This is a genomic window from uncultured Methanospirillum sp. (genome assembly GCF_963668415.2).
In the GTDB taxonomy this organism is placed as follows: Archaea; Halobacteriota; Methanomicrobia; order Methanomicrobiales; family Methanospirillaceae; genus Methanospirillum.
Window position 1 is genome coordinate 1 of record NZ_CAXXDL010000002.1, and the last position, 42,920, is coordinate 42,920.

The following is a 42,920-nucleotide window of genomic DNA, read 5'->3' on the forward strand; positions in this document are numbered from 1 at the left end:
CCCTTGCCGTTCTTATCGGAATCCCGCTTTATATGAATGCAGTTGGTATGATTCCGATATTACAGGTTCTGACAGAAAAAGGTGTTGCCATGGGTACAGCTCTCGCATTTATGATGGCCGTCATAGGCCTTTCAGTGCCGGAGATGATAATTCTCAGGAAGGTTCTGAAGATTCGGCTGCTTGTGATTTTCGCCCTGATACTCTTTGTTGCGATTACGATAACCGGGATTATTTTCAACATGATATTAGGATAAATATCAGTATGATCACAAATTAGAGAAAAATTAGAACTTTTCACATGAATCAGTCATCCCCATGCAGATAGCTTATCCACCCACACAACCCCGCTCTCCTTTTTTTTACCGGATGAACGACCCCTCATTCAGATAACCTTTAAAACATTATTCAAAATAAATGGAGATTATATGAGGCTGTCCAATGAGAAGATGTAGATTGGACAGATTGTCAATCAAATGATTCGCTTTTTGTCGAACTACCAATTTTTACAATAGAATGAAAGATACACGCACTGCAAAGGATGGGAATCAACATCCAAACTACCCAAAATTACAGTTGAAAGACGAAAAATAACTAAAAACTCGATAGCATTCGCTACTTAATGGGATATCTGTATTTTATTTTTTCAGTAATATTTTGATAGATCCTGACCCTTTCCTTGGTTTTTTACTAAATTTGCAAGTAATACAAACTGATATGAAATGAGATTCAATGTCATGTAAAATTCTTTAGATCTTTTCTGAATCCATTTTACACTGAAATTAAACATTCGTTTCATGTGTGAATGAGTTCTTTCACAATCTGCCCTTGATTTGTATTCAACTCTGAAATTTGGATTAAGTAAGTTCTGATTGCGAAGATACATCCCAACCTGTTTCTCCCTTCCGTTATTCGTGAGAAATAGTAGTTTTTTCTCAATAGAATCTCGAATGTCTCCCCCTTTCTTCCACATTTTATTTACCCAATGATCAATTCTCTCAATTGTCCCCTCTATGTTCAAAATTGCGTTCTTGCTTGGATCGATTAGTGGCTGAATTCTGAAAATTTTCCAGTATCTCGCATAAATCATGAAGGAATCATAGCCACCATCAAGTTGAACTTTGATCATGCTTGGATTCATTGTACCAACAATTTCAGCTAATGGGATTGCATATGGGGAATCATGAGCATTACCTTCAGAAAATATTCCATACAGTGGAAAGTTGTTTAAATGAAATATGTGATATTTGTGCATCCTGCAAGCGTAATGGGGATTATATTCAGCATATTTATCATATCTTGAGGCTTCAATAGGGGTTGAATCAACCATTCCGTGACCATTCTGAATAGATTGACATGCAATGGCTCCGTTTAGGTACATGATCTTCTTAAAGCCGTCTAATCGCAAACGATTGTAAGCAAAATCATGTAAATTACTTGCAGAGGGAATATGATATCTTCCGGGCTCTATTTCAGGAATTCCAAGAGCAATGCAATCTTCAAGTGTTAGTGATTTGATGAATTTTCGATAGGATTGTTTTCGAAAGGAATGGACAATCAAGAGTTTGAATAATAATATTGGTGAATATAACCATTTTCGAGTTTGGCTGTAATTGAGATGGTTGTGCAATTCAATTTCAATCTGGGTAAGATCCATTTTTCCAAGTAATGTACTGATTGAAACACTATTTGTTGGATTTACAGTCCCATGTAATGTCCTTTTTTCGTTTGAGCCAACGAGCATAGAGGCCAGTTTCAATAGTATATAATGTTGCCGAAATCGGTCCCACGGCAATTAACGAAATGAAAAAAGAGTGGAGAGTCGAGAAATTTTATGAACTATTTATATAATAGGACCTTCGTTGGACGGCCTCTATATCAAAGAGAAATTTTTGAAAAACCTGTGCCATAGTTTATTAATAGGAATGCATTTCATATTTAATTGAATTTTTGAAAATACTCATGAATACAAACCCAAGACTACCGGTATGACACATTCATGAAATCAATTGATATACCCGAACGGGTTCAGGGCATTCTGGATTCTGTAATAGGAGTGGATGAACTTTGTGAACGTCTCCCTTCTCTAACTCATATCTCACAGATGAGTAACATCCATCATGCACTGTCAGATCCAATTCGGCTAAAAATCCTTTATCTTCTTGCAATCCAACCGCTCTGTGTCTGTGTCATCAAAGAATGCGTAAAAATCGCAGATTCAAAACTCTCATATCACCTTACCGTGTTGAAAAAAGGGAATCTCATTGAAGGAGATCAACAGGGAACATGGATAATTTATCGGATCACGGATCTCGGAGAGCAAATGCTCACTCCGGAACATGAATAAGGGGTGAAAATGATGAGATTTGGATATGTTCAATCTCCGAAAATCATCCCTATTTACCTGTTCTTTACCAGCGGTCCGATATTATGAATAATATCACTGCTTCCTGAAATCACGACGTCACCGATAAAACGAGTGAGGATTTCTTACAAATCATGTTCATACTTGTTTGATATTTTCAATGAATGTGATGTCATTGTGCTGTTCACTCCGGATGACTCCGGACCTCTTCGACAACTGAACAGGTCGTGCAGACGTTGCATTCAAACTCCAAGGTCGAATAAAGAATCTGATACTTCCTGAGCCGTTCCTTGATCTCCTGTTTCATCTGTTCAATCTGATCCACATCACGAACGCAGGAGTAGACATGGGTATCGAGGACATGGATGTTTGAACAGAGACTCCAGAGGTGGAGATGATGGACATCCTCCACACCGGAAACTGATCTGATCTCTGCAATCACCTCATCGAAACTGACTGATCGGGGAGCGAACTGGAGAAGAATTGCGATCGTCTCTCTGAGTAATCCTACTGCAGTTCCGATGATGATCACTCCGATAATCACTGAGAGGATGGGATCGATGAGCACCTGACCGGTGAAATAAATCCAGACTGCTGCCCCGATGACCGCAACAGATGAGAGCGTATCTCCCAGTACATGAAGAAATGCACTCCGCATATTCAGGTCATGGCTCCCATGGAGCAGATGGATGATTGCAAGGTTTGCAATAAGACCGATGATAGCGACTCCCATCATGATTCCGCCCTGAATGGGAGTCGGGGAGAGAAACCGCTGGTATGCCTCCCAGATAATGATCCCACTGATGACCACCAGGAGAACCGCATTGATAAATCCTGCAAATATCTCTGTCCGGTGCAGTCCGTATGTCTGTTCTTTGGTGGCAATACTCGTTGCAAGGATCATGGCCACGAGTGAGAGGATCAGCGAGAGGAGATCGCTGAGCATATGACCGGCATCGCTCACCAGGGCAAGTGAGCCGGAAAGTAATCCTCCGATGACCTCGACGAGTAAAAAGAGAGCCGTGATCAGAATTGAGAGTTTGAGTCGGTTGATATTTGGCGAATGGGTATGCTCAGTCATAGAATGGTATGAAGACTACAGGACTGGTGAGGTCTACTCCGGTGTTCTTACATCCTCTCTTTTCGTGTTTCTTGTTCCCGTTTCTTCCTGGCAGACTCTTTTATCTTTTCCATCAGGTCGAGAGCCTTCTGCTTCGCCTCACGCTCCTTCTCATCCTTTGGTTCTGCCCAGGGCTGTGTCACTTTCCAGGTGATCTTCCCGTTTAATGGAGGATCAGGATAAGCTCCGGGATCATAAAGCGAGTATGACATAAACTCTGTCGGAGTTTCCTGGTAACAGGACCAGACGGCCTGCCTGATAACCGACTCATTCTGATGCTGGCAATCTACCAGAGTGATCTGATCTCTGAACCGGGCGATCATCTCTTTGGAAATATTATACAGGTTTGCCGTGAGGGCATCGGTCCCGATAATCTTGTTCTTTTCATCGACCCCGTTCTTGATCAGAGCTTTGATGGCATCCCCGGTCCGATGACCTTCGGTTTCAGGTCCTCCGAGAACAAGATACCGGATGTTCGGGTTCGCGACAATGTTGCATACAATCTTCTCAATGCCGATATTTGCCGTCTGCACCGTTCCTGATAATGCTGCACCGGACTCTATCCCGGTCCTGACCAGGCGTTCAAGTTCTGGTGGGATCTTATCTTCATCGGTGGTGAGGATGATCACAACCGCAACCGGGGAGTAATCATTCCCTCGTAGATATCGTCCTTCCTCGGGAGGATAATCAGGATGAGGAGGTTGTTTATATGTCATATTATATGCCTTCAGACATACAGGAATGATTCTCTGACAATTTAATTATTGTTGAAATATTCGAGAGTTCATCCAAAACATCACGGATACTTCTCGCTATCAGTGAGACACCCGGTATCTCACGAGGAGAACTGGCAGACATTTTAGGTATTGCCGGTTCATCAGTAACCAAACAGGTCCAAAAACTTATCACCGAAGGATTTGTGTCTGTTCAAAAGGACAAAAAGTTCACAAGATATTATCTCATGGATATTTCTTCCAAACTCCCACAGAACATCTCACCCCTCAACATGATACCATACCAGATGATCCGGAAGATTACCTCCGACTAAAGAACGGAGCGAATCACCTGGATAGTAATTCCCTTTATGCAATAGGGGTACATAACACAACGAGCACATTTCATACAAAATAGATTATTATGCATAATCCACGAGATCAAATCACCCTTATCCTCATCTGTTTTGCCTGCATCCTCGTCACCGGCTGTATTACAAATACCGGGGATGGTATATCGAAACAGAAACCTGCACCCACTGCCGTTTCCGAAATTGAGTGGATGACGATTCCGATCACCGACGCAGTGACCGGTAAACAGACTTCAATTGCAGAACTTGGATCGCAGGGAAAACCGATCATAGTGCATACCTTCGCAGTATGGTGTCCGGCATGTTCTATGCAGCTTCGTGAAACAAAAAAACTTAGTGAAAATAATCCTGATAAATTCATTATTCTCGGGGTAGATATCGATCCGAGAGAGAACACCGCTCAGGTTAAGAATCATATTGAAAAGAACAAGTTTGCCGGTATTTTTGTGACTGCTCCTAAAGAGTTTACTCAAAGTCTGATTCAGACCGTCGGTACTCAGGTTGTTCAGTCACTTCCCCAGACTATCATCATTTCAAATTCCTCTTCGACATACATCGGAGACGGAGTATTTCCTGAGAAAAAACTGGAGTCAATACTCTCACAACTCCCCTCATGAACAGGTAAAAATGTCCCTATTTTTCCTGAACGATCATTCACACTCGTGCAAATCAGTGAATTAAAGGAAACTTATTATTTCAAGAAAAATAAAATTCAATGAATGTTGAAATAATTGGTCTGATTATTTCTCATCCATGGAGTATACAAATTATGAAAACCTCATCATCTATACGGTGGATCCTGGCATGCCTACTTGTCATCGGATTATATCTCTCAGTGTTCCCGGTTTCGGCGACGATATTTACCAAAGAGGTATCCAATCTCACTGAGCCTGAACTCTATAAATTGACGAATGGTACTGCTCCGACAGAAGCGAAGGAACCGGTTTATTTCCTGTATGATCCTGAATGTGGTTCCTGTGCTCCGGCACATGAATACCTCCAGGCATACCTGGAGCAACACCCGGATGTTAACGTAGAAATGCTGAGCTTATCGGAAGGGACTGAAGGAAAAGACAAGTATGACGAGCTCAAGGCAGCATTCCACCGGGAAAAGGTGTACATACCGGTCATGTACATCGGACCGATAGCCTTGGAAACATCTCATGACATCGAGGCGAATTTTGAAGATGTATACCGGTGGTATACTCAGTAACTCGTTATTTTTCTTACCTGTCCGAATACGTTGCCCTCATGACCAATCCCAATTAATGAGAATCCAAACCTGAATGAGCATGATACGATCACATAATTTTCCTGTAGGAACCCTGATGGCAGTCTTCATCCTTATCGGAATGATTCTGTCAGTCTTCCCTGCCTCTGCAACAATCTTCTTTGAAGACGGTGCAAACCGCACTGTATCAGATGTCTATACCCTAATGAATACCACGAAGCCGGCTGATGATGGCAGGCCGATTGTATTTTTTTATGATCCCGATTGTGGATCCTGCATTCCAGCACACGAGTATCTCACCACGTATATTGCTGATCATCCGGGTACCCCTGTTGAGATGGTAAACCTGTCATACAACCAGGAAGGAGAAGACCGGTTGAATGATCTCTTACACACCTATCACCGTGAATGGATGAACATCCCGGTGATGTTTATCGGCCCGGTGGCACTTGAAGGGACTGATGAGATCATCAACGGATTTGAAGATGTGTATTCATGGTATACCGGACGTACACCAGCTGCGATGAATATTTGGGATTCATTCCTGAAGATGCTTGGATTTGTGTGAATACAATCGAACGATAATCAATTAGGAGGTGAATTTCTCATATAGTCTGGTGAGGGATGTGGTATACATCTCCCGGATGGTCTCTTCATGGGGAACCTGTCAGATCCCATAATAGAACGAAATTTTATTCTTCTCCTAATTATTTATCGGATTGTGCGTAAAATAATACAAGATTATCGCGGCAATTAGATTATTTCAAAAGAGGCAACTCAATGAATAAAACGATGAACACGTTTTTCATAGAAGATTCGTATTATATTCCTTTCGCAGACAAAACGCACATGTCAATTGAGAAAGGCGACGGGGTGTATGTCTGGGATGAAAACTGCAAACAGTATCTGGATTTCACCTCCGGATGGGGGGTTACCTGTATTGGTCATGCCAATCCGATAATCACTGATGCACTCTGCACTCAAAGCAAAAAGATCATACAAAATCCGAATTCAGGAGCAACATATTCACCTGCACGTTCCCGATTGATCCAACTCTTCCATGAGATTCTTCCTGAACATCTTACCCGGATATTCTTTGCCAATAGTGGAGCAGAAGCAAATGATGCAGCAATCAAGATAGCCCGGAAGGTTACGGGAAAGAAAAATATTATATCAACTGAAATGAGTTTTCACGGACGGACAATTAGTACCGTTTCTGCAACCGGACAGGATGTTCACCGGAATAAATTCAATCCGCTTATGCCAGGGTATTTCTTTGTACCGTTTAATGATATTGCTGCGGTTAAGGAGATCATCGACCAGGATGTGGCTGCGGTCATCGTGGAGCCTATCCAGGGTGAAGGTGGCGTAAATATTCCTTCAGAATCATACCTTCTGGAATTATCGGAAGTATGCCGGAAACATGGCGTTCTTTTTATCGCTGATGAGATACAGACCGGGTTTTTCCGGACAGGTCCGCTTTTTTATTCCACTAGCAAGGGAGCTAAACCTGATATAATCACGATGGCAAAAGGAATCGCTGGAGGATTTCCCTTTTCTGCATTTGCGGTCACCGATGAAGTTGTAAAAGGTATCCAGAAAGGGGATCATGGAGGAACATATAACGGAAACCCTCTTGGCTGTGCAGTTTCTGAAGCAGTTATTCGTTATTTGATTGATTCGGATATCCAATCGCATGTCAGTAATCTGGGTATTGAAACCATCAAGCGTTTGAATGAGTGGAAAGAGAAGTACCCAAAGGCGATTACTGAAGTGAGAGGTCAGGGTCTGTTGATTGCTCTTGAACTGACCGACGACTCAAAATCTGCGGAAATCGTAAAACGATGCCAGGATAATGGTTTAATCTTAAATCTGAAACATGGTCATATTATCAGGATTTTTCCTGCTCTCACGATTACCAGATCGGAGATGCAATCAGGGCTTGATATTCTTGAAAAAGAAATTGTTACCTGTTACTCCTAACACCCTTTTTTCTATACTTCGAATGGTTCCCGCAGCCTCACCTGATATCTGTTTAAAGCGACTTTAAAATCAGGACGTAAGAGTTTGCATACATCCAGGTGAGGGATGCAAAGCACATCCGCTTACCGATCTCCTCAACGAATTATAATCTGGGACTAGTGTCTCTGGCCACTTAATAAATAAATGCTTTTCCGAGGATTCTACCAATTTACGATGACGGAGAGGACTATCGTGGTTATGAAAACATGCCGAAATTTCCTAATGAGAGGATTATTATTTGTTTTTGCATACAACCACTATAGAACATGGATCCCCTCATCGCATTCGTCATTACTCTTGCACTTATCACTATCGTCAGTATATGGTACCGGATCTCTCCGTTCTTCACCCTGATCGGTGGAGCGGTCTTATTCGGTCTACTGGCAGGAATGTCGCCTGATGCGACCATGCAGGGGATCATTGCCGGAATCGGGAAGGTATTTTCAGCATTTGGAATCATCATCCTCTGTGGGGCAGTCATTGCTAAACTTTTGCAGGAACAACATCATATCGAGGAGATCGTTGCAGATATTCGCAGATATGTAAAGAATCCACCAGTGATAGCAGGCTTGTCCGGATATCTCTTATTGGTCCCGATCACCTGTTGCATCACCGCATATATCATGTTGAATCCAATCCTTGACCAGCTTGAAAAAGACACCCGGAGGCGAAACGTCCTCTTGTATCTCGCTGCAATCGGGGGAATCATCTCCTATGCCCTCGTGTACCCGACTCCGGTTGTCATTCCGCTATACGCCGCGTTCTCCGGAGGAATAAGTCCGATCCTCTTTGATGCTGTCTCCATTCCACTCTCACTTCTTATCTTGGCAGGAATCTTTCTGTATTTCAGGTTTGCATATCCGGATCTTATCCTTCAATCAGGAACCGGGTCTCTTCCAGATATCTCCCATTCTGATCACTCTGATGTGAAGAATGGGTTCCACTGGAGAGCCTGGGCACCGTTCATTGCGATCCTTGTTTCCATTCCTATTGCCCCTCCTGCTCCTGAATCTCTCTCAGGGGAGTATGATCAACTTTATCATGCTGGTCGGGGCTGTTACCGCCATCGGTCTCGCTCCTACATCGGTTCGTGCCCATGGATTATCACAGGGAGCAAAGCATGCCGGTCTCATTATATTCGATATCTGTGGTGCTGGAGCCCTCGGTTTTGTAATCGTAAAAAGCGGGTTTGCACATGTTGCACTGCAACAACTGACCCATCTGATTCCGATCATTTTTGTCCCATTTGTTCTTGCCGCATTGATCGAGACCGCTCAGGGATCACGGGTCGTTACAGCCGTCATTACTGCCGAGGTTCTGGCTGGTTCTGAAGTCATCACCTCGATCCATCCGATTCCTCTTATCCTTCTGATAAGTGCAGGGTCATGTATTGTTTCTTATGTAACAGATCCGTTCTTCTGGCTTGTTCAGCGGACGACCGGGGATGACATCAAAACCGTGGTTAAAGAATACACTCTTCCGATAGCATTCGCGGGAATCGGAATATTCATTGTTGCTGTTATGATGGAATATCTGTTCTTTGGTACCATATCAGCGTCGTAATAATAGAGGGGAGATTATGATGTGTAATTGCAACTACCTCGAGATAGAGGTATTGAATAGACACAACCTCACTGGGAGGAGACGAATTCTCCTCCTCCATGTACAGAGTACCGATCACTTCGCTGGCAAAGATAAGTGATTCATGTGCCAGTTCTTTGTACTTCATCCAAGTGAACAGGAGACCGATACCGTTCAGAACGGCTGCTCCGGTTGAGACCAAGGCCAGGATGAGACTACCATCCAGCATATTCACCTCCTCCCAGAGCAACCTCTTCAGAGACTTGAATCGGACCGGCGGCATAAGTCGGCTGTTTTAGAGGTGTAATTATTCCGGGTTTCGGTTGAGAGAGACACCTGGTCGGTTCCGTTGATCAATGTTCTGGACCGGGTTCCTTCCTCTCCGACCTGTTTGACCGAGATGATCAGTCCGTTCTGCATCAACCCGAATGTAACTAGTTCTTCGGATCTCCTCTCCTCATTCTTCACTCCCATGAAGGAGCAGAGGAACGAGGAGACATCTGGTATCCGGCTGTTTTCAGCATACTCATCATACCCAATGGATCCCGAACTGTTCACCATGAGGGATGATTTGACCGGTCCAGTGAACGTGAGATCCCGGGAGAGGACAGCCCGGTCATCAGTGAAGAGGTGCTGACTGTACGATTGGTTCAGCCCTATGAATGATCCGGACAGCAAAGCTGCTCCATCACAACTGATGGAGGTTGAGATCATATCTGCCAGAGCGAACTGCAGTCCGATGAGGATGCAGATGGTCCCGGCTCCAATGTAATACCAATTCATTCCCATAGCCTCGGAAAGGGGAAAAAAGGGGGTATTGAAAGATGTTTACGCGAGCAATGCAACGGTGTCGGCCCAGGCTTCAATTCCGGTCCTGATGGCATCAGCCTCATAGGACGAGAGGGTGACTGAATCACGGGAAAACCTGACCGTGAACAGTTCGCCATTTGAGTAATGGGCCTTGATGGTGCAGCTGATGATGCCCTGCGGGCGGTCATGGGATGGAGTTCCACCCATGGCGGTGTTCAGGGCGGTGGTTGCAACGATCGTACTGACATCAGTGATAGGCTGTAGGCGTCGGAGCCTTGACACTGATGTAACCGACGGTCTTTGCCTCGGTGTTTTCGTAGATGACCCGGCCGGAGTAGGACTCAGAAGATTTTGAGACCGCAGGGAGGGTTACTCCGGCTTTTTCATAGGACGTACAGCCCCATGGGTTGTTATCCAGGATATCCTGGACAAGTGCAGAGAAGGCGGTGAGACTGCCGATGGGAGCTGCAAGTTTCCGGACAGCTGTCTTCACTGTCGCAGTTGGTGTGAAATCTGCCATGTTCGATAGACCCCTGCCGTGATTGCATGTGGCTGAGTAGAGAATTAGATGGGTGTATATATATGGTTGAACAGGGATCTAAAACGGGAGGAGGAGAGAAGAGGGATAGGGAAACGCAGCGACAGAAGCAACAATGAGAAAGATATTTTATTAATTGTGAAATAATTAAAAAATATTCAGTGGTATTATTAGCTTCATTTATGTTGAGTATAGCAATTATCTACCAATTTTGATAACGAGTGTATAAATATTATAATTATTAGATCTCATTTAAGAATTATTTAAAATCCTCTAAATAATATAAATAAGAACAATTTTAATGTCAGTTTTTTAGATTATATGAAATTTTTTCTTTTTATTAAGTCAATAAAAGAAATAATGGTAAAAGAAAATTCTCTTTTAAAATCAGAAATTTTTTATTGGATTATTTCGTTGTTAATTTTTCCTGTTTCATTAGGGATACTTCTAGGATGTTTCGGAAGCCTATATTCTGGGAGCTTGTTTTTCCTTTCCTTAATATACTCAGTTTTATTTTTAACATTAACTCCATTTATTTATTGGAACTATAATGTTTTGGAAGATAGGTCTCACAAAAAACAGATTAATGTGCCGTTAAAACCATTAGACAACATCATAAATCGAAATGAAATAACTGAATCGGATAAATTTGTTATTCAACATCTTTTTGACCGACATAACAATCAATTAAGTTTTGTCGATGCTTTGGATACAAAATATTCTCAAATAATTGCCATTAATGTTGTTATTTTAAGTTTTATTTTTGATAAAATGAAAGATGCTCATCTGCAAGGTTTGTTTGTAATGGGGATTTTTATTATCTTTTCATCAATTCTTATTGGAATTCTAGGGTATGCTTGCCGAGATTTGTATGTGGGTGCCTCAAAACTTTTTTTCATGAATTATTCAACAATCTCTCCAAAAAAAGGTCTTAATGAATTATTAGAACAGTTAATTAGAGATATCGATCGAAATAAGAAGATTCAGAACATCAGGGCAAACATTTTCAATATCACATTAATTATAAATATTATTGGATTACTGATTGTTATATTAGGATACTATGTCACCTGATGAATCTAATGGGAAATATGATGATAAAGTTAAGAAGGCTGATTCCGGATATCGTGAATTAAATGAGAGCAGAAATCAAGCAATAATAAATAAGGATAAAAAGACTGAGGATAAGTAATATTATTTATATTCGAATATTATTTTTTTCTAAAAAAAAGTTTATAAGTTCTGATATTTCTTTTGCTTTGATATAATATCCTAAATGTATTAATAATTGATTTTCTCCACTAGTTGTACTCTGATCATTTTCCAACTCTCTTATGTTTCCATCGTTATCAATTACTGGTCCACTGAATAAAATACCTAATAATATTAGTCGATCACCAATAACAAGGGTTCCTTTTTTTAAATTATGGGAGCCTTCGTTTACAACAAGAATCGGAGAACCTGAGGATCCTGGAAAACAAGCCATATCTACCATCCCTAAACTTTTTCCATTATGATCAATTGCAGGATGGGTTGCGGTAATCCCTTTTCTAATTAGAGGTAAGTTGTTTTGTTTATCCCATAAACCTCTGGGATAACCAATCATCAAAACATTTTCAACAGCAGATAATTCTTCTAGTTTTTCATCTGAATATATACAATTCATTTCTAAAGGTATGTAGAAGATATCCTTTCCTTGTTCTTTCATCCCCTTTATTAATGAGGCAATGGGCATCACACATAAATCTATAGTAGAATCTGGATGATTAGTCCAATTTTTATTACAATCAAAAATTGAGAATTCAAATGATTCCTTTAATGGAGTTGCAATATCTCCTTCTTTTACAGATGTATGTAGTAAGATATTCATTTGGACTCCATTTCTAACAACATGTTTATTTGTAAAAATTAGGGGTATGGTCCCATTTTTGGTATTTATATTAAAAAAGAAAGCAGTTCCTATAGAGATTGTATCGGTTTTATTTACTTCAATTCTTACTGTAGAAAATAGAAGTTTTTCACTTAATGAAATCGGTTTTATCATATTATTTAGTTATTGTATATCTATAGCATCTTTGTGATAACCAATTAATTTTACCAAGTTCAATTTGAAAATAAATCATTAAAAACTAATGACTTAATCTCAATTTTTAAAATTACCATTAAATGTCAGTTCACAATGTTATTCATATCAAATTGGGAAAGTTTAAATCTTGTTAAGCAAACGTTGAGTGTTTTTCAATTGTTTTTTAGATCAAGCTAGTGCCTCTCGTTATTTTAATTTCAATATCATTTTCGAGGGAGAATTATCCTCAAATTTAAGTGGCGTTAGTTACTGTTTACTAATATAAATATTATATTATGTTTACATATTTTGATCATAATTTTTAATTACCTCAACACCGCCCCCTTCCCTTCTTTTCCCTCAGAACTCTCTTCACCCGCTGCACTGGAGCCACAAACTGCTCACCCAATATCCCCATTCTCAATCCTCGTCCACTCTCAGACAGACTCATCACTCCGGCTTCTCCTCCTGTTCTATCCCAAATGACCTCATCACTGAGCCCAAGAACTACCGTAACTACCTGGGCCTTCCCAACAACAAACGATCCACTCCCATCCAGGAAGATCACAACAAACTCACCTTCAATCCTGAATCTTCCAACCTTCTCCAATAGACGAGACGACCGTTCACTGGTCACAACAAATCCGGGCATCAGATCACTCCTGCTATCTTCGGTTCCACATCACTGAAATCAGACTCTTCATAAAACGGCAAAGATGTTTATTGCCTTGCAAGTAAGATACTACAAAATAAATCATAATCATCCTGACAACTATGAAACTAACAATCCTCTGTGAAAAAGATGAAGAAGGGCATTTCGTCATGGAATGCCCTGAACTTCCAGGCTGCCTTTCTGAAGGTGATACCCTCGAAGAAGCTCTTGAGTCGATCAACGAGGCTATTGCCGGATGTATCACCAGTCGCATAAAGATCGCCACATGCACCCTCCTGAATAATACTCCAGATAACTTCTCATTCTCACTTGAGATCCCTGAAACCTCTCATGCCTAAATTACCCCGGGCATCAGGAGATCTCCACGTAGCTGCATTCAAACGGGCTGGATGGATGGTAAACCATATCGAAGGTAGCCATTACATCCTGATCAAAGAAGGCAGTCCTGTTCATCTTTCGATACCCGTTCACTCAGGCAAAGAACTCGGACCTGGATTACTTCGTAAGTTAATCCGGACAGCCGGATTAACCCCTGAAGAATACCTTGAGTTCTTTACCCGTTGATCCCTCCTCTCTCTCCTCTTCTGCAATATCCTGGCCCGGTTCCTCCGATAATACGCCCTGAAATTCTTCCGATGCTGGGAGATCTGGTGTTCTTTCCGAATCAACCGGAGAGCATCAATAAGGTGCATGCTCCTCCTCGAGCGGACATACCCGGAGATACCCGATCCCTTTCCCGGATAATTCACAGATCCGATTCCTCTGGACTGAACACTTCACGAACTTGAGATATGGGCACCGTTTCGTGAAACAGGTTTCAATAGTCGGCCTCCGGGACAGTCTCATGTTGACCCTCCGTATGCCAGCCGCTGTACCTGGGAATACCGGCCACAAGCCAGACAGTTCTTCTGCTATCGGTACAGTGGCAATGGCCGAGAGTGTGAGGGCAGAAGTTACTCCGGAAAACCGGAGAACGGTCCACGGCCAGTTGGATGATCATATCGTCACCCCGGATGACACGCAAAGATGCGAGTAGCAGGTCTCACACATTCCACTGTGATCACCCGGAACCTGCCAGCGATCGCATCACTATTCAGAACAAGAAATAGAGATATATTTGATAATATAATCAACTCCAGGAAGACCAAAATTCAAGCGTTTTAAGTGAAAATACCGGGAATATCTAAATATCTCCTAAAAATAACGACAAATCGCGGATTTCAACCTCTCATCATATCCTGTCGCTATTCCTGTTTTTCCATGTGAGACATATTGCCGGTCATGTTACCTTACCTTGAAAATAGCGGCCTGATATAAATCGATAATTTTTTAGAATATTCAAAAATGAGAGCCTTTATGGTGCTATTTTTGAACCGGTTTATTTATCAAAATCAGGCTGATCAATTTACCCGTTAAACCCGAAAATAAGCGCACTGCACTGAGTTTAAATGTGAGAATAGTATCAAAGGAGAATAAGCGAATGGTTGGTAAAATAATATGCTGATATGGGGATTTGAACCCCAGTCGATGGAGTGAGAGTCCAACATGATTGACCGAACTACACTATATCAGCAGACGCTTTAGTACATCTGCATCTTGTCCTCATGAATTTATCGTCACGATCTCTCTACTTTACACCACAAGTATATGAGGAGATTCTTCATAATTAATAAGGATATATGGCAGGAATTGAGGATCAAATAAAAGAAATAGAGGACGAGATCCAGAAAACTGTCTATAATAAAGCTACTTCCAAGCACATCGGGCGCCTGAAAGCAAAGCTTGCTAAGATGAAAGAGGACGCCGTAAACCGGGCTATGAAAGCCGGTGGCGGTGGCGAGGGGTATGCTGTCAAGAAATCAGGAGACGCTACTGTTGTCCTCGTTGGGTTCCCATCTACCGGTAAATCTACATTACTGAATAAACTGACCGGTACAGAGAGTGAGACCGCCGCATACGCATTCACCACCCTGACCGTTGTACCAGGAGCCCTTGAGCACAAGGGCGCAAAGATTCAGCTTCTTGATATCCCCGGACTCATTGCTGGTGCAGCGATGGGGAAAGGACGTGGGAAAGAGGTTATTGCCGTCGTCAGAACGGCGGACATGATCGTAATACTCGTGGATGTCTTCAACGAAAAGCACGTTGATGTTCTGCTTCGTGAACTCTACGACGCCGGTATCAGGATTAATGTGCCAGAGCCTGATATCACCATCAAGAAGACCTCGCGCGGAGGAGTTCGGCTCAATGCTGTCGGTGCTCTCGACCTTGACATCGAAGAGGTCCGGTCTATCCTGACAGAAAACCGGATAGCAAGCGCTGATATTCTTATCCGTGGTAATGCAACCCAGGATGACCTTATTGATGCTCTGATGGGCAGCAGAGTATATGTGCCTGCCATCGTGGTGGTCAACAAGATCGATCTCATCGATGAAGCAGAACGTACACAGATCGAGGCTGACCTCGCGGAACGGTTCGATATGGAGCCGGTGATGATATCAGCAGCTGCCGGGTATCACATGGAAGAACTCAAGGATGCCATCTATGACAGCCTTGGATTCATGCGACTCTACCTGAAACCGGTAGCGGGACCCGCAGACTTAGATGAACCCCTGATCATGCGACTCGGTGCAAAAGTAGAGGATGTCTGTAGAAAACTGCACCGGGATTTTTATGATAAGTTCAGATATGCAAGAATCTGGGGAGATTCAGTCAAACATGAGGCACAACGTGTCGGCCTTACCCATACCCTTGCAGATGAGGACATTCTGCAGATCGTTATTGAGCGGTAAGACGTTCACGAAGTATCTCAAGCGGGGCATCAGTTTTGATGCAGTATCCAGAATAATGTACCCGCGAAGCAGAATATCCCTCTTTTTGGAGTGACTCAAGCACTAAGGCTATCGGACCGGGCGAGACCCGGTATGCCTTGGCAAGTTTGTGATAATCGTATGAGTATGAGATTGCCGGCTCGTTTCTGCAACAGGTCAGGATCTTTTCAAGTTCATCAGGCTCTGCAAGACCGCTGGCAGGTAGCCGTTCTGTGAGAGTTGACAGGAAGTCTGTGTCCTGAATTGCTCCGGTCCAGAGCGGGCCGATCGGACTGAGTGGTTTACCACAGTGTGGGCATTCCTGCTGTTCAGGAAAAAGTCCGGTCCCCTCGGTCCGGTACAGACATGACGGGCACTGGTAGATGTACCCAAGCCTTGCCACGGTCTGATCTGCTGCCTGGGTCCCTCGTGCCAGCCTGAGATGCAGCCTGACAAAGTGTTCGTGGGCAAAACAGAACTGGGGGAGTATCCCCCTGTCGTATCGTGCAGTCATCCGGGCTGCATACCCGAGCAGGATCCGAAGCCCGACTTCTGCATGGTAGTCGGTGTTCATTGGCCTGGCCATGTACCTCCTGATCCCTGCCTTGAGATGAGCACCGCAGAGGGGCGCCGTATCGGTAGCTGTGATCCCGATCATCCTGATCGAACTCCTGATCCCTGCATCGATGAATGGTGCGGGTGTTCCGAACGGGTCGAGATCGACAAAGTCGAACGGTTCTTCTGACATCAGAGCATTGGCATCACGACAGGTGACGGTGGCATCAAGACCGAGATGATCAGCATTTTTTCTGATAAGTGAGGTCGCGTCGGGATCGCGGTCATTAATTGTAACATGGGTCCCGGTCTCGTGCCCTACGCGGCATCCCCTGATCCCACTTGCACCCATCGCATCAAGGTAGGTCCTGGGCTCTGTGCAGGCAGCAACAAGCACTGTTGCATCACGATTCAGAGCCATTCGTGGATTGTAGAAGATTGGGGCACTGCCTGGAGGAAAAACTGCGGTACTGTCATGCCTGGGAACCCACAGTGAGGTACTCCCTTCTTCTATCAATTCCAGTTCCATTCTTTCAGAAAATGGCCGTTCGATAGACTTATACCTTCCCGTATGCCACGTAATAAGGCAGGACGTGTGGCCTAGTCAGGATATGGCGTCAGCCTCCTAAGCTGAATGTCGGGGGTTCAAATCCCTCCACGTCCGTATCTTTTTTGTGATAGTATGAAACCTGCTGCTTTCTTCAGGATTATTCGGCCTCTCAATGCGGTTATGGCCGGATTTGCCGGAGTTCTGGCATTTGTCATCGCTACCGGCACGCTGATACCACCGGTTCTGATCATCTTCTTCATGGTTTTCCTGATCACCGCTGCCGGGAACGTGATCAACGACTATCACGATGCGGAGATCGATGCGATCAACAGGCCGGATCGTCCGATTCCTGCCGGAGAGATCAGCAGGAGAACAGCATTTGTATATGCAGTGCTGCTCTTTCTTGCAGCAAATATCATCGGGTTTTGCTTTGCCCCTCTACCACTCGTCATCATTGCAGTTGTAAACTCAGTACTGCTCTGGGGATATGCATCTCATCTGAAAGTGATGCCTCTGCTTGGAAACCTCGCAGTCTCGTACCTCTCTGCAAGTATCTTCCTCTTTGGCGGTGCCCTCCTGGGGTGGGAGGGTGTGATAGCAAATCTTCCGGTAGCAGGTGCATCATTCGGTGTTATCCTGGCACGGGAGTTGATCAAGGATGCAGAAGATATGCCTGGTGACCAGGAACAGGGAGCACGCACCCTGCCGATCCTCTATGGGCTCCGCATTACAGTCCTGGTTGCATCAGCAGCAGCAGTGATCGGGGTTATCATATCTCTCCTGCTCTACTTCAGATGGGGAAATTTCTATCTTACCGGAATAGTTCCTGTCGATCTGGTCATCCTCTTCGGTGCATTTCGCGCATTACGATGCAACACTCCCGATGAGATAAAAAAGTCCAAAAGTTCCCTTCTCATTAAGGTCGGGATGTTTGCATCGCTTCTGATATTCCTGGTATCTGCAGTGCTTTTTAGGTGAGAAAAAACCCCAATGGTACCCATTGGGGACCCCAGGGAAGATCGCTCTAATGTTTTTCACACAAAAAGATTACGTGGTATATTGCTGGAGTTCTGTTGGGATGTTCTTCGGGTCAATTCCGAGCAGGGCTACCTGGTATACCTCATCCCAGTTAACAGCGGTCTCAACACACCCGTCGCGGCTGGTAACAATTCCCATGGAGATGAGATTGAGTTGTCCTGCCATCTCTGTGCCCTCCTTGATCTCAATCAGGCATCCGATTCCGATGATGCCTTTAGGTCTGTACCGTTTCACCATCCTTTTGATGAATGAAGAGCCAGGCACGATGAAGAAATTGTATCCCATCTGCTCAAGCAGTGGTCTGGCTACTCCTATCTGGCACAACCCGCAGGAGCGACACTTGAGTCCTTCCTCATGCAGATGGGCAGGGCAGGCTCCCGAACGAAGACACTGGGGAACAAAGATAGCCCGCTGTGAAACAGGGATGTCAGTGAATGCCTTTCGATTCAGGGTGTTCTGCAGCGTGACCATGATGCGCAGGAACTCCTGATCCTCAACTCCGAAGAGTTTGAAGAGACCACGCATCATCCCCTCCAGAAATATGAGGCCTGCACGCATGAACTTCGGGAAGAGCAGGTTTCCTGAACGGATTGCGTGTATCGTCAGGAAGAGCAAAATGAATCCGCAGATCAGGCACCCGAGTACAAAGAGGACGGTAAGTTCTCCGATGATGGTGATAAAATGGGGATATAGCTCAAATACAGAGGTCATAATCCTATAGTCAGCTCCTCTGTCTGATAGCCCTGATATCAGAAAGATCTTCAGGCAGCCTGAATATTCCGTGTTCTGTGATGATCCCGGTTACCAGTGAGACAGGTGTTGCATCAAACGCCGGATTGTATACTTTCACTCCATCTGGTATCGTTTTTCTTCCTCCAAAGCATGCGATCTCATCACGGCTTCGTTCTTCAACGATGATATCTGCTTCGGCAGACTCCTCGTCAAAAGTTGAGAACGGGGCTGCCACATAGAACGGGATATGATGGGCATCCGCACAAACGGCGTGCATGTATGTTCCGATCTTGTTGAAGACAGCATCTTTTGTGATCCGGTCAGCCCCGACGATCACAACGTCAATCATCCCTTTCCTCATGAGCGATGCAGCCATTGAGTCGGTGATAACAGTGACATCAATACCGTCCTGTGCCAGCTCCCATGATGTAAGCCTTGCACCCTGCAGAAGCGGGCGGGTCTCGCAGGCATAGACCTGAACTTTTACTCCTGCCTGAACACCGGATCTGATCACCCCGAGTGCTGTTCCCCACTCCCTGCAGGCAAGTGCTCCTGCATTACAATGGGTGAGAATCCTGCACGAAGGTGGAAGAATGTTCCGGCCATGTTCTCCGATGGCATGACAGGTTCTGCTGTCATCATCTGCAACCTCTTCTGCCTCACTGACCGCCCGTTCACGGGCCGACGATACTGTCTGCTCTGCCAGCACAGCGGTGAGAACGCGATCAATCCCATAAAAGAGGTTGACTGCCGTGGGACGTGTTGACCTGAGCAGGTCTGCTGCATTTGACACCTCCTCTCTGAACTTCTCTGGTTCTGATGCGGTAGCGGTCAGGGCTGCGAGAGCAATACCATATGCACCGGCAACACCAAGTGCCGGAGCTCCCCTGATGTCCAGACATCGTATCGCTTCAGCCAGCCTTTTGATGTCATGTGCGGTCTCTTCATGATATTCTTCGGGGAGCCGTGTCTGTGCAATGAACTTTATTGCAGGAATATCCGGGTAAAAAATTACTGGTCTGAGTGGGGTATCAGAGGGTTGCATGCTCCCCCTTCATACTGGTGATGACTGCCCGCATTGCTGCAGCCCCGCCCTCTGCGACCGTGTCAGGAATATCCATCGGTTCCCGACAGGTGCCTGCGAGGAATATGCCGGGTCTGATCGATGTGATATGTTCTGACTTCTGATCGAGACCGGCAAAGAATCCGGTCTCGTCAAGGGTGATTCCGTACCGTTCAGCAATTGCTGCTGCATCGTTTTGTGGCCGTATGCCGACCGAGAGTACAACCAGGTCAGCATCGATCTTTACCAGTTCCCGGTTTTCTGTATTCTCCACATGCACCCTTACATGAGCATTATTCTGGTAAAGATCTCCTGGGAGTCCCCTGACAAATCTGACCCCTGCATTCTTTGCCCGCTCATAAAACTCCTCATATCCCTTCCCATATGCCCTGATGTCCATGTACAGGATTGTCACCTCGGTCTCCGGTGACTTCTCTCTGATGAGGAGTGCATTTTTTACAGCATACATGCAGCAGACTGCAGAGCAGGATGGGGATCCTGCTGTACAGTCACGCGAGCCCACACACTGGACAAAGACGATCTTCTTCGGCTTTGCACCGTCAGAAAGTCTCTTCAGGGCTCCCTGGGTTGGCCCGCTGGCATTGATCATCCGTTCGAACTCGATACTGCTGATTACATCAGGGATCTGGCGATAGCGGTACGAAGGTTTCTTTGTGGCATCAAACACCTCGTATCCTGTCGCAATAACCACTGCAGCAGCCTTAATGTATGCCTGCTCCTCTCCATCCTCATTATCCCTGAGGATAGCCCTCTTCCCACAGATACTATAGCAGAGGCCACAGTTGATACAGTGTTCTGTGTCACGGATCACGATATTGGGGACTACCTGCGGATGTGCCTTGTAGATCGCCTTGCGAACGCCAAGACCAGCATCGAACCGGTTGTACACCTCAACCGGACATATCGCAACGCAGTCATCACACCCGGTACATTCAGACTCTTTGACGTATCTGGGGTGTCTGGTAACATGTACCGTAAAGTCACCGGATTCTCCCTCAATGCTGGTGACCTCTGTGCAGGTGTGAAGTGATATCTTTGGATGCCGTGCAGCGTCAACCATCTTCGGGCTGAGAATACACATCGAACAGTCGTTGGTCGGGAAGGTCTTGTCCAGCATTGCCATATGTCCGCCGATGGTCGGCTCCCGCTCGATCAGATGGACGTGAATCCCATGATTTGCCAGATCGAGAGCAGCCGTGATCCCGGCAATACCGCCGCCAATGACAACAACTTCACTCAATAGCATGCTCCCGTGCGAGCTGTACGTATGATGAGGCGTTCTTGAGAGTAGCGGCAACCTCCTCGTCAGTCACCTGCCTGACCACCTTTCCGGGCACGCCGAGTACCAGTGAACGGGCTGGAATCTCCTTGCCTTCTGAGACCAGGGCCCCTGCCCCGATGATACTCTCCTCTCCGACAACCGCACCGTTCAGCACGATTGCCCCCATGCCGACAAGTACCCGGTCCCTGATCGTACATCCATGCAGAATTGCCCCGTGTCCTACCGAGACATCATCACCTACGATAACCGGATGACCTGCTGATGTGTGTACAACACAATTATCCTGAATATTTGAGCGTGCACCGATTGATATCCGATCCTTGTCTGCCCGTACAACCGCTCCGTACCAGACCCCGAGGTCAGGGCCTGAAACGACCTCTCCGATCACGGTGGCGTTTGGTGCAACAAATGCAGCCTTTGGAATATGCTGATGGATATTCATACGTTGGTACGGTATCTCCCTGTGGTCCAGACATACCACGGGAACACATCCGTTCACTCCTGTGTACATATCTGTAAGAAAGGCATAAAAGGATCAACCACCTCTCTGCTTCCCTGCGAATGACCCGGTAATTCTAAAACTGAACATCCTCTGCGATGAATATCCATAAACGTATGTGAACATAACCATGTTCAGACATGAAGGTGATGGTTGGGGGAACCTTTGACCCTCTGCATGACGGGCACAGGTTTCTTATCAGTCGTGCCTTTGAGCTCGCCGGGCCTGAAGGGACTGTAACCATCGGCCTGACCAGTGATCAGTTCGCGGATCGCAAATCTCATCCTATCCACCCGTATAAAGAACGGGAGGCAGCCCTTCTTATTTTTCTTGAAGAGAAGGGATTTCCCCGGATCTGGATCATCGAAGAACTTCATGACCGGTTCGGGTCAACACTTGATTCAGAGTTCGACGCACTTATCGTGAGTGAAGAGACATTTCCGGTTGCAAAAGAGATAAACCAGTTACGCAGAGACAAAAAGCGTCCCTGCGTTGAGATTCACCAGATCAGGTGCGTGCTCGCAGAAGACGGGAAGTGGATATCCAGCACAAGGATCTGGCGTGGTGAGATCGATGTGCATGGTCACCTGATCGATCACCAGTCCCAGATCTGATCAGATGATGTGCGACGAGATATCAGACCCGATGACTGTGTCACAGTAGGTACAGATAAGCCGTCTTCCCTGAACTGAGAACCTGCTGTTTACCGGCTCATTGGTATTGGTGATGCAGCACGGGTTTGGACATTTGAGCACTCCTATCAGGGTATCAGGAATATCAACACCCTTCTTTTCTACGACCCGCCGTTCCCTGATGATATTTATCGTCGCCCTTGGCGCGATGAGGGCTATCCGGTCCACCTCCTCGTCCTTGAGTTCCCTGTTCTCGATCTTGACTACATCTTTCCTACCAAGGGCACTGCTCACGACATTGGTAGCGACGCTTACACATTCATCTGTACTTCCTGTGATCCCAAGGATACGGAGCACGATCAGGGCCTCTCCACCGGTGATATGATCGATCACAGTTCCGTTCTGGATCGCATTTATCAACAGCCCTTCCTGGTACTTGTCGCTGTTCATTGCATCACCTCGAGAAGCATCGCCATCCTGACGGGCACACCGTTGCGTGCCTGCTGAAAGTATCGTGCATATGGAAGTGCATCCACTGCAGGATCGATCTCGTCAACGCGTGGGAGCGGGTGAAGGAGGACCAGGTGATCCTTCACGCCGTTCAGGAGAGATGGTGTGATCCGGTACCCTGCTGCAACGTCAAAGAATGAGGCCGGGTCCGGGAACCTCTCACGCTGGAACCTGGTTACATACAGCACATCAAGTTCGCGGATGATCTCTTCTATTGAGTCATGCTCTATGACTGCGCACCCTGTCTCCCTGAGATCATGCTTGAGTGACTCTGGCAGGCCAAGTCCTTTCGGAGAGATTGCATGGATCTCGGCGTTGTATCTGGTCAGTGCGTAGGCAAGAGAGTGGGTGGTCCTCCCGTACATGAGATCACCGATGAGACCGATTTTGATTCCATCAAGGGGCATTGACTGATGAATGGTATAGAGATCGATGAGGGTCTGTGACGGGTGCTGACCTGCACCATCGCCCCCGTTAATGACCGGAACATCTGCAAACTCACTTGCGAGCCTTGCTGCCCCGACCTTCGGGTGCCTGAGTACGATGGTATCTGCGTACCCGCTGACAACCCTGATGGTATCGGCGAGTGTCTCCCCTTTGGCCATTGAACTGACCTCGACACCGCCAAGGTTCATGCATGAACCCCCGAGTCGCAGCATTGCAGACTCAAATGACATTCGTGTCCGGGTACTGGGTTCAAAAAAGAGAAGTCCGAGAATTTTTCCTTTCAGCGGCTGTGCATCAGCACCGTGTTCAGCGATCCTGGCTGCCCTCTCTATCAGGTGATCAATCTGACTGCGATCCAGATCTCTGATTGAAATATAATGTCTCATGTGAGATGCCCTGCCGATTGTCATAAACCGGTACGGTGCGATCTCACATCAATCTGATCAAGTTCAGACAGTTGGCAGTCTGCTCTTGATCTGTTTCAGGGCCTCACGGCAGGCATTACTCACTTCAGGATCAGAATCCTTTAGCCCGCGGGCAAGAATATCCATGCTCGGTGGGCCTATTTTCACGAGAGTATCCCAGTCCTCGCGTGCAAAGAGGTAACTCAAACGATCCGTGGTGTACTTTGGTTTCCAGCCAAATCCCTGGAGCAGCCGCACCACATCCTGCCGCACCCTCCGGTCAGAATCTGTCAGGGCCTGGATCAGCATGAACATGGCAGGCTCGCCGATCTTTCCTATCCCGTTGATGGCTGCTGCCCTGATCTCTCCATCCTCATCTTTCAGAGCACCAAGCAACTGGTCAAGAACCGGAAGCCCGATATCTCCCATCGATTCGATGGCCGCGACCCTGACCTCCCGGTCCTCATCCTGTAATGCACTGGTGAGCGGGTCGAGTGCCTCCCTTCCGAACTTTCCGAGTTCACGAACCGCAGCGATCCTGATCCTGCGATCAGAATCTTCCAGTGCCTTGAAGATGATCGATGCAGATGAGGGATCCATGAGATCGCCGAGCAGGTGAATCAGTGGAATTCTTCTGAGGTCACGATCCGGGAGCTGCTCCATCACCTGGTGGACCCGGGTGATAACCTGTCCTTTCATGCTTGCAAATGTCTGCAGCACCAGTGTTGGTGTCGGCCTGGTCCAGCTCAGCAGGGCACCGATCAGGGGATCGATGACGGCGGTACCTTTGCTCACCAGGATGCCGGTGAGCATCCTCTGCATCTCGGGATCATTCAGGCTGAAAAGATGGTGCATCTGTGGCGCATCATTCATCGAGATGTCCAGGATCATTGACATCAGTGAGATTCCACGTTCACTACCCTGCTCACCTGTAGTCTCAAGTGCCTTGAACTCATCAAGGAGCCGCGGTAGCGCCACTCCACCCATATTGGCAAAGATGCTGCTGATCAGAGGCACCATTGATTTGTCCTCGTTGAAGAGGCTGAAGAGTGCAGGTATTGCTGGTTGTCCTATTCTAGCCAGGGAGAGGCCTGCATAGTTGACAACCTCCTGATCCTGATCACGCAGCAGGTTCATCAGTGTGGGGACCGCAGGCTCACCGATTGATCCGAGTGCTGCCACTGCATATACCACGAGCATCGGATCTCTCAGTTCCTCAATAAGGGCAGGCACTGCTGCCGGTCCCATCTTTACCAGAAACGACGTGAGCACTAGTTTCTGCTCTTCATCTTCTTCCTGGCGCAGGCTGTTGATCAACGGCTTGATTGCTGCATCTCCGAACTTTTCGAGAAGATCGCCCGCAAACTGGATCTGATCGGTATCACCGGTGTTTATCAGTTCGATGAGATGGGGAATGACCTGTTCAGGAGAGGCCCGGATGATCTCGCTGACCGCATCCATGCTTGCGCCTGATCCCTGCTTCATCATCTGTTCGATAAAGACTCCCGGATCCTGTTCAAATGAGATCGCCAGAAGATCCTTGATCCCTCTTGTAAGATCAGGCCCTGCTGAGCCGAGTGCATCGAGGAGTTCAGGAACAGCCTTAGCTCCCTGGTTCTTGATGATCGCGTATGCCTGAATCTGCCCCTGGCTTCCCGGCACGATCATAGGGATGAGGTATGGCACAGCGTCAGTCCCGATATCAGAAAGGATCGAACTTATCTTTGAGGGATCTGCAGAGAGGGGGTCACCAAGCGCATCTGCAAGGTCAGGTGCAGCATCAGATCCCATCTGCCTGAGCGCCGAGTCTGCGAGCATTGCAGCGTTCTCATTTCCTGAAGAGAGAACATGAATGAATCTGGGTGTGACCATGTCACCCATCTGCATCAGTTCATCCATCGCTGCTTCCCGAACTCTGTTGTCGTGGTTGGAGAGGGAATCGATCAACGGATCAATTGCCCGTACCGGATCGATCTCTCTGAGCATCCTGATAGCAAAAGTGGCAGTCTTCCCTCCCCGCGTTGGTATCGCCTCTTCAAGGATTGGAAATGCCAGTCTTCCCATCTCCCTGAACACGCGTGCCACCGGGCCGGTGGCTTCATCACCTTTCTCTTCAACTGCCTGGAGTAGCCAGGGAGCCGAAAGCGAGCCCAGTCTTGGAAGAATTCCTGATACTGTCCTGGCGATATCTGCCGAGGGATTAAAGAGTGCCTGGGTCAGTTTGGGAAGTCCCGGCTCTCCTATCCTGATCAGAACAGAACTGATCTGCTCTCTGTCGCTCTCTTTATGCAGTGGAATCTCCCTGATCAGGTGCTCTACAACGGGCTCTCCGATTCGTATCAGGGCGTTCTCCGAGACGGCGCGGATCTCAGGATCTTCGTCATATATTCCCCTGATGAGCGGCACGATGGCAGCGTCCCCGATCTCCATGAAGACTTTGAGTGCCATTGAGGAGGTGACCGGGTTGGGATCCTTGAGTGAATCATATAATGGCTCAAGGGCTGGTCTGCCGATCTCCTGTATGATATAGAACTTGAGGTCACGGGTTTCGTCCCGATCCTGAGCACATGAGGAAAGCAGATCGACAACCACCTGATCTCCGAGGAGGATAAGAAGTGCTGCTGATCGCGCCCGGACTTCATCATCCGGACTGTCGAGGGCCTGAATGAGATAGGGAACCGCATCCCGCCCGGCAGTCTCGACCATGGCTTCTGCCATTCGTGCAGTCCGCCGCTCTTCTGATCCCAGAGCACTGACTATGATCGGAAGTACCGGTTTGCCATAACTGAGAAGAGTATATGCAGCCCGTTCTTCGCCTGCCTCATTCAGGATGGGGGTACACGCGAGGATCTCCGGAACAACCGAGGGGCCGAGCCTGAGCAGTGTCCGATGCAGCCATCGTGTGACTGTTTCATCAGCGCTGTTAAAGGTCTCAATCAGGGGACGAACTGCTGGTTTTCCGATGAACTCAAGAGCTTCAGAGGCTGCATCCACAACCCTGGGATCCGGATCTCCAAGGAGTGCGATGAGTTCAGGTACTGCACGTGGTGTCTGCATCCTCCCGAGGGCCAGGGCAGATTCTACCCGCATGGGCGTATCAGGAGATGTTCTGACAATTTTTATCAGCCCGTCAAGATCCCCTTTCAGTCGCATCCGTTCAGGATCAGGTCTGAATAATGTGATCATACTCCTATACCCCCCATACTGGCATCATCTGTATAAGGATTGATGTTTCAGGAAATTATTAATAGATTCTTAAATCAGATCCCGGTTAATCATATTTTCCGCGGAGACCCGACCATCCGGTGTATCCGCAGTACAGGCATCCGATCCCGTTGCAGTGCCTGCACATACGTTCAGGAGTTGTAACCTCAACGGTACCTTTCTTGTCACAGAAGCAACATCCTTCACCTGCGCAATGCTGACAGGTCACCCGGACATATTCTGTAGTATCTGTCATACGGACTCAGACGAGGTATAATCAGATAAATGCAACGAATTAAAAAGTTAACAAAAGAGCGGGCCTGAAGGGACTCGAACCCCTGACCTACAGATTAAGAGTCTGTCGCTCTACCGACTAAGCTACAAGCCCTTGTGCCTTATCATATAGGATCGTCCGGCATATGAATATTTCGTATGTCCTGCCATCATGTCCATCTTCGAAAAGGTGTACAACTATTTCTGGTCTAGATGAACCTATCCGAAAAAATACTGAATGATAAATTAGAGCAAAAATAAAAAGAACGGGCCTGAAGGGACTCGAACCCCTGACCTACAGATTAAGAGTCTGTCGCTCTACCGACTAAGCTACAAGCCCTTGTGCCATAACATGTTGGCAGATCTGCAATAAATATATTTCGTGGCCTGATTTAAACGTATAAACGCTTAATATATTATTGTTATGCAGGATTATCGCCTCCCGGGAGTTCCCGGCAACAGAACCTATCTGATCTGCGGGTGCGGGAGTGTCGGGTATCTCATTCTGGAGGAGCTCAAGAAGGAAGGTGGAAGGCTCCTCTGCATGGATAATAATCCCGAACGGGTTCAGGAGCTGAGGGAACAGAAGATAGAGGCATTCCTGCGTGATATGCTTGATGCCGAAATGCTCCATGGGATCGCCGATTTTAATATTGCATTCGTAGTCAGCGACAGTCACGAAGCAAATAGTGCTGCAATGCGGACGATCAGGGAGAAGTACCCCCGGGTCCATGTGGTTGCACGTGCGGTTGATCCAATCAGTGAGAAGGATCTCATCCAGGAAGGTGCCGACCTGGTTCTGTATCCACAGCAGGTTGTAGCAACCGCTGCAATCGATCATCTTCAGAAATTTCAGAAGCATCACCTCTCAAAGCAGCTTTTTGATATCCTGAGATCCTGGACCGGGATTCTGGGAATCATCACTCACACAAATCCGGATCCTGATGCAATATCCAGTGCCATGGCCCTTGCTGCAATAGCAAAAAAAGCTAATCCGGATCTTGAGACCCGCATTCTGTATGACGGGATCATCGGTCACCAGGAGAACCGCACCCTGGTGAACCTGCTTGATATCAAGATGGAGAAGGTTCGTCCTGAAACGCTGGCAGAGTGCTCGCACCTTGCTCTTGTTGACAGTAAAGGACCGGGCATCAACAACGGTCTGCTTCCTACCACCCCGGTTGACATTATCATCGATCACCATTACGAGCCCCAGTCCGGCAGTATCATCAGGGCACCGTTTGTGGATGTCAGGCAGAGTGCCGGTGCATGTGCAACTATCCTGACCGAATATCTGATAGAACTTGAGATCGAGCCGGATCAGATGGTTGCTACCGCCCTGCTCTATGGCATCAGGGCTGACACCAAGCAGTTCAGAAGAAATGTAACACCACGGGATCTTGAGTACTCAGCATTTCTGCTCAAGTACAGTGACGAGGATCTGCTTGAGAAGATCATGTCACCCCAGTATGCCCATGAGACGATCGATATCATCGGCGATGCAATCAACAACCGTAAGACCAAGAACGGGTACCTCTTTTCAAACGTCGGATATGTCCGTAACCGTGATGCCCTCCCTCAGGCTGCAGATCTCCTCATCAATCTGGAAGGGATCAGCACGGCACTCGTGTATGGAATAACTGACGATGCGATCATCATGTCAGGCCGTAATCGTGACCTCAGGTTGAATCTTGGCAACGTGATGAGCGAGGCCTTCTCTGATCTCGGGGATGCCGGTGGCCATGCAACGATGGCTGCAGCGAGTATTCCGCTCCATGTCTTCTCGTCAGTGAGGGAGAAGAAAGGGCTTTTAGAGATGGTTATCGAGCCCATCCTGCAGAACTTCTACCGGCTTGTCGGGCTTCTGGAGGACGAGTCCGGTGAGGTATGAGGAGTGGGAACCCCTCTACCACGAGATATGTGAGTACTTCTCTTTTGATCCTGCCGAAGATGAACGGGCAGCAGTGATAGCAGCCAAACTCTCATCTGCTGATTCAACGGTTGAACTTGTGAACCTGATTTCTGGCAAACCTGTTACTGTGTGCGGGAATGCCCCATGTCTGAAGAGCCAGGTCCAGGCCGGAGGGGTATCCGGTGTTGTCATCGCTGCTGATGCGGCAGCAGGTGTACTGCTGACCTGTGGGGTCAGACCTGATGTCATTGTCACCGATCTCGACGGGATCGATGAGTACGCCTGTGATCTGAACAAGAGCGGGACTGTAATGGTAGTTCATGCTCACGGTGATAACATTCCCCGGGTTCAGGCCTGGGTTCCCAGGTTTTGCGATCCCCTGATCCTCACCACTCAGGCCAGACCTTTTCAGAATGTTCATAATTTTGGTGGCTTTTCTGATGGGGATCGTGCGGTGTATATGGCACAGGAGTGCGGAGCATCATCAATTCATCTTCTCGGGTTTGACTGTGATGATCAGACCGTCACTCCTGTCAAGAAAGGCAAACTGATCTGGGCACGCAGACTTCTCTCTGAGATCGGATATGACTGCTGAATCCTGGATCATCGACGGGTATGTAGACGAACCAGCCTGCCTTGGTGTACCTCCATATATATCACCATACATCAGGACCGTAGCCGGTGTCCTCACCTCTCGCGGGTTCTCGGTCAGGTACTGTACCATCGATCAGATCAGGGCTGATTATACATTTCTCAAAAAAGCAGGTGGATCTGACCTCGTTGTGATGATTGCCGGGGTGACTGTTCCGGGGAAATATCTCGGCGGAACTCCCGCAGGGTATGGCGACATCAGGCAGATCGGATCGTCACTCAAAGGACCGGACAGTCCCGACACATTTCTGGGAGGACCGGTTCTCTTCGGCTCATCTCAGGGAGGAGGGATGAAAGCCATACGCCAGGAGGAGTTCGGGTTTGATCACCTCCTGTATGGCTCACCTGCCCAGGCACTCGATTCGTTCCTGGATGGATCTGATAAGGTCAGTTCGCACTCGTATTCTGCCGAGGACGAATGGGCCATAGCCGGAGCCGGTATCGTCAGGGATCATCCTCTTTATCCACATGTGCTCTGCGAAATGGAGACCTCTCGGGGTTGCTCGCACGCTGAGTCAGGCGGATGTTCGTTCTGTACTGAACCGTTCTACGGCAAACCTGAGTATCGGGATGTATCAGGCATCGTAGCAGAAGTGAAGGCACTTTCTGATCAGGGAATTCTTCATTTCAGACTCGGTCGCCAGCCTGATCTCCTCACGTATCAGGCCGGATCCGGGGAATATCCTGCTCCAAGACCCGAGATCCTTGAACGGCTCTTTACCGGGATCAGGGCTGCTGCACCTGATCTTGAGACCCTCCATATCGACAACATCAACCCTGGAACGATTGCACGACATCCGGATGCATCACGGGATGCACTTTCAGTCATCGTGAACGGCCATACTCCCGGAGACGTTGCAGCGTTCGGGATGGAGACCGCTGATCCTGCGGTGGTCAGGGCGAACAATCTCAAGGCAGATCCTGATATGGTGATGGAGGCTGTGCGGATTGTCAATGAAGTCGGAGGACACCGTGATCGTGGCATCCCCCATCTGCTTCCCGGTCTGAACTTTATCTGTGGACTAGCAGGTGAGACCGCTGGCACCTATCGTCTGAACAGAGAGTTCCTCAACAAGATCATAAATGAGCATCTCCTGGTAAGACGGGTGAACATCAGGCAACTGATGCCGTTCGAAGGGACCCGGGCCTGGTCAGAAAACGCTCTCCCGGTTGATGACCGTCACTTTCATCAGTTCAAGGAGGAGGTTCGTAAACACTTTGACCTGCCGATGCTCCGCCAGGTCTATCCGGTGATGACTGTGCTCCGGCATGTTATCATTGAGGAGTCGGGCGGTACCTCGTTTGGAAGACAACTAGGTTCTTATCCTATCCTGGCTGGCATTCCTTTGAACCTTCCGCTCCGAACAATTCTGGATATTGTCATCGTGGATCATGGAATGCGATCGGTAACCGGTCTGCCATGGCCGATTCCGATCAACGACCTTCCTGCAAAAGTTATCAGATGGATACCCGGCCTTCCTAAATCTGTACAGGGCCGTGTTCTTGCAAAACGTCCGTTCAGGGATCTGGCATCATTTGAGCAGGCAGCAGGAGTATCCTTTCCTCCCGGCCTCTTCTCGTTTACATCTCACGCAGTTCCATCACGGTGAAGATATCTGACTTGGTGATGATACCGGTAACAGTCCCGTTTTCTATCACTGGAATTCTGCCGATATTATACTGGGTCATGATCCTGAGTGCATCAAACACCGGAGCTTCAGGTGGAAGGGTGATCACATCGGTGGTCATTGAATCTTTCACCTGCATTGCATCACGGTCAATTGATGAGACACGTGTAATGTCATCAAGGGTGATGATACCAGCCAGATATCCCCGGTCGATGACCGGGAATCCCAGATGCTTGGTCTGGTACATCATGGCTATCACTTCAGTGAGCGGCATCCCGGGCTGGACTGACATAACCGGCTGGGACATGATCTCCCTTGTTGTAACATCCTTGAGCAGGAATTTGTACCTGGTGACATTTGACTCCTGTCCTGCGCCGATATAGATGAAGAAGGCTATCAGGATGAGGATGGGTGAGAAGATAACCAGACCAATGAGACCGAAGATGACTGCAAACGCTTTTCCTATGGTTGATGCGATGCCGGTTGCCTTATGAAGTGGCATCCTGAGTGCAAGGTACGCTCTGAGCACCCTCCCGCCGTCCATCGGAAAGGCAGGGAGCAGGTTGAAGATAAAGAGCAGAATATTCAGGATTGCCAGGTATCCCCAGACGTATGTGACCATACCGGCGAGAGCAGGATCTGCTATCACCAGGGGTGTTCCATAGAGCAGTGCGATGCAAACAAGGCCGAGAGCCAGGCTCATGGCCGGACCAGCCAGGGCCATCCAGAATTCAACTCTTGGATCAGTATCCCGATCCTCAATAGATGCAACACCCCCAAAAAACAGGAGCGTGATACTGCCGATAGCAATACCTGCCCGTCTGGCGATGAGTGAATGGGCAAGTTCATGAACAAATACGCCCAGGAACAACCCAATGGCGATAACGAATCCGAGAAGGTACGGGATGTACCCCTGCGTGATCAACTCGTCATTGAGCTGAACATGGAAAAGATCTGATACCATCGAGACCGTGAATGTGATGTCGGTCCCGATCAGCCAGGCAAATATTGGGATTATCAGAAGGAAGGTAAAATGTATCATGATCGGAATACCAAACAGTCGTCCGATTCTGAATGATCCATCCATAATACAGTATTCACTGAGATCAATAAACAGATGGTGATGGCTGAGGATCGGGAGATCTCTTCATCAGGTCTGGCTGCTGTCCTGCAGGTATACCATAAGCAGGCATAGATCCGGTCAGTGTGGCCCGTTCCTGATGAAGATAAATACCTACTTTTTTATGGATATGATATAAATGTCAATGGAGTATGAAGAATCAGATTACTGACCTTATCGGCCTTAAGATATACTCTGAGAACGGTATGTTCATCGGTGAGGTGGAAGACCTCGTTCTTGACATTGATTCAAAGCGAATAGACTCTATAGCGGCAGGAAAACTGAATCCTGATGTTATCGAAGTCAAGACCCATAAGGGTATCAAGATTCCGTTCAGGTTGGTCAAGAGCATCTCTGATGTGGTTGTGATCCGCCATATTCAGAATATGTTCAAGGATGATGCTGACCTCTGATCACTCCAATATTGAGCATTTAATCAGATTCTTAATCAACCTCTCCCGAAACATAAGATCATGTATGGTCCAGGGCAGGATTATCAGTGAAAGAGCGGGAGATATACACTGGGATAAAAGCCCTTGCGCCCGTTATCGTCAGGCTTGATGGACGGGCCTTTCATCAGTTTCTTGCACGTCAATCACTTAAACGTCCCTTTGATGACGGATTTTCTCTGGCGATGGTGAATGTCTGCTCTTCACTTCTTACTGAAAGCGGGTTCGCACCTCTCTTTGCGTACACCTTTTCAGATGAGATAAGTATCTATCTTGATGAACTCCCGTTTGAGGGGCGCGTTGAGAAACTTGCCTCGGTGATCGCCTCACTGGCTTCAAGTTCTCTGACTATTGCTATGAAACCTCCATCACCGATCTCATTTGATGCACGAATCATTCCTGTTGAAAAGGGCATGGTTACAGAGTACCTGAACTGGCGACAGAAAGAGGCATGGCGCAACCATATCAACGGGTATAGCCAGGCACTTCTCCTGCAGGACGGAGTTGGCAGGACTGAGGTTCAGCGCCGGCTGAATGGCATCAGTGCACGTGAACTTCATGAGATCTGTTTTCAGCACGGTGTTAATCTTGCACAGACTCCCGCATGGGAACGCCGGGGGATTATGGTGTACCATACTCAGTATACAAAGGAAGGATACAACCCGGTGACACAAGAGAAGACCGAGGCGATCAGGAGAATGGTGTATGTTGACCGGGACATCCCAGTTTTTTCATCAGAAGAAGGGCAGGCGTTTGTAGAGAGGATACTTGGTCATTGACCTGTTTTGATTTAACTCTAAAAAATTATTGCAGTTCCCGTGTGATGGTCAGATCTTTGATATCCGGTTCAGCACGTACTCGTACACCTGCTGACAGTTCTCAAGCATAGACACCGGAACCCGTTCATTCACCGAATGGAGAAGGTTCAGATCACCGGGACCGTACATCACCACTTCTGCCCCAAGTATCCGCAGGTACCGGGCATCGGATCCAGCCTGGCTTACTCCCGGTTCTGCCTGTGTCTGGAGTACCGACCCAATCCCTTCACACAAAAGTTTTGTAAGATTTCCGGGTCTGCTGAACGATGGTTCTGAAGACTCCAGCACCGTGATAGCAGCATCGGGTGCTGCAGCCTTCATCAGTGGGATCACTTCGTCTACTCTGCATCCCCATGGAATGCGCATGTCCAGTGAGAGATCGCAATGCTGGGCAACCACGTTCATCCGTTCACCACCCTCAATGAACCCTGGATTGTACATGATTCTGGAGAGGACCCGATCTGCCTCAGAAGCAGAAAGTCCGGTCAGGCTCTCCAATGCTTTCCCGGTAACTCTGATAGCATCGGCAACTTCAGGTTCGATCGGCCATTCCCGTTCATGAAGTCTCTGGCAGAAGTCAAGGTACCTGCATGCCTGGACGATCGCTGAGTTCCCGATCACCGGGTGTAGGGATGCATGACCGGATTCTCCTGAGAATGTAACACGTGTTCTGAGTACTCCTTTCTCCCCGATGATCGGTGATGCAGGGGGTGTGGGTTCAGCAATGATCGCGTCGCATGGCTTCAGGATCCCTTCCCCTACAAGCTGTTCCATCCCGAACTCGCCTTTCCCTTCTTCATCTGCAACAAAGGCGACATCAACCCCGGGATCACCCTCGGTGTCTATTGTATTTCTGAGTGCAACAAGCAGGGCTGCACACCCGCCTTTCATATCGGTGGACCCACGCCCGTGTACAAACCCGCCTTCTATCAGCCCGGCATACGGTGGATGTATCCATCCCTCATCACGTGCAGGAACAACATCGACATGACCACAGAGGAGAAGTTTTCCTTTCGGTTCTGCAGAGAGCAGGTTATGTCTTCTGCCTCTTGTGACAGTCCGGGTCTTCAATCCGATATCGTCACAGAACTCCCTGATGTATGCGATCACCTCGTCTGTGTACCCGGGAGGGTTTTCAGATCTGATCTGTACCAGGTCTGAACATATCTCTGTGACATCAGCGCTGCTCATCTGCAGGTCCCGATATACTCGTTTAGTTTCGTTGCAACTGGAGAATTATTGTAAAGGGCAGAGAGGTAGGATCGTTCAAACATCTCATCAATCATGATCTGAAAGGTTTCAGGAGGCATCGGTCTGCGATCATCAGGGTTTAGAATAATTCTGAATGACCTGTACGAAGCAGGATCAGATGATGAGTATATCTTCTGAACAAATAGTGGAAACTTCTGATACTCATCCGGATGGTTGGCTTCAAGCCATACCATAAACTTTGGAAATATTCCCAGTTGATCTGTCTGTGCCTCGTCTGTCCTGTGTTTGAGGTACTCACGGCTCATCTGATTACGGGGCGAATCAGCATTGTACGCGAGAACCGATATTGAGTAGTCAAGATGAGCCATTGCGTCAAAATACCAGAACCTGAGAACCGGATGAAAGTCAGATGTGTCTTCAAGAATGAGAGATTTGTTGTAGAGTGCCTGGAGTACCCGTGCGTACTCGTTGACTTCCAGCATACACAAAAGTAGGTGGCAGAAGATTAAAAGCGTCTCTGCCGGTCAGGAATTATATGGTTCGCGAAGGCCTATTGCCTGCCTGAAGAGGGCGTCGAGTTCTTCCCCCTTCTTCCCCCTGATATCAACAAGATTATCAGACCTGAGCAGGCAGGGTTTCAGTTTTCCGTCAGACGTAACCCTGAGCCTGTTGCAGTGTTTGCAGAACTCTGAGTTATGAAACGGCCTGACAAACTCGATCTCGGCCCCGCCGTAACAGTATTTTTTCCGGTGGTGCATCCTTCTGGTGATCACCCGTTTGGACGAGGCAGCGATATGATCCTCGAGCTCTGACAGATCTGCGTGGTACGGACAGTCACCAAGATCCATCAGTTCGATGATCTGCAGGATCATATGCCGTTCATCTGCTACCAGCCTGATGAAATCATCGATCTCGTTCTCGTTGATCCCTTTCAGAAGGACCATGTTGATCTTTATCGGTACAAGCCCGGCAGCCTTGGATGCTTCTATTCCTGCGAGGGCATCATCAAGCATGTCAACGCCCGTGACCATCTTGTATGTTTCCGGGCGGAGACTGTCAAGGCTGATATTTACTCTGGAGAGGCCGGCATTATGAAGGTCCATTGCCATCGGACCGAGCAGCGTACCGTTGGTAGTCATGGAGGACTCGATACCTGCAGGTACGCTCCTGATGATCTCAAGGATATCTTTTCTGAGCAGTGGTTCTCCCCCGGTGAACTTCACCGACCTGATCCCAAGCCGCTCAGATGCAAGCAGGACCTCCCTGATATCCTCAAGTGACATCGGGTTCTCAGGCTTGCACTCACCTTCCCGATGACAGTATATACATCTGAGATTACACCCTGCATTCAGGCTGATACGGATGTTGCTGACCGGGCGATGGTGATTATCCCGAATTGCCATCGGTCACCTGGTCCGTCTCTTCCTGATTGATCTCATCATAGAGATCATCCCGACCTGCGATGAAGTTGCGTGCTATGATGTAGACTTCAGCACTTCCTTTCCTGCTTGAATGGGTCTTGTGCGTAGTGACCCTGAAGAACTCCTCTTTCACCTTCCGGTAGATCCACTGGAAGTCTTCACCCTGGAACGACTTCATCACGAGGTTTCCGCCTGGACAGAGCACCTGTATGGCAAAGTCGAGTGCCATTTTGTTGAGATCTATTGCTCGTGCCTGGTCGTACGACTTGTGCCCTGATAGTTTTGGTGATGCATCGCAGACCACCAGATTTACTTCAGGCAGGAGATCGAGAACCCGTGCAACTATTTTGGGTGTAGAAAAATCCCCGACCAGAGTCGTAACACCTTCAAGAGGCTGTATCGGATTCAGGTCAATTCCGACGATCAGTCCAGATGTGTTCTCTTTCAGAACCTGAAGCCAGCTCCCTGGGGCTGCACCAAGATCAACTACGTTGTCCTGAGATCGCAACACAGCATTTTTTTGTAAAATTTCTTTTAACTTAAATGAAGCACGGGAACGATATCCCTGTTTCATTGCTTGCTGGTATACCTTGTCCCTACCCCATTGAGAACCCATAAGTCGCTCGTATCCACCTTATTCGTAAATATTGCTCAGACCAGCACTTATATGTGCGTCAAACTAATATTGTTAGAATAGTAGGGAGCGCAGATGCTGAAAGGAACAATAAACGCCGATACTTTTCGTGATTCTATCGACGCCGTCGCTGCTCTGGTGACCGAGTGCAGAATGCATTACTCTGAGCAGGAGGTATGGATCAGATCTGTCGATACCGCAAATGTTGCAATGGTTATCCTCACCCTCCAGCGCGAAGCGTTCAACACATATGAGGCTACACCGGGCGAACTTGGTCTTGACATCACAAAGATGAAGAACATCTTCACCATGATGGGAAAGGCAAGCGAAGTAAGCCTGGATTACCCTGACGGGGCTAACAAGATAGAAGTCAGGTTTGAAGGATATCACTACGCCATCACGTTGCTTGACACTAGCACCATCAAGAAAGACCCAAACTCTCCGGGTATTGAGCTCCCCGGTGTGGTTACTGTGGCGGGTGCTGACCTCTATAATACCATCAAGTCGGCTGCAGTTGTTTCAGACAAGATGTGGCTTGGAATAAACCCTGACAAGAAGGTCTTCTATATCATAGCCGAAGGCGACAGCGATCATATCGAACGTGAGTTCACAGCCGATGAGATGATCTCCTGTAACTTTTCACAGGCACGCTCCCTCTTCTCCATCGATTACCTCAAGGATATGGGAAAAGTGATGTCTCATGCAGCAGAGGTCACGATTCATCTGGGCTCTGATCACCCGGTTAAGTTCTCCTTTGATATCGCTGGCGGAAAGGGCCATGTTGAGTATCTGCTCGCACCCCGTATCGAAGCAGACTGATGCATGGTAGCACTTGACCTCAGAGATCTTGCAAAATATTCTTTTTTAAAAGAAGCTCAGTCGTTCATCAGCGCGAATACGTCTTCTCTTGATCAATACCTTGATTCACCTGCAGGGCGTCTTGCAGTTAAAGAGGCATATGAAATTGTATCAGCGTCACTCAGGTTCAATCCACGTCAGCCTCCAGAAACTCTTCCTGATGTCCCTTCAGAGGCTGCTGCGGTCAGGATAATTATCTCTGCATATCCGGTTAGCAGGCTGCTTGTATCCTGTTCAGGTGACCGGATGCTTGTCGACAGGCTCTGTCGGTATCAGTCCTGGAAAGTATACCGGTACCTCCAGGAAGAGGATCCCAGGAAGAAGGAGGTGATAGCAGCCAGTCTCGGCCTCTCCGGGAGTTCAACAGAGATCCCGGTGATTCAATACGTCGAGATCGCTTCCCGGCTCACTGATGATAGATGGAGGCTTGTGAACCGTGTCGTGGAGAAAGGGATTGTCAAAATCCATAAGGATGAGATTGATGAGATCCTGAGAGAACGCCTGAGGGTTATCATGAGCCAGAACCTGCCGCTCAAAGTCCCTCCCTCTCTCTGTATCTCTCTCCAGCCGGTGCTTGACCGGATAAAAGTCACGATACAGGAGCGGATGCTTGAAGAGTTCGGGTCTGTGGAAGAGTCAGCATTCCCTCCATGTATTCAGGCAATTATAGCCGCACTCGTGCAGAGGACGCATCTGACTCACATGGGCAGATTTGCAGTGACCGCTTTTATGCATAACATCGGGATGCAAAACACCCAAATTGTTGAACTGTACGGTCATGTTCCTGATTTTGATCTCTCAAAGACCATGTACCAGGTGGATCACATATCAGGACAAGGAGGGAGCGGTACAGAATATACTTCTCCGCTCTGTTCAACCATGAAGACACATGCACTCTGTGTTCATCCCGATGCCCTCTGCAGCAAGGTAACCCATCCGCTCTCGTACTACAAACAGAAGAAATGGATGATCACCAATCCCAAAAAGAAGAATAGTTCAGCCGGATCGCAATCAGGGGGTGACGTTCCGGATCAGGTACCCGCCACCGCTGATAACGGCGATAAACATGAACAACGCAATGAGGTACGAAGTACTGCCCTGCAGGAAGATCGGAAGCACGATGAGGACCGCAAGGAAGATAATAAGGCTTAAGACACCAACCACGGCATCAAGCATCCACCGTTTCATAATCTGACCATACTATCTGCTCATGACCATAAGTAAATGCCTGATCCGATGAAGTTCGTAACACGTTACCTGTGTCCGGTTCAGGTGGGAGATCACAGAGTCCGAAAGAGAAAGAGCCATGAACTATACTCATGAATCAGGGGAGAAGGAGATGCATCCTTCGGGTGATAACTCTTGTGGCAATACGCTAATAATCCGTGAACTGGAAGCAGTACTGCCTGTCCTGAATGAAATCTCACATCCGTTGATCGGGCCTGCCAGGGGAATATCAATGGCATATGCCAGGCAGGGTGCCCGGACAACCGGTGACACTGCTGCCATATCAGAAGGTACTGTTATCATTGCAGCAGATCTGCCGGTCTGCAGGATGACTCTCACTGCCATACGGTTTGACCCTGCCATACGGTGTGCAGCTGTCCTTCCGTATGATCCCCAGATCATAACTGCTGCTGAGGCTATGCTCATGGAAGTCACCACTTTCAACCGGGCACAGGAACCACCCGGGGACCCCACTCATGACTGGGGGGTTGCCTTCTGTTGTGAGAAGAGTGAAGGTGTTCCTGATGTCATCTATGACCTTGGTTATGCAGAAAAAGATCCTCTGATCCGAATCTTTGGTGAGAATCCGACCCGGGTTTTAGCAAATATTAATAGGATCTTATCGCGCATAATAAATACAAAATTTACAGAGGAATAATCAATGGGTGTTAAACCAAGTTATATCAAGAGCATCGGTACCGAACTTCTGGAAAACCACCGCGAAAAGTTCTCAGGCGACTTTGATGAGAACAAGAAGGCCGTAAGTGCATCAACTGATATCCCTACCAAGGGTGTCCGTAACCGTGTCGCCGGATACATCACAAGAAAGGTAAATACCGGAAGAACCGCATAAATAACCCTCATGTTTGAGGGCGTTTTCCCTGCGCTCATTACTCCTTTTCAAAGGAACGCCGGGAAAGATCTTGATGTGGATGGACTCAGGTCCAACATAGCTTTTCTTCTGAAATCAGGAGTTCACGGGCTGGTGCCATGCGGCTCAACCGGAGAATCAGCCACACTCAGTAGTGCAGAGCACGAGAAGGTTGTGGAGGTTACCCTGGAAGAGGCCGGAGGCAAGGTTCCTGTCCTTGCAGGTACTGGTTCAAACAACACTTCTGAAGCTATCAGATTTACTAAGGCTGCAAAGGATGCCGGAGCAGATGGTGTCCTTGTCATCAGTCCTTACTACAATAAGCCCAACCGGTCCGGTCTCGTCAAGCACTACCACGCCCTGGCTGACCTGGACATACCTGTTGTCATCTATAATATTCCGGGACGTACTGGTCAGAACCTTGCACCTGATCTGATTGCAGAACTTGCAGATCATCCAAGCATTGTGGGTGTTAAAGAGGCAAGCGGAGATATCAATCAGATCTCAACCATCATTGAACTGACCCTTGACAAAGATTTTACCGTGATATCAGGTGATGATGGGATGACTCTTCCGATCCTCGGTCTTGGAGGTGACGGAGTGATATCAGTTGCAGCAAACATTGTGCCAAAGCCGATGATTGAGATGTATAACGCTGCAAAGAAAGGGGACTATGAGACTGCTCGCAGCATCCATTACAACCTTGCACCCTTAATCAGGGCACTCTTTGTCGAGACCAACCCGGTGCCGATCAAGAAGGCATCTGAAATAAGAGGCATGGCAGCTGGTCCGGTAAGGCTTCCGCTTGACGAAGCTGGTGAGGCAACGGTTCAGAGATTACAGGAGGTGCTTGCACACTATGATTAAAATCGCTATTTGTGGTGCATTCGGTCGCATGGGAACGACGATCGGTAATATTGTCACAAATGATCCAGAGATGAAACTGGTCGGAGGAGTGGATGTCCAGGAAGGAGAGGTCTTCGGCGTTCCGGTAGTCTCTGCCGAAAAGTTTGCAGCTTTTCTTGTAGAAAAGAAACCTGATGTTGTCATCGACTTCACTGTGGCTGCAGCCTCGGCCCAGAATATTCCGGTTGCAGCTGCAGCGGGATGCGCCATCATTCTCGGAACGACGGGCCTGAATGCTGATCAGCGCAACCTCATCAACGAAGCTATCGTAAAGGGAGGAGTTCCTGCAGTAATCTCCACGAACTACTCTATCGGGATGAACATTCTCTGGCTCCTTGTCAGGGAGGCTGCACAGCGGCTTGGTGACTATGATATCGAGGTCACCGAAGCACACCACCGGTACAAGAAGGATGCACCGAGTGGCACTGCCAGGACAATCCTTGAGATCCTTCAGGAAGAGGTCGGTCCCAGGGAAGAGGTATACGGCCGTGAGGGTATGACAGAGCGTGGGAACGAGATCGGTGTCCATGTCATCAGGGGCGGAGACATCGTCGGGGATCACGCAGTGATGTTTACCAGCAACTTTGAGACCGTGACCCTCTCACACCGGGCATATGATCGTGGCGTCTTTGCCCAGGGAGCCGTCAGGGCGACGAAGTGGATTGTCGGAAAGAAACCTGGTATTTATGGCATGAAAGATGTTCTCGGCCTCTGATCAACGTAAAAACCAGGTCGAAAATTTTTTTATATTAATGAACAGAGTCTTTAGAGATTTTCATGACTGCAATAATAAACAAGGATACCTGCACCGGCTGTGAGACCTGTGTCGACGAATGCCCTGCCGTTGCCATCTCCATGAAGGATGACAAGGCCGATGTAAACGCCGACCTCTGCGTAGATTGTGGTTCCTGTGTGGATGTCTGTCCTGCAGAAGCCATCTCAATGGATTAAATCATCCATTTTTAATTACTATTCTCTCCAATGTACCGGTATGATCAGTGTAGGGGTTCTTGGTGCAACCGGAGCCGTCGGGCAGCGGTTTGTGCAACTCCTTGCAGGTCACCCGAATTTTGAACTCTCAGTTCTGACCGCATCCAAACGGAGTGCTGGAAAAAAATACCGTGACGCCTGTTCATGGCGTCTGGAGGTTCCGTTTCCTGAGGATGTCGGCGACATCATCGTGTCTGATACCACGGTTGAGAGTCTGAAGAAGGTTGACCTCGTCTTTTCTGCGCTTCCTGCCGACCTTGCCGGAGATGTGGAGATGCAGTGTGCAAAGGCGGGAATTGGAGTCTGCAGTAATGCAAGTACGTACCGGATGGAACCTGATGTTCCACTGGTAGTCCCTGAAGTCAACGCCGATCATCTCGGTATGATCGATCTTCAGAGGGACAAGGGGACAGACGGGTTTATCGTCACAAACCCGAACTGTTCAACCATCATGCTCACCTGTTCACTGGCACCCCTTCGCAGGTTCTCATTCTCTGATCTCAGGGTAGCTACGATGCAGGCAATATCCGGAGCAGGGTTTGAAGGAATACCGGGTATGGCCATCTTCGACAACCTGATCCCCTATATCGGTGGGGAAGAAGAGAAGATGGAACGTGAGACCCTGAAGATCATGGGCACCTTTGACGGAGCCGAGGTTCAGAAGGCTCCGTTCTCTGTAAGTGCCTGCTGTAACCGTGTCCCGGTCATTGACGGACA

General features: G+C 47.7%; 53 protein-coding genes, 4 tRNA genes and 1 pseudogene. 31 read left to right on the forward strand and 27 right to left on the reverse strand.

Features of this window, described 5'->3' with window-relative positions:
* Positions 1-254: permease (locus ACHZA2_RS18390; protein ID WP_319580988.1), on the forward strand; the 254-nt coding region annotated here is incomplete at its 5' end.
* 389 nt (positions 255-643) lie between these two features.
* On the opposite strand, the gene ACHZA2_RS18395 is transcribed toward ACHZA2_RS18390, so the two are convergent.
* A complete protein-coding gene (locus ACHZA2_RS18395; protein WP_319578208.1) occupies positions 644-1,741 on the reverse strand; it encodes a transposase in 1,098 nt (365 codons plus the stop codon).
* A gap of 255 nt (positions 1,742-1,996) precedes the next feature.
* Between ACHZA2_RS18395 and ACHZA2_RS18400 the strand changes: the two genes are divergently transcribed.
* Positions 1,997-2,344: a metalloregulator ArsR/SmtB family transcription factor gene (locus ACHZA2_RS18400; RefSeq protein ID WP_319580989.1), complete on the forward strand. Its 348-nt coding sequence runs from the start codon at positions 1,997-1,999 to the stop codon at positions 2,342-2,344.
* 202 nt (positions 2,345-2,546) lie between these two features.
* Here ACHZA2_RS18400 and ACHZA2_RS18405 read toward each other — a convergent pair whose 3' ends face one another.
* Positions 2,547-3,443, reverse strand: a complete 897-nt coding sequence (locus ACHZA2_RS18405; RefSeq protein WP_319580990.1) for a cation diffusion facilitator family transporter — start codon at positions 3,441-3,443, stop codon at positions 2,547-2,549.
* A gap of 47 nt (positions 3,444-3,490) precedes the next feature.
* A complete protein-coding gene (locus ACHZA2_RS18410) occupies positions 3,491-4,198 on the reverse strand; it encodes a tetrahydromethanopterin S-methyltransferase subunit A (RefSeq protein ID WP_319580991.1) in 708 nt (235 codons plus the stop codon).
* An 86-nt stretch (positions 4,199-4,284) separates the two neighbouring features.
* On the opposite strand from ACHZA2_RS18410, the gene ACHZA2_RS18415 reads away from it, so the two are divergent.
* The 7 genes and pseudogenes from ACHZA2_RS18415 to ACHZA2_RS18445 all read left to right on the forward strand — a co-directional run bounded on the left by ACHZA2_RS18415 (position 4,285) and on the right by ACHZA2_RS18445 (position 9,382).
* Positions 4,285-4,530 carry a winged helix-turn-helix transcriptional regulator gene (locus ACHZA2_RS18415; RefSeq protein WP_394698652.1) on the forward strand — a complete coding sequence of 82 codons (246 nt, stop codon included), beginning with the start codon at positions 4,285-4,287 and terminating at the stop codon, positions 4,528-4,530.
* Positions 4,531-4,619: 89 nt separating this feature from the next.
* Positions 4,620-5,183 carry a redoxin family protein gene (locus tag ACHZA2_RS18420; protein ID WP_319580992.1) on the forward strand — a complete coding sequence of 188 codons (564 nt, stop codon included), beginning with the start codon at positions 4,620-4,622 and terminating at the stop codon, positions 5,181-5,183.
* Positions 5,184-5,335: 152 nt separating this feature from the next.
* Positions 5,336-5,779, forward strand: a complete 444-nt coding sequence (locus ACHZA2_RS18425; RefSeq protein ID WP_319580993.1) for a hypothetical protein — start codon at positions 5,336-5,338, stop codon at positions 5,777-5,779.
* Between the two features lie 79 nt (positions 5,780-5,858).
* A complete protein-coding gene (locus tag ACHZA2_RS18430) occupies positions 5,859-6,365 on the forward strand; it encodes a hypothetical protein (RefSeq protein ID WP_319580994.1) in 507 nt (168 codons plus the stop codon).
* A gap of 281 nt (positions 6,366-6,646) precedes the next feature.
* A complete protein-coding gene (locus ACHZA2_RS18435) occupies positions 6,647-7,780 on the forward strand; it encodes an aspartate aminotransferase family protein (protein WP_319580995.1) in 1,134 nt (377 codons plus the stop codon).
* 305 nt (positions 7,781-8,085) lie between these two features.
* Positions 8,086-8,598, forward strand: a pseudogene (locus tag ACHZA2_RS18440) (GntP family permease); the annotation flags it as partial.
* Positions 8,599-8,845: 247 nt separating this feature from the next.
* On the forward strand, positions 8,846-9,382 hold the full coding sequence (locus ACHZA2_RS18445; RefSeq protein ID WP_319580998.1) for a hypothetical protein: 537 nt from the start codon (positions 8,846-8,848) through the stop codon (positions 9,380-9,382).
* On the opposite strand, the gene ACHZA2_RS18450 is transcribed toward ACHZA2_RS18445, so the two are convergent.
* Genes ACHZA2_RS18450 through ACHZA2_RS18465 form a run of 4 tightly spaced genes read right to left on the reverse strand, consistent with a single transcriptional unit; the run spans position 9,339 to position 10,730 of the window.
* On the reverse strand, positions 9,339-9,629 hold the full coding sequence (locus ACHZA2_RS18450) for a hypothetical protein (RefSeq protein WP_319580999.1): 291 nt from the start codon (positions 9,627-9,629) through the stop codon (positions 9,339-9,341). The genes ACHZA2_RS18445 and ACHZA2_RS18450 overlap by 44 nt on opposite strands.
* Before the next feature lie 26 nt (positions 9,630-9,655).
* Positions 9,656-10,183 (reverse strand): hypothetical protein, encoded by a 528-nt coding sequence (locus ACHZA2_RS18455; protein WP_319581000.1) that lies wholly within the window; start codon positions 10,181-10,183, stop codon positions 9,656-9,658.
* A 45-nt stretch (positions 10,184-10,228) separates the two neighbouring features.
* Positions 10,229-10,492 (reverse strand): hypothetical protein, encoded by a 264-nt coding sequence (locus ACHZA2_RS18460; RefSeq protein ID WP_319581001.1) that lies wholly within the window; start codon positions 10,490-10,492, stop codon positions 10,229-10,231.
* Complete coding sequence (locus ACHZA2_RS18465) at positions 10,458-10,730, reverse strand: hypothetical protein (RefSeq protein ID WP_319581002.1); 273 nt, start codon at positions 10,728-10,730, stop codon at positions 10,458-10,460. Before ACHZA2_RS18465 ends, ACHZA2_RS18460 begins: the two co-directional genes overlap by 35 nt.
* A 378-nt stretch (positions 10,731-11,108) precedes the next feature.
* Here ACHZA2_RS18465 and ACHZA2_RS18470 point away from each other — a divergent pair, with 378 nt between their 5' ends.
* Positions 11,109-11,822 (forward strand): hypothetical protein, encoded by a 714-nt coding sequence (locus ACHZA2_RS18470; protein ID WP_319581003.1) that lies wholly within the window; start codon positions 11,109-11,111, stop codon positions 11,820-11,822.
* Positions 11,812-11,940 (forward strand): hypothetical protein, encoded by a 129-nt coding sequence (locus tag ACHZA2_RS18475; protein WP_319581004.1) that lies wholly within the window; start codon positions 11,812-11,814, stop codon positions 11,938-11,940. Before ACHZA2_RS18470 ends, ACHZA2_RS18475 begins: the two co-directional genes overlap by 11 nt.
* A 6-nt stretch (positions 11,941-11,946) precedes the next feature.
* On the opposite strand, the gene ACHZA2_RS18480 is transcribed toward ACHZA2_RS18475, so the two are convergent.
* On the reverse strand, positions 11,947-12,792 hold the full coding sequence (locus ACHZA2_RS18480) for a trypsin-like peptidase domain-containing protein (RefSeq protein ID WP_319581005.1): 846 nt from the start codon (positions 12,790-12,792) through the stop codon (positions 11,947-11,949).
* Between the two features lie 352 nt (positions 12,793-13,144).
* The gene (locus ACHZA2_RS18485) at positions 13,145-13,465 is read right to left on the reverse strand and encodes a hypothetical protein (RefSeq protein ID WP_319581006.1); all 321 of its coding nucleotides are present in this window, start codon (positions 13,463-13,465) and stop codon (positions 13,145-13,147) included.
* Positions 13,466-13,587: 122 nt separating this feature from the next.
* Between ACHZA2_RS18485 and ACHZA2_RS18490 the strand changes: the two genes are divergently transcribed.
* Positions 13,588-13,824: a type II toxin-antitoxin system HicB family antitoxin gene (locus ACHZA2_RS18490; protein ID WP_319581007.1), complete on the forward strand. Its 237-nt coding sequence runs from the start codon at positions 13,588-13,590 to the stop codon at positions 13,822-13,824.
* Entirely contained in the window at positions 13,817-14,050 is a 234-nt protein-coding gene (locus ACHZA2_RS18495) for a type II toxin-antitoxin system HicA family toxin (RefSeq protein ID WP_319581008.1), read from the forward strand. The genes ACHZA2_RS18490 and ACHZA2_RS18495 overlap by 8 nt, the downstream gene beginning before the upstream one ends.
* Positions 14,051-14,164: 114 nt before the next feature.
* On the opposite strand, the gene ACHZA2_RS18500 is transcribed toward ACHZA2_RS18495, so the two are convergent.
* Positions 14,165-14,332 (reverse strand): hypothetical protein, encoded by a 168-nt coding sequence (locus ACHZA2_RS18500; RefSeq protein WP_319581009.1) that lies wholly within the window; start codon positions 14,330-14,332, stop codon positions 14,165-14,167.
* On the opposite strand from ACHZA2_RS18500, the gene ACHZA2_RS18505 reads away from it, so the two are divergent.
* Positions 14,331-14,522: a hypothetical protein gene (locus ACHZA2_RS18505; protein WP_319581010.1), complete on the forward strand. Its 192-nt coding sequence runs from the start codon at positions 14,331-14,333 to the stop codon at positions 14,520-14,522. The two genes, ACHZA2_RS18500 and ACHZA2_RS18505, sit on opposite strands and share 2 nt — an antisense overlap.
* Positions 14,523-14,984: 462 nt before the next feature.
* On the opposite strand, the gene ACHZA2_RS18510 is transcribed toward ACHZA2_RS18505, so the two are convergent.
* Positions 14,985-15,059: transfer RNA gene (locus ACHZA2_RS18510), tRNA-Glu, on the reverse strand.
* 106 nt (positions 15,060-15,165) lie between these two features.
* Between ACHZA2_RS18510 and ACHZA2_RS18515 the strand changes: the two genes are divergently transcribed.
* Entirely contained in the window at positions 15,166-16,278 is a 1,113-nt protein-coding gene (locus ACHZA2_RS18515; protein WP_319581011.1) for a GTP-binding protein, read from the forward strand.
* Here the strand turns inward: ACHZA2_RS18515 and ACHZA2_RS18520 are convergent.
* On the reverse strand, positions 16,265-17,380 hold the full coding sequence (locus ACHZA2_RS18520) for a tRNA (guanine(10)-N(2))-dimethyltransferase (RefSeq protein WP_319581012.1): 1,116 nt from the start codon (positions 17,378-17,380) through the stop codon (positions 16,265-16,267). The two genes, ACHZA2_RS18515 and ACHZA2_RS18520, sit on opposite strands and share 14 nt — an antisense overlap.
* Before the next feature lie 60 nt (positions 17,381-17,440).
* Between ACHZA2_RS18520 and ACHZA2_RS18525 the strand changes: the two genes are divergently transcribed.
* A tRNA-Arg gene (locus tag ACHZA2_RS18525) sits at positions 17,441-17,515 on the forward strand.
* 18 nt (positions 17,516-17,533) lie between these two features.
* Positions 17,534-18,379 carry a geranylgeranylglycerol-phosphate geranylgeranyltransferase gene (locus ACHZA2_RS18530; RefSeq protein ID WP_319581013.1) on the forward strand — a complete coding sequence of 282 codons (846 nt, stop codon included), beginning with the start codon at positions 17,534-17,536 and terminating at the stop codon, positions 18,377-18,379.
* Between the two features lie 69 nt (positions 18,380-18,448).
* Here ACHZA2_RS18530 and ACHZA2_RS18535 read toward each other — a convergent pair whose 3' ends face one another.
* The 4 genes from ACHZA2_RS18535 to ACHZA2_RS18550 are packed head-to-tail and all read right to left on the reverse strand — an operon-like array spanning position 18,449 to position 21,979.
* Positions 18,449-19,150, reverse strand: coding sequence for a DUF116 domain-containing protein (locus tag ACHZA2_RS18535; protein WP_319580903.1), 702 nt, complete (start codon positions 19,148-19,150; stop codon positions 18,449-18,451).
* 10 nt (positions 19,151-19,160) lie between these two features.
* Positions 19,161-20,216, reverse strand: a complete 1,056-nt coding sequence (mtnA, locus tag ACHZA2_RS18540) for an S-methyl-5-thioribose-1-phosphate isomerase (RefSeq protein ID WP_319581014.1) — start codon at positions 20,214-20,216, stop codon at positions 19,161-19,163.
* A complete protein-coding gene (locus ACHZA2_RS18545) occupies positions 20,203-21,495 on the reverse strand; it encodes a CoB--CoM heterodisulfide reductase iron-sulfur subunit A family protein (protein WP_319581024.1) in 1,293 nt (430 codons plus the stop codon). Before ACHZA2_RS18545 ends, mtnA begins: the two co-directional genes overlap by 14 nt.
* Entirely contained in the window at positions 21,488-21,979 is a 492-nt protein-coding gene (locus ACHZA2_RS18550) for a gamma carbonic anhydrase family protein (RefSeq protein WP_319580901.1), read from the reverse strand. The genes ACHZA2_RS18545 and ACHZA2_RS18550 overlap by 8 nt, the downstream gene beginning before the upstream one ends.
* A 197-nt stretch (positions 21,980-22,176) precedes the next feature.
* Here ACHZA2_RS18550 and ACHZA2_RS18555 point away from each other — a divergent pair, with 197 nt between their 5' ends.
* Positions 22,177-22,650 (forward strand): phosphopantetheine adenylyltransferase, encoded by a 474-nt coding sequence (locus ACHZA2_RS18555; RefSeq protein ID WP_319580900.1) that lies wholly within the window; start codon positions 22,177-22,179, stop codon positions 22,648-22,650.
* Here the strand turns inward: ACHZA2_RS18555 and pyrI are convergent, their stop codons facing one another.
* From pyrI to ACHZA2_RS18585, 6 genes are all read right to left on the reverse strand, one after another.
* Positions 22,651-23,118, reverse strand: a complete 468-nt coding sequence (gene pyrI / locus ACHZA2_RS18560) for an aspartate carbamoyltransferase regulatory subunit (protein WP_319537478.1) — start codon at positions 23,116-23,118, stop codon at positions 22,651-22,653. It lies immediately after the preceding gene.
* Positions 23,115-24,011 carry an aspartate carbamoyltransferase gene (gene pyrB, locus ACHZA2_RS18565; protein WP_319537479.1) on the reverse strand — a complete coding sequence of 299 codons (897 nt, stop codon included), beginning with the start codon at positions 24,009-24,011 and terminating at the stop codon, positions 23,115-23,117. Before pyrB ends, pyrI begins: the two co-directional genes overlap by 4 nt.
* A gap of 63 nt (positions 24,012-24,074) precedes the next feature.
* Positions 24,075-27,215 (reverse strand): HEAT repeat domain-containing protein, encoded by a 3,141-nt coding sequence (locus ACHZA2_RS18570; protein ID WP_319581015.1) that lies wholly within the window; start codon positions 27,213-27,215, stop codon positions 24,075-24,077.
* Positions 27,216-27,300: 85 nt separating this feature from the next.
* Positions 27,301-27,489 carry a hypothetical protein gene (locus ACHZA2_RS18575; protein ID WP_319537481.1) on the reverse strand — a complete coding sequence of 63 codons (189 nt, stop codon included), beginning with the start codon at positions 27,487-27,489 and terminating at the stop codon, positions 27,301-27,303.
* Positions 27,490-27,548: 59 nt separating this feature from the next.
* A tRNA-Lys gene (locus ACHZA2_RS18580) sits at positions 27,549-27,621 on the reverse strand.
* A gap of 152 nt (positions 27,622-27,773) precedes the next feature.
* A tRNA-Lys gene (locus ACHZA2_RS18585) sits at positions 27,774-27,846 on the reverse strand.
* An 84-nt stretch (positions 27,847-27,930) separates the two neighbouring features.
* On the opposite strand from ACHZA2_RS18585, the gene ACHZA2_RS18590 reads away from it, so the two are divergent.
* Genes ACHZA2_RS18590 through ACHZA2_RS18600 form a run of 3 tightly spaced genes read left to right on the forward strand, consistent with a single transcriptional unit; the run spans position 27,931 to position 31,679 of the window.
* The gene (locus tag ACHZA2_RS18590) at positions 27,931-29,397 is read left to right on the forward strand and encodes a DHH family phosphoesterase (RefSeq protein WP_319580898.1); all 1,467 of its coding nucleotides are present in this window, start codon (positions 27,931-27,933) and stop codon (positions 29,395-29,397) included.
* Positions 29,387-30,013, forward strand: a complete 627-nt coding sequence (locus ACHZA2_RS18595; RefSeq protein WP_319581016.1) for a 6-hydroxymethylpterin diphosphokinase MptE-like protein — start codon at positions 29,387-29,389, stop codon at positions 30,011-30,013. Before ACHZA2_RS18590 ends, ACHZA2_RS18595 begins: the two co-directional genes overlap by 11 nt.
* Positions 30,003-31,679 carry a radical SAM protein gene (locus ACHZA2_RS18600; RefSeq protein WP_319581017.1) on the forward strand — a complete coding sequence of 559 codons (1,677 nt, stop codon included), beginning with the start codon at positions 30,003-30,005 and terminating at the stop codon, positions 31,677-31,679. The genes ACHZA2_RS18595 and ACHZA2_RS18600 overlap by 11 nt, the downstream gene beginning before the upstream one ends.
* Here ACHZA2_RS18600 and ACHZA2_RS18605 read toward each other — a convergent pair.
* A complete protein-coding gene (locus ACHZA2_RS18605) occupies positions 31,651-32,784 on the reverse strand; it encodes a CBS domain-containing protein (protein WP_319581018.1) in 1,134 nt (377 codons plus the stop codon). The genes ACHZA2_RS18600 and ACHZA2_RS18605 overlap by 29 nt on opposite strands.
* 185 nt (positions 32,785-32,969) lie before the next feature.
* Between ACHZA2_RS18605 and ACHZA2_RS18610 the strand changes: the two genes are divergently transcribed.
* Together ACHZA2_RS18610 and ACHZA2_RS18615 are read left to right on the forward strand one after the other, a co-directional pair.
* Complete coding sequence (locus tag ACHZA2_RS18610; protein WP_319537486.1) at positions 32,970-33,230, forward strand: PRC-barrel domain-containing protein; 261 nt, start codon at positions 32,970-32,972, stop codon at positions 33,228-33,230.
* An 86-nt stretch (positions 33,231-33,316) separates the two neighbouring features.
* Complete coding sequence (locus ACHZA2_RS18615; RefSeq protein ID WP_319581019.1) at positions 33,317-34,045, forward strand: tRNA(His) guanylyltransferase Thg1 family protein; 729 nt, start codon at positions 33,317-33,319, stop codon at positions 34,043-34,045.
* A gap of 48 nt (positions 34,046-34,093) precedes the next feature.
* On the opposite strand, the gene ACHZA2_RS18620 is transcribed toward ACHZA2_RS18615, so the two are convergent.
* Genes ACHZA2_RS18620 through ACHZA2_RS18635 form a run of 4 tightly spaced genes read right to left on the reverse strand, consistent with a single transcriptional unit; the run spans position 34,094 to position 37,333 of the window.
* Positions 34,094-35,275, reverse strand: a complete 1,182-nt coding sequence (locus ACHZA2_RS18620; protein ID WP_319581020.1) for a M20/M25/M40 family metallo-hydrolase — start codon at positions 35,273-35,275, stop codon at positions 34,094-34,096.
* Entirely contained in the window at positions 35,272-35,778 is a 507-nt protein-coding gene (locus ACHZA2_RS18625) for a hypothetical protein (protein WP_319580892.1), read from the reverse strand. The genes ACHZA2_RS18620 and ACHZA2_RS18625 overlap by 4 nt, the downstream gene beginning before the upstream one ends.
* Positions 35,779-35,820: 42 nt before the next feature.
* Positions 35,821-36,699, reverse strand: a complete 879-nt coding sequence (gene moaA / locus ACHZA2_RS18630) for a GTP 3',8-cyclase MoaA (protein WP_319581021.1) — start codon at positions 36,697-36,699, stop codon at positions 35,821-35,823.
* Positions 36,683-37,333: an RlmE family RNA methyltransferase gene (locus tag ACHZA2_RS18635; RefSeq protein WP_319581022.1), complete on the reverse strand. Its 651-nt coding sequence runs from the start codon at positions 37,331-37,333 to the stop codon at positions 36,683-36,685. The genes moaA and ACHZA2_RS18635 overlap by 17 nt, the downstream gene beginning before the upstream one ends.
* Before the next feature lie 93 nt (positions 37,334-37,426).
* On the opposite strand from ACHZA2_RS18635, the gene ACHZA2_RS18640 reads away from it, so the two are divergent.
* From ACHZA2_RS18640 to asd, 8 genes are all read left to right on the forward strand, one after another.
* Complete coding sequence (locus tag ACHZA2_RS18640; RefSeq protein WP_319537492.1) at positions 37,427-38,170, forward strand: DNA polymerase sliding clamp; 744 nt, start codon at positions 37,427-37,429, stop codon at positions 38,168-38,170.
* 3 nt (positions 38,171-38,173) lie between these two features.
* Complete coding sequence (gene priL / locus ACHZA2_RS18645) at positions 38,174-39,361, forward strand: DNA primase regulatory subunit PriL (RefSeq protein WP_319580890.1); 1,188 nt, start codon at positions 38,174-38,176, stop codon at positions 39,359-39,361.
* 154 nt (positions 39,362-39,515) lie between these two features.
* The gene (locus ACHZA2_RS18650) at positions 39,516-40,094 is read left to right on the forward strand and encodes a thiamine-phosphate synthase family protein (RefSeq protein ID WP_319580889.1); all 579 of its coding nucleotides are present in this window, start codon (positions 39,516-39,518) and stop codon (positions 40,092-40,094) included.
* Positions 40,095-40,097: 3 nt separating this feature from the next.
* The gene (locus tag ACHZA2_RS18655; RefSeq protein ID WP_319537495.1) at positions 40,098-40,289 is read left to right on the forward strand and encodes a 30S ribosomal protein S17e; all 192 of its coding nucleotides are present in this window, start codon (positions 40,098-40,100) and stop codon (positions 40,287-40,289) included.
* 9 nt (positions 40,290-40,298) lie between these two features.
* A complete protein-coding gene (dapA, locus tag ACHZA2_RS18660) occupies positions 40,299-41,174 on the forward strand; it encodes a 4-hydroxy-tetrahydrodipicolinate synthase (RefSeq protein ID WP_319537496.1) in 876 nt (291 codons plus the stop codon).
* The gene (gene dapB / locus ACHZA2_RS18665; RefSeq protein ID WP_319580888.1) at positions 41,167-41,928 is read left to right on the forward strand and encodes a 4-hydroxy-tetrahydrodipicolinate reductase; all 762 of its coding nucleotides are present in this window, start codon (positions 41,167-41,169) and stop codon (positions 41,926-41,928) included. Before dapA ends, dapB begins: the two co-directional genes overlap by 8 nt.
* 62 nt (positions 41,929-41,990) lie before the next feature.
* Positions 41,991-42,164, forward strand: coding sequence for a 4Fe-4S binding protein (locus ACHZA2_RS18670; protein WP_109967321.1), 174 nt, complete (start codon positions 41,991-41,993; stop codon positions 42,162-42,164).
* Between the two features lie 40 nt (positions 42,165-42,204).
* A partial coding sequence (gene asd / locus ACHZA2_RS18675) for an aspartate-semialdehyde dehydrogenase (protein WP_319581023.1) occupies positions 42,205-42,920 on the forward strand: 716 nt, incomplete at its 3' end.

Excerpts from the sequence above, each read along its gene's own strand:
- ACHZA2_RS18395 (WP_319578208.1), bottom strand. The coding sequence starts at position 1,741 with ATGCTCGTTGGCTCAAACGAAAAAAGGACATTACATGGGACTGTAAAT.
- ACHZA2_RS18400 (WP_319580989.1), top strand. The coding sequence starts at position 1,997 with ATGAAATCAATTGATATACCCGAACGGGTTCAGGGCATTCTGGATTCT.
- ACHZA2_RS18405 (WP_319580990.1), bottom strand. The coding sequence starts at position 3,443 with ATGACTGAGCATACCCATTCGCCAAATATCAACCGACTCAAACTCTCA.
- ACHZA2_RS18410 (WP_319580991.1), bottom strand. The coding sequence starts at position 4,198 with ATGACATATAAACAACCTCCTCATCCTGATTATCCTCCCGAGGAAGGA.
- ACHZA2_RS18420 (WP_319580992.1), top strand. The coding sequence starts at position 4,620 with ATGCATAATCCACGAGATCAAATCACCCTTATCCTCATCTGTTTTGCC.
- ACHZA2_RS18425 (WP_319580993.1), top strand. The coding sequence starts at position 5,336 with ATGAAAACCTCATCATCTATACGGTGGATCCTGGCATGCCTACTTGTC.
- ACHZA2_RS18430 (WP_319580994.1), top strand. The coding sequence starts at position 5,859 with ATGATACGATCACATAATTTTCCTGTAGGAACCCTGATGGCAGTCTTC.
- ACHZA2_RS18435 (WP_319580995.1), top strand. The coding sequence starts at position 6,647 with ATGTCAATTGAGAAAGGCGACGGGGTGTATGTCTGGGATGAAAACTGC.
- ACHZA2_RS18445 (WP_319580998.1), top strand. The coding sequence starts at position 8,846 with ATGATCAACTTTATCATGCTGGTCGGGGCTGTTACCGCCATCGGTCTC.
- ACHZA2_RS18450 (WP_319580999.1), bottom strand. The coding sequence starts at position 9,629 with ATGCTGGATGGTAGTCTCATCCTGGCCTTGGTCTCAACCGGAGCAGCC.
- ACHZA2_RS18455 (WP_319581000.1), bottom strand. The coding sequence starts at position 10,183 with ATGAATTGGTATTACATTGGAGCCGGGACCATCTGCATCCTCATCGGA.
- ACHZA2_RS18465 (WP_319581002.1), bottom strand. The coding sequence starts at position 10,730 with ATGGCAGATTTCACACCAACTGCGACAGTGAAGACAGCTGTCCGGAAA.
- ACHZA2_RS18470 (WP_319581003.1), top strand. The coding sequence starts at position 11,109 with ATGGTAAAAGAAAATTCTCTTTTAAAATCAGAAATTTTTTATTGGATT.
- ACHZA2_RS18475 (WP_319581004.1), top strand. The coding sequence starts at position 11,812 with ATGTCACCTGATGAATCTAATGGGAAATATGATGATAAAGTTAAGAAG.
- ACHZA2_RS18480 (WP_319581005.1), bottom strand. The coding sequence starts at position 12,792 with ATGATAAAACCGATTTCATTAAGTGAAAAACTTCTATTTTCTACAGTA.
- ACHZA2_RS18485 (WP_319581006.1), bottom strand. The coding sequence starts at position 13,465 with ATGCCCGGATTTGTTGTGACCAGTGAACGGTCGTCTCGTCTATTGGAG.
- ACHZA2_RS18490 (WP_319581007.1), top strand. The coding sequence starts at position 13,588 with ATGAAACTAACAATCCTCTGTGAAAAAGATGAAGAAGGGCATTTCGTC.
- ACHZA2_RS18495 (WP_319581008.1), top strand. The coding sequence starts at position 13,817 with ATGCCTAAATTACCCCGGGCATCAGGAGATCTCCACGTAGCTGCATTC.
- ACHZA2_RS18505 (WP_319581010.1), top strand. The coding sequence starts at position 14,331 with ATGTTGACCCTCCGTATGCCAGCCGCTGTACCTGGGAATACCGGCCAC.
- ACHZA2_RS18500 (WP_319581009.1), bottom strand. The coding sequence starts at position 14,332 with ATGAGACTGTCCCGGAGGCCGACTATTGAAACCTGTTTCACGAAACGG.
- ACHZA2_RS18515 (WP_319581011.1), top strand. The coding sequence starts at position 15,166 with ATGGCAGGAATTGAGGATCAAATAAAAGAAATAGAGGACGAGATCCAG.
- ACHZA2_RS18520 (WP_319581012.1), bottom strand. The coding sequence starts at position 17,380 with ATGGAACTGGAATTGATAGAAGAAGGGAGTACCTCACTGTGGGTTCCC.
- ACHZA2_RS18530 (WP_319581013.1), top strand. The coding sequence starts at position 17,534 with ATGAAACCTGCTGCTTTCTTCAGGATTATTCGGCCTCTCAATGCGGTT.
- ACHZA2_RS18535 (WP_319580903.1), bottom strand. The coding sequence starts at position 19,150 with ATGACCTCTGTATTTGAGCTATATCCCCATTTTATCACCATCATCGGA.
- mtnA (WP_319581014.1), bottom strand. The coding sequence starts at position 20,216 with ATGCAACCCTCTGATACCCCACTCAGACCAGTAATTTTTTACCCGGAT.
- ACHZA2_RS18550 (WP_319580901.1), bottom strand. The coding sequence starts at position 21,979 with ATGAATATCCATCAGCATATTCCAAAGGCTGCATTTGTTGCACCAAAC.
- ACHZA2_RS18555 (WP_319580900.1), top strand. The coding sequence starts at position 22,177 with ATGAAGGTGATGGTTGGGGGAACCTTTGACCCTCTGCATGACGGGCAC.
- pyrI (WP_319537478.1), bottom strand. The coding sequence starts at position 23,118 with ATGAACAGCGACAAGTACCAGGAAGGGCTGTTGATAAATGCGATCCAG.
- pyrB (WP_319537479.1), bottom strand. The coding sequence starts at position 24,011 with ATGAGACATTATATTTCAATCAGAGATCTGGATCGCAGTCAGATTGAT.
- ACHZA2_RS18570 (WP_319581015.1), bottom strand. The coding sequence starts at position 27,215 with ATGATCACATTATTCAGACCTGATCCTGAACGGATGCGACTGAAAGGG.
- ACHZA2_RS18575 (WP_319537481.1), bottom strand. The coding sequence starts at position 27,489 with ATGACAGATACTACAGAATATGTCCGGGTGACCTGTCAGCATTGCGCA.
- ACHZA2_RS18590 (WP_319580898.1), top strand. The coding sequence starts at position 27,931 with ATGCAGGATTATCGCCTCCCGGGAGTTCCCGGCAACAGAACCTATCTG.
- ACHZA2_RS18600 (WP_319581017.1), top strand. The coding sequence starts at position 30,003 with ATGACTGCTGAATCCTGGATCATCGACGGGTATGTAGACGAACCAGCC.
- ACHZA2_RS18605 (WP_319581018.1), bottom strand. The coding sequence starts at position 32,784 with ATGGATGGATCATTCAGAATCGGACGACTGTTTGGTATTCCGATCATG.
- ACHZA2_RS18610 (WP_319537486.1), top strand. The coding sequence starts at position 32,970 with ATGAAGAATCAGATTACTGACCTTATCGGCCTTAAGATATACTCTGAG.
- ACHZA2_RS18620 (WP_319581020.1), bottom strand. The coding sequence starts at position 35,275 with ATGAGCAGCGCTGATGTCACAGAGATATGTTCAGACCTGGTACAGATC.
- ACHZA2_RS18625 (WP_319580892.1), bottom strand. The coding sequence starts at position 35,778 with ATGCTGGAAGTCAACGAGTACGCACGGGTACTCCAGGCACTCTACAAC.
- moaA (WP_319581021.1), bottom strand. The coding sequence starts at position 36,699 with ATGGCAATTCGGGATAATCACCATCGCCCGGTCAGCAACATCCGTATC.
- ACHZA2_RS18635 (WP_319581022.1), bottom strand. The coding sequence starts at position 37,333 with ATGGGTTCTCAATGGGGTAGGGACAAGGTATACCAGCAAGCAATGAAA.
- ACHZA2_RS18640 (WP_319537492.1), top strand. The coding sequence starts at position 37,427 with ATGCTGAAAGGAACAATAAACGCCGATACTTTTCGTGATTCTATCGAC.
- priL (WP_319580890.1), top strand. The coding sequence starts at position 38,174 with ATGGTAGCACTTGACCTCAGAGATCTTGCAAAATATTCTTTTTTAAAA.
- ACHZA2_RS18650 (WP_319580889.1), top strand. The coding sequence starts at position 39,516 with ATGAACTATACTCATGAATCAGGGGAGAAGGAGATGCATCCTTCGGGT.
- ACHZA2_RS18655 (WP_319537495.1), top strand. The coding sequence starts at position 40,098 with ATGGGTGTTAAACCAAGTTATATCAAGAGCATCGGTACCGAACTTCTG.
- dapA (WP_319537496.1), top strand. The coding sequence starts at position 40,299 with ATGTTTGAGGGCGTTTTCCCTGCGCTCATTACTCCTTTTCAAAGGAAC.
- dapB (WP_319580888.1), top strand. The coding sequence starts at position 41,167 with ATGATTAAAATCGCTATTTGTGGTGCATTCGGTCGCATGGGAACGACG.
- ACHZA2_RS18670 (WP_109967321.1), top strand. The coding sequence starts at position 41,991 with ATGACTGCAATAATAAACAAGGATACCTGCACCGGCTGTGAGACCTGT.